56 protein-coding genes and 2 pseudogenes (1 of these 58 only partly in view) are annotated in these 55140 nt (G+C 71.1%); 38 read left to right on the plus strand and 20 right to left on the minus strand.

The annotated features are described in order from the left end of the window. Positions 1–305, plus strand: a pseudogene (locus FV234_RS26155) (hypothetical protein); the annotation flags it as partial. A gap of 15 nt (positions 306–320) precedes the next feature. Here the strand turns inward: FV234_RS26155 and FV234_RS10285 are convergent. Next, positions 321–524, minus strand: coding sequence for a hypothetical protein (locus tag FV234_RS10285; protein WP_147829112.1), 204 nt, complete (start codon positions 522–524; stop codon positions 321–323). Between the two features lie 113 nt (positions 525–637). Here FV234_RS10285 and FV234_RS10290 point away from each other — a divergent pair, with 113 nt between their 5' ends. The 7 genes from FV234_RS10290 (at position 638) to FV234_RS10325 (ending at position 6069) form a co-directional block, all read left to right on the plus strand. Continuing rightward, on the plus strand, positions 638–844 hold the full coding sequence (locus tag FV234_RS10290; RefSeq protein WP_147829114.1) for a hypothetical protein: 207 nt from the start codon (positions 638–640) through the stop codon (positions 842–844). Between the two features lie 389 nt (positions 845–1233). Continuing rightward, positions 1234–2226, plus strand: coding sequence for a sulfate ABC transporter substrate-binding protein (locus FV234_RS10295; protein WP_238272442.1), 993 nt, complete (start codon positions 1234–1236; stop codon positions 2224–2226). Positions 2227–2391: 165 nt separating this feature from the next. Beyond that, positions 2392–3246: a sulfate ABC transporter permease subunit CysT gene (gene cysT / locus FV234_RS10305; RefSeq protein WP_147829116.1), complete on the plus strand. Its 855-nt coding sequence runs from the start codon at positions 2392–2394 to the stop codon at positions 3244–3246. Beyond that, positions 3239–4114 (plus strand): sulfate ABC transporter permease subunit CysW, encoded by an 876-nt coding sequence (gene cysW / locus FV234_RS10310; RefSeq protein WP_147753992.1) that lies wholly within the window; start codon positions 3239–3241, stop codon positions 4112–4114. The genes cysT and cysW overlap by 8 nt, the downstream gene beginning before the upstream one ends. Positions 4115–4130: 16 nt before the next feature. Further along, entirely contained in the window at positions 4131–5156 is a 1026-nt protein-coding gene (locus tag FV234_RS10315) for a sulfate/molybdate ABC transporter ATP-binding protein (RefSeq protein WP_306422429.1), read from the plus strand. A gap of 72 nt (positions 5157–5228) precedes the next feature. Then, a complete protein-coding gene (locus FV234_RS10320) occupies positions 5229–5507 on the plus strand; it encodes a hypothetical protein (RefSeq protein WP_238272423.1) in 279 nt (92 codons plus the stop codon). A gap of 1 nt (position 5508) precedes the next feature. After that, the gene (locus FV234_RS10325; protein WP_147829118.1) at positions 5509–6069 is read left to right on the plus strand and encodes a DNA-binding protein; all 561 of its coding nucleotides are present in this window, start codon (positions 5509–5511) and stop codon (positions 6067–6069) included. 37 nt (positions 6070–6106) lie between these two features. Here FV234_RS10325 and FV234_RS10330 read toward each other — a convergent pair whose 3' ends face one another. After that, on the minus strand, positions 6107–7582 hold the full coding sequence (locus FV234_RS10330) for an amino acid permease (protein ID WP_147753994.1): 1476 nt from the start codon (positions 7580–7582) through the stop codon (positions 6107–6109). 354 nt (positions 7583–7936) lie between these two features. Between FV234_RS10330 and FV234_RS10335 the strand changes: the two genes are divergently transcribed. The 3 genes from FV234_RS10335 to FV234_RS10345 all read left to right on the plus strand — a co-directional run bounded on the left by FV234_RS10335 (position 7937) and on the right by FV234_RS10345 (position 10794). Continuing rightward, complete coding sequence (locus tag FV234_RS10335) at positions 7937–9328, plus strand: L-serine ammonia-lyase (protein ID WP_147829120.1); 1392 nt, start codon at positions 7937–7939, stop codon at positions 9326–9328. A 146-nt stretch (positions 9329–9474) separates the two neighbouring features. After that, entirely contained in the window at positions 9475–10527 is a 1053-nt protein-coding gene (locus FV234_RS10340) for a cysteine synthase A (RefSeq protein WP_147829183.1), read from the plus strand. A gap of 111 nt (positions 10528–10638) precedes the next feature. Then, positions 10639–10794, plus strand: coding sequence for a hypothetical protein (locus tag FV234_RS10345; RefSeq protein ID WP_007563230.1), 156 nt, complete (start codon positions 10639–10641; stop codon positions 10792–10794). 117 nt (positions 10795–10911) lie between these two features. On the opposite strand, the gene FV234_RS10350 is transcribed toward FV234_RS10345, so the two are convergent. After that, positions 10912–12342, minus strand: a complete 1431-nt coding sequence (locus FV234_RS10350; RefSeq protein ID WP_147829122.1) for a serine protease — start codon at positions 12340–12342, stop codon at positions 10912–10914. 143 nt (positions 12343–12485) lie between these two features. Between FV234_RS10350 and FV234_RS10355 the strand changes: the two genes are divergently transcribed. Then, on the plus strand, positions 12486–13325 hold the full coding sequence (locus FV234_RS10355; protein ID WP_147829124.1) for an SDR family NAD(P)-dependent oxidoreductase: 840 nt from the start codon (positions 12486–12488) through the stop codon (positions 13323–13325). A gap of 113 nt (positions 13326–13438) precedes the next feature. Here the strand turns inward: FV234_RS10355 and FV234_RS10360 are convergent, their stop codons facing one another. Continuing rightward, positions 13439–13975 carry a hypothetical protein gene (locus tag FV234_RS10360; protein ID WP_238272425.1) on the minus strand — a complete coding sequence of 179 codons (537 nt, stop codon included), beginning with the start codon at positions 13973–13975 and terminating at the stop codon, positions 13439–13441. Positions 13976–14132: 157 nt separating this feature from the next. Further along, positions 14133–14639: an Hsp20 family protein gene (locus FV234_RS10365; RefSeq protein ID WP_147829126.1), complete on the minus strand. Its 507-nt coding sequence runs from the start codon at positions 14637–14639 to the stop codon at positions 14133–14135. A gap of 275 nt (positions 14640–14914) precedes the next feature. On the opposite strand from FV234_RS10365, the gene FV234_RS10370 reads away from it, so the two are divergent. From FV234_RS10370 to FV234_RS10405, 8 genes are all read left to right on the plus strand, one after another. Further along, the gene (locus FV234_RS10370) at positions 14915–15100 is read left to right on the plus strand and encodes a hypothetical protein (protein WP_147729728.1); all 186 of its coding nucleotides are present in this window, start codon (positions 14915–14917) and stop codon (positions 15098–15100) included. Positions 15101–15117: 17 nt separating this feature from the next. After that, the gene (gene nthA, locus FV234_RS10375; protein ID WP_147829128.1) at positions 15118–15753 is read left to right on the plus strand and encodes a nitrile hydratase subunit alpha; all 636 of its coding nucleotides are present in this window, start codon (positions 15118–15120) and stop codon (positions 15751–15753) included. Next, positions 15750–16427, plus strand: coding sequence for a nitrile hydratase subunit beta (gene nthB, locus FV234_RS10380; protein ID WP_147815530.1), 678 nt, complete (start codon positions 15750–15752; stop codon positions 16425–16427). The genes nthA and nthB overlap by 4 nt, the downstream gene beginning before the upstream one ends. After that, positions 16424–16744, plus strand: coding sequence for a nitrile hydratase accessory protein (locus tag FV234_RS10385; RefSeq protein ID WP_147761633.1), 321 nt, complete (start codon positions 16424–16426; stop codon positions 16742–16744). The genes nthB and FV234_RS10385 overlap by 4 nt, the downstream gene beginning before the upstream one ends. Before the next feature lie 202 nt (positions 16745–16946). Continuing rightward, positions 16947–18095: an endo-1,4-beta-xylanase gene (locus FV234_RS10390; RefSeq protein ID WP_238272426.1), complete on the plus strand. Its 1149-nt coding sequence runs from the start codon at positions 16947–16949 to the stop codon at positions 18093–18095. A gap of 253 nt (positions 18096–18348) precedes the next feature. Further along, entirely contained in the window at positions 18349–19119 is a 771-nt protein-coding gene (locus FV234_RS10395; RefSeq protein ID WP_187273638.1) for a MipA/OmpV family protein, read from the plus strand. 179 nt (positions 19120–19298) lie between these two features. Then, positions 19299–20456 (plus strand): SDR family oxidoreductase, encoded by a 1158-nt coding sequence (locus tag FV234_RS10400; RefSeq protein WP_147761635.1) that lies wholly within the window; start codon positions 19299–19301, stop codon positions 20454–20456. Continuing rightward, positions 20453–20779 (plus strand): multidrug efflux SMR transporter, encoded by a 327-nt coding sequence (locus tag FV234_RS10405; RefSeq protein ID WP_147751710.1) that lies wholly within the window; start codon positions 20453–20455, stop codon positions 20777–20779. Before FV234_RS10400 ends, FV234_RS10405 begins: the two co-directional genes overlap by 4 nt. A gap of 7 nt (positions 20780–20786) precedes the next feature. On the opposite strand, the gene FV234_RS10410 is transcribed toward FV234_RS10405, so the two are convergent. Then, entirely contained in the window at positions 20787–21785 is a 999-nt protein-coding gene (locus FV234_RS10410) for an alpha/beta hydrolase (RefSeq protein WP_147829132.1), read from the minus strand. A gap of 149 nt (positions 21786–21934) precedes the next feature. On the opposite strand from FV234_RS10410, the gene FV234_RS10415 reads away from it, so the two are divergent. Then, positions 21935–22429 carry an Hsp20 family protein gene (locus FV234_RS10415; RefSeq protein ID WP_147829134.1) on the plus strand — a complete coding sequence of 165 codons (495 nt, stop codon included), beginning with the start codon at positions 21935–21937 and terminating at the stop codon, positions 22427–22429. Between the two features lie 637 nt (positions 22430–23066). On the opposite strand, the gene FV234_RS26160 is transcribed toward FV234_RS10415, so the two are convergent. Further along, entirely contained in the window at positions 23067–23219 is a 153-nt protein-coding gene (locus FV234_RS26160) for a hypothetical protein (RefSeq protein WP_187273639.1), read from the minus strand. Between the two features lie 163 nt (positions 23220–23382). Here FV234_RS26160 and FV234_RS10420 point away from each other — a divergent pair, with 163 nt between their 5' ends. Beyond that, entirely contained in the window at positions 23383–23595 is a 213-nt protein-coding gene (locus FV234_RS10420) for a hypothetical protein (protein WP_147815439.1), read from the plus strand. A 43-nt stretch (positions 23596–23638) separates the two neighbouring features. Continuing rightward, positions 23639–23845, plus strand: coding sequence for a hypothetical protein (locus FV234_RS10425; protein ID WP_147761639.1), 207 nt, complete (start codon positions 23639–23641; stop codon positions 23843–23845). A 33-nt stretch (positions 23846–23878) separates the two neighbouring features. Here the strand turns inward: FV234_RS10425 and egtD are convergent, their stop codons facing one another. Genes egtD through gntA form a run of 3 tightly spaced genes read right to left on the minus strand, consistent with a single transcriptional unit; the run spans position 23879 to position 26561 of the window. After that, a complete protein-coding gene (gene egtD, locus FV234_RS10430; protein ID WP_147829136.1) occupies positions 23879–24817 on the minus strand; it encodes an L-histidine N(alpha)-methyltransferase in 939 nt (312 codons plus the stop codon). Beyond that, the gene (locus FV234_RS10435) at positions 24814–25779 is read right to left on the minus strand and encodes a class I SAM-dependent methyltransferase (RefSeq protein WP_187273640.1); all 966 of its coding nucleotides are present in this window, start codon (positions 25777–25779) and stop codon (positions 24814–24816) included. Before FV234_RS10435 ends, egtD begins: the two co-directional genes overlap by 4 nt. After that, positions 25776–26561: a guanitoxin biosynthesis heme-dependent pre-guanitoxin N-hydroxylase GntA gene (gene gntA / locus FV234_RS10440; protein WP_147761711.1), complete on the minus strand. Its 786-nt coding sequence runs from the start codon at positions 26559–26561 to the stop codon at positions 25776–25778. The genes FV234_RS10435 and gntA overlap by 4 nt, the downstream gene beginning before the upstream one ends. Positions 26562–26997: 436 nt before the next feature. Here gntA and FV234_RS10445 point away from each other — a divergent pair, with 436 nt between their 5' ends. The 4 genes from FV234_RS10445 to FV234_RS10460 all read left to right on the plus strand — a co-directional run bounded on the left by FV234_RS10445 (position 26998) and on the right by FV234_RS10460 (position 32176). Beyond that, positions 26998–29097: an oligopeptide transporter, OPT family gene (locus FV234_RS10445; RefSeq protein WP_246686164.1), complete on the plus strand. Its 2100-nt coding sequence runs from the start codon at positions 26998–27000 to the stop codon at positions 29095–29097. A 335-nt stretch (positions 29098–29432) separates the two neighbouring features. Then, the gene (locus FV234_RS10450; RefSeq protein WP_147829138.1) at positions 29433–30605 is read left to right on the plus strand and encodes a zinc-dependent alcohol dehydrogenase; all 1173 of its coding nucleotides are present in this window, start codon (positions 29433–29435) and stop codon (positions 30603–30605) included. After that, a complete protein-coding gene (locus tag FV234_RS10455; protein WP_238272430.1) occupies positions 30602–31168 on the plus strand; it encodes a cyclase dehydrase in 567 nt (188 codons plus the stop codon). The genes FV234_RS10450 and FV234_RS10455 overlap by 4 nt, the downstream gene beginning before the upstream one ends. Before the next feature lie 123 nt (positions 31169–31291). Next, complete coding sequence (locus tag FV234_RS10460; protein ID WP_147829140.1) at positions 31292–32176, plus strand: MBL fold metallo-hydrolase; 885 nt, start codon at positions 31292–31294, stop codon at positions 32174–32176. Between the two features lie 107 nt (positions 32177–32283). On the opposite strand, the gene FV234_RS10465 is transcribed toward FV234_RS10460, so the two are convergent. From FV234_RS10465 to FV234_RS10495, 7 genes and pseudogenes are all read right to left on the minus strand, one after another. Then, positions 32284–34023: a bifunctional protein-serine/threonine kinase/phosphatase gene (locus FV234_RS10465; RefSeq protein WP_147829142.1), complete on the minus strand. Its 1740-nt coding sequence runs from the start codon at positions 34021–34023 to the stop codon at positions 32284–32286. 64 nt (positions 34024–34087) lie between these two features. After that, positions 34088–34924 (minus strand): formate/nitrite transporter family protein, encoded by an 837-nt coding sequence (locus FV234_RS10470; RefSeq protein ID WP_147751719.1) that lies wholly within the window; start codon positions 34922–34924, stop codon positions 34088–34090. Positions 34925–35241: 317 nt separating this feature from the next. Further along, positions 35242–36852 (minus strand): annotated as a pseudogene (locus FV234_RS10475) (ABC transporter ATP-binding protein). A gap of 2 nt (positions 36853–36854) precedes the next feature. Further along, entirely contained in the window at positions 36855–38276 is a 1422-nt protein-coding gene (locus FV234_RS10480) for a M20 family metallopeptidase (RefSeq protein WP_147829144.1), read from the minus strand. A 50-nt stretch (positions 38277–38326) separates the two neighbouring features. Continuing rightward, complete coding sequence (locus FV234_RS10485; RefSeq protein WP_147829146.1) at positions 38327–39280, minus strand: ABC transporter permease; 954 nt, start codon at positions 39278–39280, stop codon at positions 38327–38329. Continuing rightward, on the minus strand, positions 39277–40191 hold the full coding sequence (locus tag FV234_RS10490) for an ABC transporter permease (RefSeq protein ID WP_147751723.1): 915 nt from the start codon (positions 40189–40191) through the stop codon (positions 39277–39279). Before FV234_RS10490 ends, FV234_RS10485 begins: the two co-directional genes overlap by 4 nt. 51 nt (positions 40192–40242) lie before the next feature. After that, positions 40243–41769: an ABC transporter substrate-binding protein gene (locus tag FV234_RS10495; RefSeq protein ID WP_246686165.1), complete on the minus strand. Its 1527-nt coding sequence runs from the start codon at positions 41767–41769 to the stop codon at positions 40243–40245. Here FV234_RS10495 and FV234_RS26165 point away from each other — a divergent pair. Beyond that, positions 41768–41944, plus strand: a complete 177-nt coding sequence (locus tag FV234_RS26165) for a hypothetical protein (RefSeq protein ID WP_187273641.1) — start codon at positions 41768–41770, stop codon at positions 41942–41944. The genes FV234_RS10495 and FV234_RS26165 overlap by 2 nt on opposite strands. Then, positions 41941–42849 (plus strand): LysR family transcriptional regulator, encoded by a 909-nt coding sequence (locus FV234_RS10500; RefSeq protein ID WP_147751725.1) that lies wholly within the window; start codon positions 41941–41943, stop codon positions 42847–42849. Before FV234_RS26165 ends, FV234_RS10500 begins: the two co-directional genes overlap by 4 nt. Before the next feature lie 6 nt (positions 42850–42855). Here FV234_RS10500 and FV234_RS10505 read toward each other — a convergent pair whose 3' ends face one another. Next, positions 42856–43866, minus strand: a complete 1011-nt coding sequence (locus tag FV234_RS10505; RefSeq protein WP_147751726.1) for a 1-aminocyclopropane-1-carboxylate deaminase — start codon at positions 43864–43866, stop codon at positions 42856–42858. A gap of 346 nt (positions 43867–44212) precedes the next feature. Here FV234_RS10505 and FV234_RS10510 point away from each other — a divergent pair, with 346 nt between their 5' ends. From FV234_RS10510 to FV234_RS10535, 6 genes are all read left to right on the plus strand, one after another. Continuing rightward, on the plus strand, positions 44213–45484 hold the full coding sequence (locus tag FV234_RS10510; protein WP_147829150.1) for a D-serine ammonia-lyase: 1272 nt from the start codon (positions 44213–44215) through the stop codon (positions 45482–45484). A gap of 71 nt (positions 45485–45555) precedes the next feature. Then, entirely contained in the window at positions 45556–46809 is a 1254-nt protein-coding gene (locus FV234_RS10515; RefSeq protein WP_147829193.1) for an FAD-dependent oxidoreductase, read from the plus strand. 144 nt (positions 46810–46953) lie between these two features. Continuing rightward, complete coding sequence (locus FV234_RS10520) at positions 46954–47859, plus strand: SDR family oxidoreductase (RefSeq protein WP_147829152.1); 906 nt, start codon at positions 46954–46956, stop codon at positions 47857–47859. A 275-nt stretch (positions 47860–48134) separates the two neighbouring features. Next, positions 48135–49877 carry an HWE histidine kinase domain-containing protein gene (locus FV234_RS10525; protein WP_147829154.1) on the plus strand — a complete coding sequence of 581 codons (1743 nt, stop codon included), beginning with the start codon at positions 48135–48137 and terminating at the stop codon, positions 49875–49877. Positions 49878–49963: 86 nt separating this feature from the next. Next, complete coding sequence (locus FV234_RS10530) at positions 49964–50485, plus strand: DUF1993 domain-containing protein (protein WP_147829156.1); 522 nt, start codon at positions 49964–49966, stop codon at positions 50483–50485. Positions 50486–50650: 165 nt separating this feature from the next. Beyond that, the gene (locus tag FV234_RS10535; RefSeq protein ID WP_147829158.1) at positions 50651–50860 is read left to right on the plus strand and encodes a hypothetical protein; all 210 of its coding nucleotides are present in this window, start codon (positions 50651–50653) and stop codon (positions 50858–50860) included. A 78-nt stretch (positions 50861–50938) separates the two neighbouring features. Here the strand turns inward: FV234_RS10535 and FV234_RS10540 are convergent, their stop codons facing one another. Further along, positions 50939–51793, minus strand: coding sequence for a transporter (locus tag FV234_RS10540; protein ID WP_238272249.1), 855 nt, complete (start codon positions 51791–51793; stop codon positions 50939–50941). A gap of 140 nt (positions 51794–51933) precedes the next feature. Between FV234_RS10540 and FV234_RS26170 the strand changes: the two genes are divergently transcribed. Then, a complete protein-coding gene (locus FV234_RS26170) occupies positions 51934–52230 on the plus strand; it encodes a hypothetical protein (protein WP_187273642.1) in 297 nt (98 codons plus the stop codon). An 87-nt stretch (positions 52231–52317) separates the two neighbouring features. Here FV234_RS26170 and FV234_RS10550 read toward each other — a convergent pair whose 3' ends face one another. Next, complete coding sequence (locus FV234_RS10550; RefSeq protein ID WP_147761656.1) at positions 52318–52995, minus strand: HD domain-containing protein; 678 nt, start codon at positions 52993–52995, stop codon at positions 52318–52320. A gap of 117 nt (positions 52996–53112) precedes the next feature. Between FV234_RS10550 and FV234_RS10555 the strand changes: the two genes are divergently transcribed. Both FV234_RS10555 and FV234_RS10560 read left to right on the plus strand, forming a co-directional pair. Beyond that, the gene (locus FV234_RS10555) at positions 53113–54078 is read left to right on the plus strand and encodes a GlxA family transcriptional regulator (RefSeq protein WP_147829162.1); all 966 of its coding nucleotides are present in this window, start codon (positions 53113–53115) and stop codon (positions 54076–54078) included. Between the two features lie 335 nt (positions 54079–54413). Then, positions 54414–55140, plus strand: partial view of a 2-keto-3-deoxygluconate permease gene (locus FV234_RS10560; protein ID WP_147829164.1) — the 5' portion only. Its footprint extends 362 nt past the window's final position; the window shows 727 of its 1089 coding nt (coding positions 1–727); its start codon is at positions 54414–54416; the stop codon falls past the right edge of the window.

The following is a 55140-nucleotide window of genomic DNA, read 5'->3' on the forward strand; positions in this document are numbered from 1 at the left end:
CCCGGGCGGCCCTGCGCCGCGCGGCCGGCACGGGCGACGCCGTGGGCTTCCGTGCGGCGACGCTGTCGGCCGAGCCCGACCTCGCGCAGGCCTGGCGCGCCGACCCCGACACCGCGGCCGGCCTCGCCGCGCTCGACCGCGCGCTCTATGCGCCGGCCGGTGCCGCGCCGCCCGATCTCCAGAGACTCGCCCGCCGTCTGTCGCGCCCGGTGCGGCGGCCCGCCTCCGGCCCCGGGCCGGCCGACCGCCTCCATCCCCTCGACGGCCCGGTCGACCGCTCCCTCGACCGCCCTGCGCGGGGCTGACCGCTCCGCGAACCGTCAGTCGATCGCGATGGCGACGAGGGAGAACAGGCCGGCCAGCAGCAGGTTGGCGACGAGCACGAGGGCGATCACGGTCATGGACATCTTGTCGGTTGGGGCCGCCGGTCCGGCGCGCCGCATTCCATAGCCCGGCCGCCCGGCCCCGTCCGCAGGGCCGCCGGCGAGCCGCGAAAAGTCCCGCCGGCGATGCAGGCCGGCCACGTCACCGCGGAGCCGCAGGCAAGGGCCGACGACGCGTCCCGACCCACACGTCTTGCGTGTGCAACGCTTTCCCGCCACCATCGTTAACGAACCGTTCACGAATGGGGTGTGGCATGACGATAGGATCGATCGGCGGGGCCCTCACGGCGGCCACGAGCTTCTTCGGCCTCGGCGGCCGCCTGCGCGCGGATGCGCTCCCGGCCCGCCCGCAGGCCGACGACGACGCGTCCGAGCCGAATCCCGACGGCTTCGCCCCCGGCGAGCCCTGCTTCGAAGCCGTCGCCGAGGCCCTGGCCGAGGCGGGATACCTCGACGCCTGAGGATTTTTTCGCGTCGGGCATGCTCGGCGGGCCGCGTCGTGTATCTGCGTGCGCGAACACATGACGCCGGAGCCGCATAACGTTCTTTCTAAGAAACGCTTCGCGCGTCGCGTTTCTCTTCTCTGGCAGGCCATTTCTGTAGAAGGACCCCGTTGCCGTCCGCTCGGTTGAGGCACGCGCCGGAAGAATGATCGTGTCTTCCGCCGTGTTCCTGGGATGGGTGGACGGCGATCCACCAGTTGACAACGTTCTGTAAAACGAACGAGAACCCGACTTCTTCGTCAGGGACGGTGCCCGATAGGCCGTCGTCCCGCGGTGATGACCGGAGGATCGGCGTGAGCGAGCGGAACGGAACACGGCGCGCGGGACGGATCGGGCGTCGCACGGCGCTGGCGGGGCTGTGCCTGGCCGGCGGCCTGTTCGCGGCGGGCGGCGCTCAGGCGCAGACGGCCCTGCTCAACGTCTCCTACGACCCGACGCGCGAACTCTACCGCGACGTCAACGCGGCCTTCGCGGAGGAGTGGAAGGCCAAGACCGGCGAGACGCTGACGGTGCGCGCCTCCCATGGCGGCTCGGGCTCGCAGGCCCGCACGGTGATCGACGGCGTCGACGCCGACGTGGTGACGCTCGGCATCCCCTCCGACATCGACGCGATCGCCAAGCTGACCAAGAAGATTTCCGCGGATTGGCGCACCAAGCAGCCGAACGACGCGCTGCCCTACACCTCGACGGTGGTGTTCCTGGTGCGCAAGGGCAACCCGAAGGGCGTGAAGGACTGGGGAGACCTCGCCAAGCCCGACATCAAGGTCATCACCCCGAACCCCAAGACCTCGGCCGGAGGACGCTGGAACTTCCTCGCCGCCTGGGGCTACGCCTACAACCAGGACAACGACACGGCCAAGGCCGACGCCTTCGTCGGCACCGTCTACAAGAACGTGCCGGTGCTCGACACCGGCGCGCGCGGCTCCACCGTCACCTTCGCGCAGCGGGGATTGGGCGACGTGCTGCCGACCTGGGAGAACGAAGCCTACCTCGTGCTGCAGGAGTTCGGCGCCGACAAGTTCGACATCGTCGTGCCGCCGACCTCGATCTACGCCGAGCCGCCGGTGGCGCTCGTCGATGCCAACGTCGACCGCAAGGGCACCCGCAAGCAGGCGGAGGCCTACCTCGCCTTCCTCTACACCGACAAGGCGCAGGCGATTTTCGCCAAGCACCATTACCGCCCGTTCAAGCCCCAGGCCGCGGCCGAGGCCGACCTCAAGCAGCTGCCCGCGATCAAGCTGTTCAAGATCGAGGAACTCCAAGGCAACTGGGACGAGATCCAGAAGAAGAACTTCGACACCGGCGGCCTGTTCGACCAGTTGAGCCGCCAGGGGCGGTAAACGCTCCACGCTTTCCCTCCCCCCTCTGTGGGGGAGGGTGGGCTGCGAGCTAAGTCGGGAGAGGGGAGCGCCCTCTCCGGACTACGCGCTCCCCTCTCCCGACCCTCGCTCACGCGAGGGCCACCCTCCCCCGCAGAGGGGGGAGGGACGATCCGTCGAGGCATCATGGTCGCCCCACCCCGCCCGAAGCGGCGTTTCCGACAACCCAGCGTGATCCCCGGCTTCGGGCTCACCTTCGGCTACACGCTGACCTGCCTCGGGCTGGTGGTGCTGCTGCCGCTCGCCGCCCTCGTCGCCAAGGCCTCGGGCCTCGGCCTGTCGGGGATCTGGTACGTCGCCACCGACCCGCGCGTCGCCAGCGCCCTCAAGATCAGCTTCGGCGTGTCGCTGCTCGCCGCGCTTACCGCCTCGGTGTTCGGCTTCCTCGTCGCCTGGGTGCTGACCCGCTACCGCTTCCCCGGGCGCAAGCTCGTCGACGCGGTGGTCGACCTGCCCTTCGCCCTGCCGACGGCGGTGGCGGGCATCGCGCTGGCCTCGCTCTACGCGCCGAACGGGCTCGTCGGCGCGCAGCTGACGAAGCTCGGCATCCAGGCCGCCTACACCCCGGTCGGCATCTTCATCGCCATGGTGTTCATCGGCCTGCCCTTCGCCGTGCGCACCGTCCAGCCGCTGATCGCCGAGATCGACAAGGAGGTCGAGGAGGCCTCCGCGACGCTGGGCGCCACCCGGTGGACGACGCTGACCAGGGTGGTGCTCCCGCCGCTGATCCCGGCGGTGCTCACCGGCTTCGCGCTGGCCTTCGCCCGCGGCGTCGGCGAATACGGCTCGATCATCTTCATCGCCGGCAACCTGCCTTACGTCTCCGAGATCGCGCCGTTGCTGATCGTCATCAAGCTCTCCGAGTTCGATTACGGGGGCGCCTCGGCAATCGCCACGATCATGCTCGGGATCTCGTTCCTGACCCTGCTGGCGATCAACCTGATCCAGGCCTGGAGCCGGCGGAGGTTCGGTTATGTCTGATCTGAGCCTGACGGCCGCAGCCCCCGTGCAGGAGGATGCCGCCAACGAGGGCCGCCTCGTGCGCGGCCTGCTGATCGGCACCGCGGTGGTGTTCCTGGCGCTGTTCCTGGTGCTGCCGCTGTTCACGGTCTTCGCCCAGGCGTTTGCGCGCGGCGTCGGGGCCTATCTCGAGGCGTTCTCCGAGCCCGATGCCTGGACCGCGATCCGCCTGACGCTGACGGTGGCCGCGATCGCCGTGCCGTTCAACCTCGTCTTCGGGGTCGCCGCCGCCTGGGCGATCGCCAAGTTCGAGTTCACCGGCAAGAGCCTGCTGATCACGCTGATCGACCTGCCGTTCTCGGTCTCGCCGGTGGTCTCGGGCCTGATCTACGTGCTGCTGTTCGGGAGCCAGGGCCTGTTCGGCGGCTGGCTGCAGGCCAACGGCATCCAGATCCTGTTCGCACTGCCCGGCATCGTGCTGGCGACGGTGTTCGTCACCTTCCCGTTCGTGGCACGCGAGCTGATCCCGCTGATGCAGGAGCAGGGCAACGCCGAGGAGGAGGCGGCGCTGACGCTCGGCGCCACCGGCCTCCACACCTTCCGCACGGTGACGCTGCCCAACATCCGCTGGGGCCTGCTCTACAGCGTCCTGCTCTGCAACGCCCGCGCCATGGGCGAGTTCGGCGCGGTCTCGGTGGTGTCCGGGCATATCCGCGGCCTGACCAACACCATCCCGCTCCACGTGGAGATCCTCTACAATGAGTACAATTTCGTCGCCGCCTTCGCCGTCGCCTCGCTCCTTGCCGGACTCGCCCTTGTCACGCTCGCCCTCAAATCCCTCCTCGAATGGCGCTACGGGGCGGAGCTCGGGTCGCGGGCACGGCATTAACGCGAATTCGACCGCGATCCGCGTCGAGGGCCTGTCGAAGACCTTCGACACGGCGGCCGTCCTGCACGACTTCAACCTCGACGTGCGCGCGGGCGAATTGCTCGGCCTGCTCGGCCCCTCGGGCTCCGGCAAGACCACGCTGCTGCGCATCATCGCCGGGCTCGACACGCCTGATCGCGGTCGCATCCTGTTCGGCGGCGACGACGCGACCTTCCTGCCCGTGCAGCAGCGCGCCGTCGGCTTCGTGTTCCAGCACTACGCCCTGTTCAAGCACATGAGCGTGGCCGACAACATCGCCTACGGCCTGAACGCGCGGAAGCGCTCGGAGCGCCCGCCGGCCGCCGAGATCAAGCGCCGCGTCGGCGAGCTGCTCGACCTGATCCGGCTCTCGGGCTTCGCCGACCGCTATCCCTCGCAGCTCTCGGGCGGCCAGCGCCAGCGCATCGCGCTGGCCCGCGCCCTCGCCGTCGAGCCACGTGTCCTCCTCTTGGACGAGCCGTTCGGCGCCCTCGACGCCCAGGTGCGAAAAGACCTGCGGCGGTGGCTGCGCGAGATCCACGACCGCACCGGCCAGACCACGATCTTCGTCACCCACGACCAAGACGAGGCGCTGGAGCTCTCCGACCGGGTCGCGGTGCTCGACCGCGGCCGCCTCGAGCAGGTCGGCACCCCCGACGAAGTGCAGGAGAACCCAGCCTCGGCCACCGTGCTGCGTTTCCTCGGCGATGCGATCGAGGTCGAGGCGATCACGGAGGGCGGCCAGGTCCGCGTCGACGGCCGGCCCACGCCGGTCGTCGCGCCGGCCGGCCTGATCGGCCCCGTCAAACTCTTCGTGCGACCCTGGCAGCTGCAACTGGTGGAGCCCGCCACCGCGCATCTCACCGGCACCGTCCGCTCGTCCTACCGCAGCCAGGGCCGGCAGCGCATCGAGGTCGCCCGCCCCGACGGCGGCCTGCTGATCGTCGAGGATTCCGACGGCGAGCGCTACGCCACCGGCCGCGAGGTCGGCCTGCGGATCAACGGGGGATACGTGTTCGGGTGAGGCGCTTCTGGGCTTGGTCGGCCGTTGATATGTTCGACGAATACCGAATTTGTCGAACGCCAGGGTGACGCGATGCCGAAGGCCGCAGCGAACACGGACACAAACGGCCCGATCCCAGGGCGGAGCCGTTTTGAGGCGGTGATGGAGGCCGCCGAACGTTCCGGGCTGCTGGCCGACAAGAGCACGCGCATCAGCAGCCGGATCAGCCCGGCCCTGCTCGACCAGGCGAAGCGGCGCACGGGCATCGCGGCGGATACCGACCTCATCGCCTTCGCGCTGGACGACGACTTCGCGACCGTGTTCGAGGCGGTGGGCGGTACCGTGGACCCGGACCTGAAGCTCGGGTTCTGAGGTGGCGGATTTCGATTTCGCAGCGGCCGTCCGCTGGGCGCGCTTCGCGCCGCGCGCCACCCTCGCGCGTCGGCGCGACGCGGATCTGCCGTTTCTCGATGCGGCTCAGGTGGCCGGGTCTGCCCTGTTGCTCGACACCTGCGTCTCCATCGATCGCCTCCAGGGGCGTGCGCCGGCCGCCGTCGTCCGTGCGATCACGACGCGGCCCGTCAACCACGCGACCGTGGCCATCCAGGAACTGATGCGCACGGTCGGCGTCCTGAACCCGGACGACCCGCGGACCGTGGCGGCGGTCTCGGCGATCGGGCGGCAGATCGATGCGATGCGGCCGCATCGGGTCTTCGCTGCGGACGTGCTCGGCCGCGCGGCGCTGCTGTCCGGCATCCTCTGCCGGCTACAGGGCTATGCCGCCGACGGCCGCCTGCGCGCGCTGCAGGATTGCGTGCTGTTCCTGCTGGCGCAGAAGCTCGGGCTCACCGTTCTGACCCGCAACATCGCCGACTTCGACGGCCTGCTGCACCTGATCTCGGCCGGCCGCGTGCTGCTCTACCGGACGGCCTAAGGCGGCATCTGGGCTCGCGGCCGGGAGGCTCCCCGGCCTACGCTGCCGTCCCGTCCCGGCGCCGCAGCACCGAGTGCTTGCGGCCGTAGACGTAGTAGATCACGAAGCCGATCGCCATCCACACGACGAGCCGGATCCAGGTGTCGAGCGGCAGGCCCGCCATCAGGAACAGGCAGGACAGGATGCCGAGCAGGGGGACCATCGGCACGTAGGGCACGCGGAACGGGCGGGGCCGCTTCTTGTCCGAGCGCCGCAGGTAGATCACCGAGCCGCAGACCAGGATGAAGGCGGCGAGCGTCCCGATGCTCACCATCTCGCCGAGGATGCCGATCGGCACCAGGGCGGCCACCACCGCCACCACCGAGCCGATCAGGAGCTGGCTGCGATAGGGCGTCTGATAGGTCGGGTGCACGTGGGCGAACAGGCGCGGCAGCAGGCCGTCGTTGGCCATGGTGTAGAAGATCCGGCTCTGGCCGTAGAGCAGCACCAGGATCACGGTGGTCAGGCCGGTGAGCGCCCCGAGTTTGATCAGCGCCGAGAACCACGCGATCCCGATCACGTCGACGCCCTTGGCGATCGGATCGGGGACGTTGAGATCCTTGTAGGGCACCACGCCGGTGAGCACGGCGGCGACCAGCACGTAGAGCACCGTGCAGATCGCGAGCGAGCCGAGGATGCCGATCGGCATGTCGCGCTGGGGCGACTTCGCCTCCTGCGCGGCGGTGGAGACCGCATCGAACCCGATGAAGGCGAAGAACACCACGCCCGCCCCGCGCAGGACGCCGCTCCAGCCGAAATGGCCGAAATTGCCGTCGTTGTCGGGGATGAACGGGGTCCAGTTCGCCTGCTTGATGTAGCCGTAGCCGAGCACGATGAAGGCGATCACCACGGTCAGCTTCACCGCCACCATGATGTTGTTCAGCCGGGCCGATTCCTTGGTGCCGCGCACCAGCAGCAGCGTCAGCAGCGCGACGATCAGCACCGCCGGCAGGTTCGCGAACGCCGTGGCGTCGGAGCCGTCGGCGAGCTTCACGGCGGTGCCGGGCGCGGCGGTGAAGCGGGCCGGGATCACCAGCCCGACATCCTTGAGCAGGCTGACGACGTAGCCCGACCAGCCGACCGCCACGGTGGCGGCGCCCATGGCGTATTCGAGGATCAGGTCCCAGCCGATGATCCAGGCGAAGAGTTCGCCCAAGGTCGCATAGGTGTAGGTGTAGCTCGATCCCGCCACCGGGATCAGCGCCGCCATCTCGGCGTAGCACAGCCCGACGAAGGCGCAGGCGATGCCGCCGGCCACGAACGACAGCATGATCCCCGGCCCGGCATATTGCGCGGCCGCGGTGCCGGTGAGCACGAAGATGCCGGCGCCGATGACGGCGCCGATGCCCATCGCGATGATCGAGAACAGGCCGAGCGATTTCGAGAGCTGATGCCCGTCGCCCTCACCCCCCGCGATGATGTCCTCGACGGTCTTGCGCGCCGTCAGGCCGGAGGGTTGGTCCTTGGACGCCATGATCTCTCCGATCCACGAAGCGAGATTCAGCACCATGTCGGCCGGTCGAGGACGACGCCAGCCGCCGCTGCGGGCGATCCCCCGGTTTCGGGCCGTCCTCGGCCGAGCGTGGTTCGAACGGAACCGCAAAAATCGCGCCGCGGCGATGGCGCTTGGGTTCGAGATCGGATCGGAAGGATGGGTTCGGACAGATTGGCGCCTGGTCGGGGTGGGACGGGGGCGCCTGTCCCTACGTGGCCGCATGCTCGACATCCTCGACGTAGGCAAAACCAGGGACTGCCGGCGCAAGGAGTGCGATAGAAGGCCAGCCGCGGTGCCACGGGGTGCAGATCGGGGCCGTAACAGGACGTCTTGATGTTCCTCAGCGTATTCGACGTGTTCAAGCTCGGCCTGGGGCCGTCCTCGTCCCACACGATGGGGCCGATGACGGCGGCGGCCGACTTCCTCGACCTTCTGCGGGCCAGTCCGGCGAAAGGCGCGGCTGCCGCAGTGCGCGTGACCCTGTACGGGTCGCTCGCCTTCACGGGGAAGGGCCATGCCACCGACCGCGCGGTGTCGCTCGGCCTGCTCGGCTACCGGCCCGCCGACATCGAGATGGCCGAGGCCGAGCGCCGGCTCGAGGACCTGCGCGTCGACAAGTGCCTCGTCCTGCCGGGGCTTCCGGTTCTCGCCTTCGATCCCGAAAGCGCGGTCGCGTTCGATTTCGGGCCTCCGCTGCCCGGCCACGCGAACGGGCTCGTCGTCACCGCCTGCGACGGGCAGGGCTCGCCGGTCCTGTCCGAGACCTACTATTCGATCGGCGGCGGCTTCATCCTCACCGCCGCGCAACGCGACGTCGTCCTGCCGCCATCTTCCGACGCCGCGGACCCGCGGCTCTGGCCCTACCCGTTCGAATCGGCGGCCGCGATGCTGCGCATGGCGCGGGACAGCGGCTTGTCCATCGCCGCCATGAAGCGCGCGAACGAGGCCGTCAGCCATTCGGAAGCCGAGATCGACGCGGGGCTCGCGCGCATCTGGACTACGATGGGCGGTTGTATCGAGCGCGGGCTGTCGCGGGACGGCGAGTTGCCCGGAGGTCTTCGCGTCCGACGCCGGGCCAAGCGCATCCGGGACCAGCTGCTTGCCGAACAGGGCTCGAACCGGGAGCAGCCGCACAGCGTCACGGAATGGCTGGGCGTCTACGCCATGGCGGTCAACGAGGAGAACGCGGCCGGCGGCAAGGTGGTGACGGCGCCGACGAACGGGGCCGCAGGCGTCGTCCCCGCCGTGATCCGGTACTACCTGGACCGGTGCGTCGGCGCCGACCCGGCCCGCGTTCAGGACTTCCTTCTGACGGCCGCCGCCATCGGCGGATTGATCAAGCACAACGCCTCGATCTCGGGCGCGGAGGCCGGCTGCCAGGGGGAGGTCGGCTCCGCCAGCGCGATGGCGGCGGCCGGCCTGTGCGCCGTGCTCGGCGGCACGCCCGAGCAGGTCGAGAACGCGGCCGAGATCGCGCTGGAGCACCATCTCGGGATGACCTGCGACCCAGTCGCGGGCCTGGTGCAGGTGCCCTGCATCGAGCGGAACGGGATCGGCGCCACGAAGGCCGTCGCGGCCGCCTCGCTCGCCCTGCGCGGCGACGGCTCGCATTTCATGCCCCTCGACAACTGCATCGCGGCCATGCGGCAGACCGGCGAGGAGATGAGCACAAAATACAAGGAGACGAGCCTCGGCGGCTTGGCCGTGAACCTTCCCGAATGCTGACGACCCCGCGTCCGCCCTGGCGACGTGAGCGCCGACCAGCCGACCAGCCGACCGGCGCCGCGGCCGCCTTCCGGCCGGCCGCCGTCCGGGCTATCGCAAGGCGGCGCCGCGCGGGGCGCGGGCGACACGGAGGCAGCGACATGGGCATGGCGACGAACCCGGATCACGCCACCCGCCCCGACGTGCTGGCGGCGATCGGCAACACGCCGCTGATCCGGCTGCGCCGGGCGTCGGAGGAGACCGGCTGCACAATCCTCGGCAAGGCCGAGTTCCTGAATCCCGGCCTCTCGGTGAAGGACCGGGCGGCGCGCGCGATCGTCGAAGACGCGGAGGCGCGCGGGCTGATCCGGCCGGGCGGCACCATCGTCGAAGGCACGGCGGGCAACACCGGAATCGGGTTGGCGCTGGTCGCGTCGGTGCGCGGCTACCGCACGGTGATCGTCATCCCCGTCACGCAATCGGAGGAGAAGAAGCAGACGCTGCGGCTGGCCGGCGCCCGGCTCGTCGAGGTGCCGGCGGTGCCGTTCTCCAACCCGGACAACTACGTCCACGTCGCCCGGCGCCTCGCCGAGCGGATCGCGGCGGAAGACCCCGCCGGGGCGTTCTTCGCCGACCAGTTCGACAACGTCGCCAACCGCGGCGCGCACGAGGCGCATACCGGCCCCGAGATCTGGGACCAGACCGGCGGCACCGTCGACGGCTTCGTGTGCGCGGCCGGCACCGGCGGCACGCTCGCGGGAACCGCAGCCGCCCTGCGGGCGAAAAACCCCAAGGTCGCAATCGCGCTGGCCGACCCCGAGGGCTCGGCGCTCTACGCGCACTACACCACCGGCACCCTGAATGCGGAGGGCTCCTCGATCACCGAAGGCATCGGCCAGGGCAGGATCACAAAGAACCTCGAGGGCTTCACCCCCGACCACGCCTTCCGCATCGGCGATACCGAGGCGCTCGACATCGTGTTCGGGCTGATGCGCGCGGAAGGGCTGTCGCTCGGCGGCTCGTCCGGCATCAACGTCGCCGGGGCGATCCGGCTGGCGCGGGCGCTTGGGCCGGGCCACACCATCGCGACGATCCTGTGCGACGGGGCGGCGCGCTACGCCTCGAAGCTGTTCAACCCGGCCTTCCTGCGCGAGCGCAACCTGCCGAGCCCGGACTGGCTCGACCGGCCCGCCGACCCGCTGCCGGACTGGCACGCCTGAGCCGGCAAAACCGTCCGTCAGTTTGCGTGCGAATTATTTGAACGGAACGGATTGTCGCGGCGTTTGCACGGTCAAGCTCACGACCCGTGCGCTCCCGCGGAGACTTCCTTCATGTCGCTCGTCACCATTCTGCTCATCATCCTGATCATTCTCGCCTTCGGTGGTGGCGGCTTCCTCGGCGGCGGCGCCTACCGCGGCCCGGGCTTCGGCCTCGGCGGCATCCTGCTCATCGTCCTGATCGTTCTGCTCGTCACCGGCCGTCTCTGACGCCGGCGCGGGCGCGAAGCTCGTCCGACCGAGGTGGATGCCGGCTCGCTTGAAGGACGGGCGACCACACGACGACAAAGGGGCCTGTCGCGTGATCCGAGGATCGCGCGGCAGGCCCTATCTCGTACAGCCGAGCCCGATCACGGCGCCCCCGACTGCCGAGGCGGCGGCGCCGACGCTGCCGGCGGTGGCCGCCGACGGTTTCGTGGCGATGCCGCCCTCGGCCAGGAATGCGGCGATCACGTCCTCCGGGATCACAGGAAAGCTCGCCGGCGGCACCACGCCCGCCACCAGCCGCGGCGCGGCGGGATAGCGGGCGACGAGTCCCGCGAGGCCGCCCGCGCGGTCGAGGACCGGTGCCCCCGCCGACCCGGGCTGAAGCGGTGCCGTCACCCGCGCCTCGCCCGACATCGCAGCGAACATCGCCCCCGGGGCCACCGACACACCCGCCCCGTCGGCGGCGACCACCACCCGATCCTCGGAGGCGGAGGTCCCGTGCAGGCCCGGCAGCTTCGGTGCCGGCAGGCCGGCGGCCTCCAGAAGCGCCAGACCCCGCTCGCTGCGCAGGACCTTGGCCGGGGCGGCGCCGACCCGCAGGTTCGGGCAGGTCTCGACCACGGACGACGCGGTCAACACGCGGCCCGGCGCCACGACGAGGCCGGTGCCGACCACCTGCGGCGGCGTCACTTGCGGGGCCGTCACTTGCGAGGTCATGCCGGCCGGGGGCAGGCCCGTGGCCGGCGGTTTGGTTGCCGGCACGGCCGCGATCCTGGGCGCCTCGGCCGGCGCGTTGGGAAACGGCACGAAGCTGTTGGCGATGGCGATGACGAGGCGGTCGACGTCCGCAGCCTGCGCCGCCTCGTAGCCGATGGCGAAGCCGCGGATGCCCGCCGGTCCGGCGGCGTAGCGGAGGTAGGAACGCCCCGACGCGGTCTCGCCGGTGACCACGATGAAGTCCGGCCGCTTGAGCTTGTACGTCACCTTGCGGTCGGCGAGCGGCGCGGTCGCGCGGGCGAACAGCGCCTCGAGGTCGGTGCTGCCTGCGGGAAACGACCGGCTCTCCAGGGTCAGCCGCCCGTCGGCGCTCTGCCAGCGGGTGCCGCCGGGCACGGCGCTGCGCTTGGGCACCATCCGCTCGGGGACGCCGAGCACCGCGCCGCTCGCCGGGTCAGCCAGCACGGCGAAGCGCACGGCCTTCCGCGCGGCCTCGCCCGCGGCCAGGATCGCGGCGCGGCTCCTGGGGTCGAGGGGGTCGGCCCCGGCGGTGCGGGCGCGGGCGGCGTTCAGCGCCTCGAAGGTCCGCCGGCCGAAGGCGCCGTTGACGACGCTGTTGTAGTCGCCGGTCCAGACCAGCGCGTCCTGCAGCGCTTTGCGCTCGGCCTCGGGTAGCGCCTCGAACGCGGCCCGCATCGCCTCGAAGGCAGGGTCCGGCGCGGTGGCGGGCGCGCGCGGCGGCGGCACCTTCGGCGCCTGCGCGACGGCGGGCGCGGCGAGCAGGGCGAGGGCCACGGACAGCGGGCGGGCGGCAGACAGGGCGCGGGCGGGCATGCAGGCGATTCCCGGTGCGTGGAACGTGCCGGACGGTGGCAGAGGCCGCTGCCGATGGCCAGGGCGCAGGGCTTGCGCGGCCCTCGACAATCCGGGCGGACGCCCCACCCTCACCGCGAAGCTGAGTTCAGTGAGAGGCGCCGATGACCCATCCAGCGATCGAACCCGGCCGTGCGGCCGTCGTCACCGGCGCCGCGAGCGGCATCGGGCTCGCGGCGGCGAAGGCCTTCGCCCGGGCCGGCATGAACGTCTGGCTCGCCGACCTTCCCGGCGAGGCGCTCGAATCCTCCCGCGCCGAGGTGGCGAAGCTCGCAGCAGTGGAGGTCCGCGCCGTTGCCCTCGACGTCGGGGATCGCGCGGCGATGGAGGCGTTCGCGCAGGCGGTCGCCGCGAGCGGACCGCCTGCGGTGGTGATGCTGAACGCCGGCATCGAGGCGGGCGGCAAGCTGTTCTCCGACGCCGACACCTGGCGCCGGATCCTCGACACCAACCTGTGGGGGGTGATCAACGGCATCCACGCCTTCGCGCCGGGGATGATCGCGGGGGCCAAGCCCGGCGCCGTCATCGTCACCGGCTCGAAGCAGGGCATCACCACGCCGCCGGGCAACACGCCCTACAACGTCTCGAAGGCGGGGGTGAAGGCGGCGACCGAGGCGCTCGCCCACGACCTGCGCGGGCGGGACGGCTGCCGCACCACGGCGCACCTGCTGATCCCGGGCTTCGTCTACACCGGGCTGACCAAGGCCCGCGGCGTCGCCGAGAAACCGCCCGGCGCCTGGACGCCGGAGGAGACCGTGACCTTCCTGCTCGGTCGGATGGAAGAGGGCGACTTCTACGTCCTGTGCCCCGACAACGAGACCACCCGCGCCCAGGACGAGCGCCGGATCGCGTGGGCTGCCGGCGACATCATCGAGAACCGCCCGGCGCTCTCGCGCTGGCACCCGGATCATGCGGAAGCGTTCCAGCGGGCGATGGAGGGGTAGGCGCGCGAAGACGCGACCCGGCGTCGGATCGTCCACGACGAAAGCCCGGTGCGGGGCCGCACCGGGCTTTCGCGCGCTTCAAGCACGCTCAGCGCCGAGACCTGACTCGGCCGTCAGGCCGGGATGGCGGCGGCGAGCGCCGCGCTCGGGGGAGTCTTCGGGCGCGGCATCACGCCGACCGGGCACGGCGGCGGGTCGTCGTCGTCGTCGCGCCGCCTCGGACGGACGTAGCGATGCAGGTCCGTGAGACGCCGCAGGCGGCGCGGTGCCGCGCGTGCCGCCGGAGGCCCCGTCCGCCGGACCTCCCGGTCGAGCTCGCCGAGCGCCGCGAGCACTGCGTCGATCGAGACCGGCTCGGCCCGTCTGCCGACGAGGCACCGCATGCCCGGCGCCCCTTCGAGCACGCAGGCATCCGACGCCCAGGATACCAGGATCGCGCGCTTGTCCGCCGGCGAGAGCATCGGGTGGGACAGGACCTCGCGCGGGTGGCGAAACACGTCGCCGGGGGCGACGAGCGCCTGCCAAGCCTCGAACGAGGCCGGAAGCGCGCCGCCCGATTGGTGCGCGCCGACGGGGGGCCGGCCGGGGCCGACGCCCACGTTCATGTCGGGGCCGGTGTCCCCGGAGTGGAAAAGGTGCGTCTGCATCATCGACGATCCTCCTTCCTGAATACGGGTCTACTTCCTGTTACGGGTTGGATGGGCGATAGGGGTCGTCATGCCCCCGCGGGCCCGGCGAGGCTCGCGGGGGGCTCGGTTCGCGGTCGGGCAGGGCCCCGTGGGTTCAGGCCCCGCCCACGCTGCCGCCTCAGGCGGCCTTGCGCGTGGACTCGATCCGCGGCGCGTTGTCTTGGCCGGCGGACTCGCGCCCCACGGCCTGGCTCACGGCGTCCTGCGACCCGCCGATCGGGATGCGCCGCGGCTTGAGCGCCTCGGGCACCTCGCGCTTGAGGCTGACGGTGAGCAGGCCGTTCTCAAGGCTCGCGCCGACGACCTTCACGTGGTCGGCCAGGTTGAAGGTCTGGCGGAACGTGCGGGCCGCGATGCCGCGATGCAGGACCTGGCGCGCGTTTTCGGAGGAGGTCTTCTGGCCTGTCACCAGAAGGCTGGAATCGTGCTGCGTCAGCTCGATCTCGTCGGGCGCGAAGCCGGCGACGGCCATGGTGATGCGGTATTCGTCGTCCGCCACCCGCTCGATGTCGTAGGGCGGCCAGGTCGACGAGGCCTCGGCCTGCGTGGCCTGGTCCAGCATCGAAAACAGTCGGTCGAAGCCGACCGTGGAACGGTAGAGCGGTGCAAAATCGAGGGTCCTCATGACCACATCCTCCTTGGAGCAACGTGATGACAAGGGTCGCCGGATGCCTTGACCCGGCGCCCGTAGCGCGAGCCGTCGTTCGGCCTCGCGCGTGAGAAACGACCGGCGCGTGATCCGGTTCCCAAAAAATTCGCGTTTCTCGAAATCAGGTCGCCGCGTCGTGCGGGACGGGCCTCTCCGATTGAATCTGGGCGGCGTCCCAAAACCCCTTCCCGATCCTCGCAGGCGACGCCACATCCGTTTATGTTCGATTCGAACGATCAGGAGAGCTTGCCGTGTACACTGTGAAGGCGAACGACCATGCGGGCCGGCCCGCGACGTTCGCGTGCGGCACCGCCGACCAGGCCCTGGAGAAGACCTGGGAACTGGCTCGGCGCGGCTTCAAGGACATCGTGGTGACCGATCCGAAGGGCCACGCCTCGAACGCTGCCGCGTTCGAGCGCTCGCTCGACCTGGCCTGAGGCGGGCGCCGGCTCGGATGGCCCACCACCACGACGACCACGATCACAGCGAGCTGTCCCCCGTCGAGGCGCGGGTGCGGGCGCTCGAATCGATCCTCGTGCAGAAGGGCTACGTCGAGCCGGCGGCGCTCGATGCGCTGGTCGAGCGCTACGAGACGCAGGTCGGCCCCCATCTCGGGGCGCAGGTGGTGGCCCGTGCCTGGGTCGATCCGGCCTATCGCGAACGGCTCCTGGCCGACGCCACCCCGGCCATCGCCGAGCTCGGCATCGGTGGGCGCGGCGGCGAGCACATGGTGGTGGTCGAGAACACGCCCGAGGAGCACAACCTCGTCGTCTGCACCCTGTGCTCCTGCTACCCCTGGCCGGTGCTCGGCCTGCCGCCGGTCTGGTACAAGGCGCCGCCCTACCGCGCCCGCGCCGTGATCGACCCGCGCGGCGTGCTCGCCGCGTTCGGGGTGCGCCTGCCCCAGGCGACGCGGATCACCGTGTGGGATTCCACCGCCGAGCTGCGCTACATGGTTCTGCCGATGCGGCCGGCCGGGACCGAGGCCCTCGACGAGCGCCAGCTCGCAGCCCTGGTCACCCGCGACGCGATGATCGGCACCGGGCTGCCGGGCGCACCCGCAAGTGTTCCCGCAAGTGTGCCAGCATGAACGGCGCCCAGGATCTCGGCGGCATGCACGGGCTCGGCCCGGTGATGCCAGAACCCGACGAGCCGGTGTTCCACGCAGCTTGGGAAAGCCGTGTCTTCGCGTTGGCCATGGCGATGGGCTTCACCGGCGCTTGGACGCTGGACGGCAGCCGCGCCGCCCGCGAGGCGATGCCGCCGGCCGACTACCTGCGGTCGAGCTACTACGCGATCTGGCTCGACGCGCTGGAGCGCCAGCTCGCCGCCCACGGCCTCGCGCGGCCCGACGAGATCGCCCGCGGCGTTCCTGACCCGGACCCGGACCCGGACCCGGCGCCGGTGGCCCGGGTCCTCACCGCCGACATCCTGGAGCCGCGCTACCGCGCCGGCTTCCCGAGCGACCGGCCCGCCCCGGCGCCGGCGCGCTTCGCGGTCGGCGACGCGGTGACGATGCGCAACATCCACCCGCCGACCCACACCCGCCTGCCGCGCTACGTGCGGGCCAAGAGGGGCACGGTGCTGCGCGTCCACGGCACCTTCGTCCTGCCCGACACCAACGCCTACGGGGAGGGCGAGAACCCGGACTGGCTCTACACCGTGGCCTTCCCGTCGAGCGAGCTCTGGGGCGAGGACGCCGACCCGAACGGGCGTGTCACCGTCGCGGTGTTCGAGCACTACATCGCGGGCGGCCGCACGTGAGTGTGCCTGCCTCCCCATTCTCGGCGCCGTGGGAGGCGCAGGTCTTCGCGATGGTGGTGTCGCTACAGGAATCGGGGCTGTTCACCTGGGCCGAGTGGGCCGACACCCTCGGCGCCGCGATCCGCCCCGCAGACGGCCCCGAGGCGCCGGCCAATTACGGCCGCTGGCTCGCCGCCCTGGAGATTATCCTCGCCGCCCGCGGCATCGCCGACGCCGACACTCTCGACGCCCGCCGCGACGCCTTCCTCCGCGCGGCGGAGGCGACCCCGCACGGCCTGCCGATCGCGCTGGAGAACGATCCGCTGTTCCGGCGATGAATGACGCGTCAGCCGACACGACGCCGGATCGCCGACCGCGCGATGCGTCCGATGTAGGCGTGGGTCCCCTCTCCAGAGCGGGAGAGGGACAGGGTGAGGGATGAGAACTTTCCGGAGAGGTCACGCCCCTCACCCCGACCCTCTCCCTATGAGAGAGGGAGCCCGCGGTGCCGCCCTCGACACGGCGTGCGATGTCGGCCCGATGACCCGCCGCAGCCTCCTCGCCGGCGCCGCGGGCCTTCTCGCCGCGCCGGCCCGCGCCGCGAACGATCCGTTCGGGCCGATGGGCCGGCCGTCCTGGGCGGCCGACAGCCTGCAGGCGGCCGCCGCCCGCACCGGGCTGACCTATGGCGCCGAGGTGCCCGGCTTCCGCTTCGCGCGCGACCCTGCCTACCGGCAGGCGGTGGCACGGGAGGCCGGGATGCTGGTCTGCGGCACCGAGATGAAGATGGAGGTGGTGCGGCCCGAGCCGGGGAAGACAGACTTCGCGCAGGCCGACGCCCTGGTTCGCTTCGCCCGCAGCAACGGCCAGCGGATGCGCGGGCATACCCTGGTCTGGCACGAGGCGCTGCCGCCTTGGGTGCGCCCGCTGCTGGCCCGGGCCACCGCCCCCCAGGCGGAGGATTTTTTGCGCCGCTGGATCGAGACCGTGGCCGGCCGCTACCGCGGGCAGATCGCCTCCTGGGACGTGGTCAACGAGGTGCTGTCGCAGGACGGCGGCGGCCCGGAGGGATTGCGCGAGAGCCCGTGGCTGACGGCGCTCGGCCCCGGTTACGTCGATCTCGCCTTCCGCATCCTGCACGAGGTCGACCCGAAGGCGGCCGGGTGCTGGAACGAGGACGCGGTCGAGCAGGGCGTGCCGTGGATGGAGGCGCGCCGCATCCGCGTGCTCAAGCGTCTGGAGGGCATGCTGGCGCGCGGCGTGCCGATCCGCCGCTTCGGCCTGCAATCGCACATCACCAGCACGGTGCCGATCGACCAGGGCCAGCTCCGTCGCTTCCTCCGGGAGATCGGGGCGATGGGGCTCGGCATCGAGATCACCGAGTTCGACATCGACGACCGGGCGTTCCCTGCCGACGTCGCCACCCGCGATCGCAAGGTCGCCGACCTCGCGAAATCCTACCTCGAGGTGGTGGCGGCCGAGCCCGCCGTGCTGAACGTGATGTCCTGGGACCTCTACGACCCCGACACCTGGCTGAACGACCACCCCTACCGCAAGCGTCCGGACGGCCTGCCGCAGCGCGCGCTTCCGCTCGATGCGCAGTTCAAGCGCAAGCCGCTCTGGCATGCGATGAAGGCGGTGTTCGGCCAGGCGCCGGACCATTCGGCGGCGCGGGCGAAGCTGCGCTAGGCCGCGCCCGCCCTCACGCTCCGCGTGTGTTCCTGCGGCCGTGAGTCCGGTGCGGAGAGGTCGCGGGAAAATGATCGCGCCGGCCGTTTCCGAGCCGGCCGATCCGTGAAAGGTCGCGATGGCCGGTCGGGACGTTCGCGCGCGGCGGTCGAGCCGTGGGAGGCCGGGTTTGAGCGCGAGCGGCCGGATGCGGGCTCGGCAGAGGACGATCCGCGCACCCGTGGGATTCGCTGCGGGATGGATCGCGTTTTGCGTGGCCCTCGGTCCGTCGCCCGGGTGTGCCGACGACCTCGCGGCCCTGTTCGAGCCGGGCACCGTGATCTCCGTCGGGGGCTTCGCCGGGACCGGCGCGCGCTTCCAGGGCGCCCGCGCGGTCGGCCTCTGGGGGCTGCCCTACGCCTCCTTCCGCAAGGTGGACGCCCCCCGCGAATGGTTCTCGCCCGACGACGCCCTCGACGTCGCCTTGGTGGACGCCCCCGCGATCCAGGCCGGGGCCGTGCTCGATGTCCGCAGCGGCCGCTCCGTGCACGACGACCGCAGCCTCGCAGGCTTGCCGCGCCGCCCGGTCGCGGCGGCGCTCGGCCTGTTCGGCGAGGTCTGGCCGGTGGACGACGTCCTGCGGCTCCGCGCCGAGGTCACGCAGGGGCTGCGTGCCCATGACGGCGTCGTCGCCAAGCTCGGCGCCGACCTCGTCGGCACCGCCGGCCGCTTCACCTTGAGCGGCGGCCCCCGCCTCGTGCTCGGGGATGCCGCCGCGATGCGCCTCGACTTCGACGTGCCGGTGGCCTCCGCGAACGCTAACCCGCGCCTGACGCCCTATCGCGCGACCGGCGGAACCCGCTCGGCCGGCGCGATCGTGGCCCTGGCCTACGACTGGTCCGACGCGTGGCGGACGCTCGGCTCCGTCCGCTACGACCGTCTCGTCGCCTCGGCCGCCGGAAGCCCGATCGTCCGGCGCGTCGGCACGCCGAACGACGTCACGGTGTCTGTGGGGGCGATCTACTCGATTCGGACCGATCGGTGACGGGGTGCAGCGACAACCGAAGGTATAACGTGGTGTTGATACTCACGAATGCGTGAATGTTGCTGGTCGGGCACAATCGAACCCCGATCGTCGCTGACGCAACGATTCCAGGGATTATATCCAAACGTTTCTGGCTATGCCTCTTCGAAAGAGGGGGGCGGACCGTGCCACGGATACTGTTGACGGGTGCGACCGGGCTGATCGGCGGTGCGGTTCTGCACCGGGCGCTCGAAGGCGGCGACGACGCGACCTGGGTCTGCCTCGTGCGCTGCGCCGGCGTCGAGCAGGGCCGGCAGCGCATCGCGGCGCGGCTTTCCCGCTTCACCGACGCCTTCACCGCCCAGCGCCTCGCCCGCAAGGTCGAAGTGGTGCCCGGCGACTTCACTCGGGCCGACATCGACCGGGACCCGCGCCTCGACGACTGCACCCATGTGCTGCACTTGGCGGCCGACACCTCGTGGTGGGGCGACGAGCGCGTCTACCGCACCAACCACGACGGAACGCTGGCGCTGGCACGGCGCGCCCGGGCGATGCCAGACCTGCAGCGCTTTCTCCATGTGGGCACCGCGATGATCTGCGGCGCCGACGCCGACGAATTCGTCGCCGAGGACGACTACCCGGCGGCCGACGCCCGGCACATGGTCGCCTACACGGTCTCAAAGGCGGCGACCGAGACCTCGCTGGCCGAGCACTTCCCCGACCTGCCGGTCGTCGTCGCCCGCCCCTCGATCGTCGTCGGCCATGCGAGCCTCGGCGCGGGGCCGAGCTCCAGCATCCTATGGGTGCTGCGCGCCGCAGACGCCCTGCGCATGCTGCCCTGCGCGCCGGAGAGCCACGTCGACGTCGTCCCGGCCGACTGGGTCGCCGAGACCCTGATCGGGCTCCTGACCAAGCCGACGCTCGCCCACGACCTCTACCACCTCTCGGCCGGCGCCCGCGGCCGTACCACCTGGGCCGAGGTCATCGCCGCCTTCGAGGCGGCGGAGCCGAGCGACGGACGGCGCGCCTTCCGGCAGTTCGACCTCGTCGCCGACCGCGCCGTGCTGCGCCGGCGCTTCGCCGAGGTGTTCGGCCTCGACGGGTCGCTGAAGCAGGCGATGCTCCGCGCCGTCCGCGCGTACTATGCGTTCTGCGCCCTCGACGTGACCTTCGCCAACGATCGCCTGCTCGCCGAGGGCTTTGCGCCCGCGCCGACGCTGCCGGCCTACCTGCCGGTGTGCCTGGCGAACGGGGCGACGATCGTGGAGCAGTTCGCCGACGACATCGAGATGTTCGCCGTGCCGCCCCCCGCGCCCGAGGCCCGCGCCGCCGGCGACGCGCTGGCGGCCAGCGCATGAGCCCGTACCTGACGCTGGCCGTCGCGATCGGCGCCGAGATTTCCGCGACCCTCGCGCTGAAGGCCGCCGACGGCCTGACCCGGCCGATCCCCACCCTGATCGTCGCTCTCGGCTATGGCACGGCTCTCTGGCTGATGTCCTCGAGCATGGACATGCTGCCGATCGGAATCGTCTACGCGATCTGGGCCGGCGTCGGCATGGTCGGCGCCGCGATCGGCGGTGCGCTTCTGTTCGGCGAACCGGTGACGCTGCCGATGATCGCCGGCATCGCCGTCATCGCCTGCGGCGTGGCGATCCTGGCGAGCGCGCGCGTCGAGGCCTGAGAAGGACTCACGCCGTCGCCAACCGCCTATCGTCCACCGCCCGCACCGGCGAGCCCGGCACGAACGCGTCGAACGCCGCCCAGAAATCCTCCCGGATCGCGTCGCGTTCGGAGAGGATCTCGTGGCGGGCGTCGGGCAGCACCAGGATGTGACCGGCCTTGAGCCGCGCGGCGAAGCGCTGGGCCGCCGGCGTGCCGCAGACCGGGTCGGCGCCGGCCGCCACGATCAGCGTCGGGGTCGCGATGCGGGGTGGCACGCGCGGGTCGCGCAGGCGCGCCACCGCGCGGAAGGCTTCCGCCGTCCAGGCGATGGTCGGGTCGCCGACCGCGCCGGCGCCGACGGCGAGCGCGGCGGCGGCGTTGCGGGCGTAGCGCGCCGGGTCCCGCGTCAGCCGGTTGTTCGGGTAGGGCTTCGTCGCGATCGAGACCGGGCCGCCGCCGGGCACGTAGCGGCTGCCGAGGCCGAGGCGCTGCAGCAGCCGCGTCGCGCCCGAGGCGAAGGCGGGCGAGCGCACCATCTTGATCGACAGCATCGGCGCCACCGTGACGATCCGCCGGAACGGGAGCCACCCGTCCAGCGCCCCGGTGAGCGCCACGCAGCCGCCCATGGAATGGGCGAGGCAGACGTGCGGGTCGGGCATGAACGGCACCAGCACCGCGTCGCGGATCGCCAGCAGGTCGCGACGGTAGTCGTCGAAGGCGGCGACGTGGCCCTTGTGCGGGTCGTCGACCCGACGGTCCGACGAGCCCTGGCCACGCCAGTCGAAGGCGACGACGGCGAAACCCCGGGCGCGCAGGTCGCGGATGGTCTCGTAGTACTTCTCGATGAACTCGGCCCGGCCCTGCAGCAGGCAGACCGTGCCCTTGCAGGTCCGGGTCGTCGCGGACCAGCGCGCCGCCCGCAGGGTGCAGTCGTCGGATGTGCCGACCGCCATCACCGTGGCGCCGGGCGGGACCGGGTTTCCAGGCGTGTCGTGCAGGCTGAGGAGTGCGGCGTCCTGCCGCATCTGGCCCGTCGTCCGGCCGGGTCTTGAACGCACCTCGAACCCCTCCAATATCACGATCGTACCGGCCGTCAGGCGGTACGAGCCCGGTCCGGCCCACGCGGCGGACCATAGACTCAAATCAGCATGTTGCTCCACGGAGGATGTGTCTTATGCGTCAGTTCGATCTTGCTCCCCTCTACCGTTCCACCGTCGGTTTCGACCGCCTGTTCTCGGCCGTCGACCAGTTCGTGGCGACCGACGCGGTGCCGACCTACCCGCCCTACAACATCGAGCGCACCGCCGAGAACGCCTACCGCGTGACGGTGGCGGTGGCCGGCTTCACCGAGGCCGACCTGTCGATCGAGGTGCGGGAGAACGCGCTGACCGTGAAGGGCGAGCGCAAGCCTGATCCCGAGCGTCGCGCCGAGGTGCTGCACCAGGGCATCGCCGCCCGCGGCTTCGAGCGCCGGTTCCAGCTCGCCGACTACGTCCAGGTGACGGGCGCGGCGCTGGAAAACGGCCTCCTCCACGTCGACCTCGTCCGCGAGATCCCTGAGGCGAAGAAGCCGCGCCGCATCGAGATCGCCATCGGCGGCAAGACCCGCGCGCCGGCGATCGAAGGCGCAGCCACCGAGGTCCCGGCCGAGGTCCAGAAGGCCGCCTGACCTTGGTCTGCTGACCCTGGTCGCATGACTTGAGAAGGAGCGTCCCGGCCGATGGCCGGGGCGTTTTTCTTTGCGGGGGCCGACCAGGGCGCCGGACAAGACGGGAGCGGCGCCGCACTGCCGCCCTCCCGAGCGGGCGAGGGGGGACTCGCGCCCGCTTCGGCACCGCGGGTGGTGCGTCGAAGCGTTCGAACGGCCGCCAGCGCATGCCGCACGCCCTTTTCGGGGGCGGTGGCGGACTGGGCCATCATGGCGAGGCCGAGCTGCAAAGCGAATTCACACGGGGCAGCCCAAGACGCGCGCCACCGCCTTCGCCACCACCGGATACGATCCGAGCGAAACTGAAAACGTCCTAGCGGTTTCGGTACCAGTCCCAGGCCAGGAAGGCGGGGAACGGGAGGATGATGGCGAAGAAGATCCAGTCGAACATCTGCGGCATGGTGCGGTCCTTCCCTCCCCCTCACTGCCTCCTACCGGGGGTTGCGCGGTCAAGTTCCAGTCCTGTGCTGCCGTCTGCGACAGGACATCCGGCTCGGGAGGTGTGAGACCGAGCTGCGCGAGGTGGTGGACCTCAGGTCGTCGTGTGCCGGGACGCCGGGGTCGGCCACCTACGGGGTCAGCGGTCCTCGCGCTCCCTCTACGACTCGGCCTCACGGCGAACCAGCTCGCGGCCGAGCTGAAGCAGCAGCAGGCGGATCGTCGCCCGCATCTCGGGTGTTCCGTGGGCCTCGATCAGGGCATGCGCTTCGAGGCAGACCTCGGCCATGCGGTCGAGCGTGTCCGTCGCCACCGTTGACCCCCACCTGGATTCGGGCAAAATGTTGCGCGCAATCGATGTCGCGACGCGACGCTACTATGGCCGGCAAGCCAAAGCCGCGCAACAACGTAGACGATAGAAGCGCCACAGTATGCAGAAGCCAGATATAGCCGAGGCTGAGCTGAGCAACGGGCTTATGATCGCCAAGTTGGCGAGGATCGCCGAGGCCCTGGATTGCCCGGTCACGGACTTCTTCGAGGTCGAAGCCAACGCGATGAACGAGACGGCGGCCCTGCTCGCCTCCTGGCACGCGATCTCGGATGCAGACGCGCGCCGCGAGGTGCTGTCCTACGTCCGCGCGGTGGCCGGCGGTGCGTCGCCTGCGGCCCCTCAGGATGCCGCACTTTAACGTGCGACGTTGCGACTTTTTCGGAGCCAGGTAAATTTGGGCGATGCCCGACGCACCCGATTCCGATCTTCCGACGAGCGTGATCGCCGAGTCGCGCGCGGTGATCGCGCGATCGCGAGCGGTCCGCCTGGAGGCGCAGGCCCAGCGCGAGGCAGCCCGGGTCGTGGTCGATCAAGTCCGGGCGATGATCGCCCAGTCGCAGGCGGACGGCGATGCCGGCGGCCGTACCGGTTCTGAGCGCACGCCCTGACGGATCGATCCGGCGCGGGTCGGCCCCGAACCGTCAGCGGCTCAGGAGGTGCAGGCTGAACAAGCCGTCCGGATCGAGCCAAACGTTTTTGGGCGTCCAGCCGGCCCGTCCGGCGAGCGCCTGGAACACGTCGGGCGAGTGCTTATGCGAAACGTCGGTGCGGACGCTCTCGCCGGCCGCGAAGTGGACCGCGTCCGTGCCGAGGTGCCAGGTGTCGGCGCGGGCGGCCACGAGGTGGGCCTCGACCCGCAACGGGTCGCGCAGGATGCGGATCTCGTGGCGGAAGGCGTCGCGGTCGATACCGGCATCGAGTTCGCGGTTCAGCCGCCCGATGTAGTTCAGGTGGAGCGCCGGCATCAGCCCGTCGCAGCCGCCGTAGACCCGTTGCAGCCGGTCGGCGTCCTGCGTCGGGTCAGCCCCGACCAGGAGGTGGCTCGGCCCGAGGGTGTCGCGCGCCCGTGCCAGGAAGGCCTCTGCCTCGGCCGGCGCCAGGTTGCCGATGCTGGTGCCGGGAAAGAACCCGAGCACCGGGCCGTCGGCGAGGTCGACGGGGAGCCGGATCGGCTCGGCGTAGTCGGAACAGACCGGGATCATCGCGATCTCGGGATAGTCCTGCGCCAGCGTCCGGACGGAGGTTTCGAGGTAGTCGCGCGAGATGTCGATCGCCACGTAGCGGCGCGGCCGGTCGAGGCCGTCGAGCAGCGTGCGGATCTTGCGGCTCGCGCCGCTGCCGTACTCGACGATCGTCGCCCCGGGCCCGACCAGCGTCGCGATCTCCGACACCGCCTGCGGCAGCAGCGCCATCTCGCGCCGGGTCGGATAGTAGTCGGGATGATCGCAGATCCTGTCGAACAGGATCGAGCCGGCCTCGTCCCACAGGTACTTGCCCGGCAGTCGCTTTGGCGTCTGTCCCAGGCCGGCGAGCGTAGCGCGCAGGAACGCGTCTCGCTCGGCCGTCTCTTCCGGCGTCATCGCTGGCTCCCGCGCGTCGCGGTGAGGACGACGAGGGCGATGCGCTCCGCGTCGGCGTAGGCCGGTCCCTCGAGCTCTTCGCCGTAGGCGTCCGGGTCGAACTCGCGATACGACCAGCTCAGCCCGGCCGCCTCGCAGGCGGCGGTCGCGGCTTGGCGGAACGGATCCTCCCCCTCGACGATCGCCGAGCCGGTGAACAGCACCAAGCTGCCGCCCGGCGCGAGGCGGGCGCAGGCGGCCTCGACCACGGCGAGCGACAGGCCCTCGCCGTAGGCCCCGCCGCCGTCGCGGTAGGTTCGCCCGGCGCGGTCCAGCATGAACGGCGGGTTCGAGACGACGAGGTCGAACTCGCCTTCGACCCCCCCGAGGAGGTCGCTGCGGCACGGCACGACGCCGTGGGCGCCCGCGAGCTGCGCGTTGGTCGCAGCCGCCGCGAGCGCCGCGTCGTTGATGTCGACGAGGATGATCTCGGCCTCCGGGTTGCGCCGGGCGATCGCGATGCCGGCAGCCCCCGAGCCGCAGCCGACGTCGACCGCACGCTGGACCGCCGCCGTGCGCCCGTCGAGATGCTCGACCACGGCCGCAACGAAGCGGGCGGTGTCGGGGCCGAAGAACACCACGTCGGTGGCGTCGGGCGGGTAGGCGGAGTGGACGAACAGGCCGCCGTCCAGGCTCGAAACCCGGATCGTCGCGCGCCAGGCGTCGCCGTCGCGGGCCAGCACGCCGGCCTCGCGCATCGCCGCGAACAGGTCCGGCGGCAGCAGGTCCTCGACGAAGGGCCGGCTCCAGCCGAACACGTCGCGCAAGCTGCGCGCCCGCGCGTTGCGGGGGCGGGCGTTGACGCGGGCATGGGTGGCGGGTGTCACGGTGGTGAAGGCATAGCCGGTGGCGCGCAAACGCTCGACAAGGGCGACGAGGGCGGGGTTCGCATCGAAGCGGTCGCTCATGAAAGGGTCGCTCATGGCGTCCGGTCCGCGGCGGATGGCGACCGCCTAGTGGCGGGGGGCACCCGGAACGCCCCGCCGCGCAGGTCCGCCGCGATCGGCCCGGCCTCGCGCCGAAGCTCCACCGCACGGCGCTGGAACGGGCACGCCCAGTCGTCGGGCACTTGGCGCCCGCTGTATTGCGGCGCCTCCGAGCGCTCGCCGTGGCGGGTCAGCATCGGGTTGACCGAGCCCGCCCACGACACGTCGCGCGCTTGGATGGTCTCGCGCATCCGCTCGTAGCGCCCCTCCGCCCGCAGCCGCTCGAACTGGTCGTGCAGGTTGAACACCAGGGCCGGCGCCGCGAAGAGGCGCGCCTTCCGGCTCGCCCCGGGATGCAGGCCCACCACGAAGAACGCCTCGCCCGCAAAGCTGAGGGAGAAATGCGCGTCCTGCGGGTCGGGGGCGACGCGCGCGTCGTAGGCGTGGCCGAGGCGGCTGTCCTGATCCGACAGCGCCTGGAGCCGGTCCCACATCCGGGCCTCGAAGCCTTCTTCCGACAGGCCGCCAGGGCGATCGAAGATCACGACGAGGCTCTGGAACAGCTCCGGTCGCGCCCGGTAGCGGCAGACGAAGGCCATCAGGGCGGCGTGCATCCGGGCGTCGTCGTCGGCCGCGCCGATGTCACGCCCGATGACGAAGCGGATCTGCCCGCGCGCCAGGGCGGCCTTGGCGCCGACGCAGGGGAAGGACGGGTTCTGGATGAGGTCGCGGAAGCGCTCGGCCAGGGGATGGCCGGCATCGTCCCTCGGGAAGCCGATGTCGCACGGAAGGTCGATACCTCTTGGGAGATCGATGTCTTTTGGGAAATTCATACGCACCTGTCACGATCGCGCCCGGGCGCGCCGCCTCCTGCGAGGCGGCTGCGTTGAATCCTTGCCGTTGAGGTCGGAGGCCGGCGGTTCGAAGCACCCATCGGGGGCTTGCCGTCGGCCTGCCGTGGAAACCTCGCCTCGAATGGCTTGTTCCGAAGACGTTTTCGCGAAGAACGAAGTTTAACGCAGGTTATGGTCGCTTCAGCTTTGGCGATCGATTGAATAACCGCGTTCCTCGGTGGGCCGCCTTTCGTCCGCCGCACTCCTGGCGATCATCGCGGACGGGCTCTTCGCGGCCAGCGCGGAGTCGGTGAGACGGCAAAGCGTCGCGGACGGGAAAGCCGGCGCCCGTGGCAGGGTTTTCGCCGAAGACGATGCGTCGATGTCGCGCAGGACGGCCGGGACCGAGGGCACGATGGACGCGCGAAACCAGATCACCCGAGCGTCAGGCCAAGCGCCTTTGGAAGCGAAGGCTTCGGAAGCGGGATCGTCGGACGGGCCCCGTCCGCGCGAGATCACCCTGCGCGGGATCGTGCTCGGCGCCGCGCTCACGGTCGTCTTCATCGCGGCCAACGTCTACATGGGCCTGAAGACCGGCATGACCTTCTCGTCGTCGATCCCGGCGGCGATGATCTCGATGGGATGCCTGCGCCTGCTCGGCGGCTCGAACATCCTCGAGAACAACATCGTGCAGACGCAGGCCTCCGCCGCGGGCACCCTGTGCAACGTCATCCTGATCCTGCCCGGCCTCGTACTGATCGGGCACTGGCACGGCTTTCCGTTCTGGCAGACGAGCGCGGTCTGCGGCCTCGGCGGGCTGCTGGGCGTCGCCTTCTCGATTCCCCTGCGGCGCGCGCTGGTGACGAGCGCGGGCCTGCCCTACCCGGAGGGCGTCGCCGCCGCCGAGGTGCTGCGCACCGGCGAAGGCGCAGCCGGCGCCCGGGGCCTGCGCGACCTCCTCGCAGCGGCGGCGGGCGCCGGCGCGATCGGGCTCGCGACCACCGGCTTCCGGGTGCTCGCCGACGGCGTCCATGGGACGCTCGCAGCCGGAGGCGCCGTGTTCCGCCTGGGCACCGGCTTCTCGCTGGCGCTGGTCGGCGTCGGCTACCTCGTCGGCATCGGCGCGTGCCTGGCGCTGCTCACCGGCGTGGCGATCGCCTGGGGCGTCGCCGTGCCGCTCCTGACCGCCCTCGGCCAGGGTGAGGGTGCGACGCACGCCGAGATGGCCGAGGCGGTGTGGTCGGGCCAGGTCCGGCTGATCGGGGCCGGCATCATTGCGGTCGGCGGCCTCTGGACGGTCGGGTCGCTCGCTCGTCCGGTCCTCGGCAGCGTGGCGACGGCGCTCGCCTCGGCGCGCAAGGACGGCTCGGGCCTGCCCGGCCGCGACCACCCGCGGGGCGAGCGCGACCTGCCGATCACCTGGGTCGGCGGCGCCCTGCTGGCGCTTACCGTGCCGCTGGCGTGGCTGTTCGCCAACTTCGCGTCCGGCGCCGAGCTCGGCGGAAGCCTGCCCGTGCTCGTCGTCGCCGCCACCGTGTTCGCCGTGCTGTTCGGTTTCCTGATGGCCGCCACCTGCGGCTACCTCGCCGGCCTCCTCGGCTCGTCCTCGAGCCCGATCTCCGGCATCGGCATCCTCACCGCCATGGCGGCGGCGGTGCTGCTGCCGCTGCTGATCGGCCGCTCCGCCGGCCCGGAGGGCGACCGCTTCGTCATCGCGATGGCGCTGCTCGTGGCGGCGGTCATCGTCACGATGGCCTCGATCGCCAACGACAACCTGCAGGACCTGAAGACCGGCCAGCTCGTCGACGCCACGCCGTGGCGCCAGCAGGCGGTGCTCGTGGTCGGCGTCGCGGTAGGCGCGGCCGTCGTCGCGCCGCTCCTGTCCCTGCTCTACGAGGCCTATGGCTTCGTCGGCTCGCTGCCGCGTGAAGGCATGGACGCCGCCAACGCCATGCCCGCGCCGCAGGCGGCGCTGACCTCGCAGATCGCCGCCGGCATCGTCCACGGCACCCTGCCATGGCGAATGGTTCTGGTCGGCGCCGGGCTCGGCGCCGTGCTGGTCGCGGTCGAGGCGTGGCTGCGGCGGCGCGGGCTCACCTTCCCGGCGCTCACCGTCGGCATCGGCATGTACCTGCCGCTGTCGGTCGAGATGACCATCGCGGTGGGCGGCGTCCTCGGGTGGCTCGCCGAGCGGAGGCTCCGCCGGCGCGCCGAGGCGCAAGGGGATGACGCCGACAAGGCGACGGAGGCGGCGCGCCGCCGCGGCGTCCTGCTCGCCTCCGGCTTCCTCGTCGGCGAGAGCTTCGTCGGGGTGATCCTGGCCGTCGCCGACACCCTGGCCGGCCGCAGCGCGGCGCTCGCCCTCGTCGGCCCGGACTTCGCCTCCTACGCGACGTGGATGGGACTGGCCGTCTTCGCCGGCGGCCTCGCCGTGTTCTACCGGCTGACCGGGCGGGCGGAGCCGGACGAAGCCGTCGCGTAGGCGCGTCCTCGAAGGTCTGGCGGAGCGGGCAGATGTCATGGGCGAGTCCCCGCCGCTGCCCAGGTGCCGCGCGAAGGATCGTTTGACGACTTGCCCTCATCCGCGACCAGATCCTGAAGCGCTTCTGCTGCGTCCTCCGCCAGCCATCCTCGCTGCATCCGAGACCTGACCCCATCGGTCGTCGGGGTCAGGACGAAAACGTCCGCCCTCGCCCAGGCTTCTTCAGCCCGCCCGGGCTCCCGTTCGGTCCGAAACCGCACAGAACCAACCCCGGCGACCGAGGTTGCACCCGCATGGGCCGCACCTTCCGATCGGCGGCCGGGAGCTTGAAGCCGATGAAAGCCCTCGTCTGGCACGGCACGACCGACATCCGTTGCGACACGGTTTTCGATCCGACCATCGAGGACGGGCGCGACGCGATCATCAAGGTCACGAGTTGCGCGATCTGCGGCTCGGACCTGCATCTCTACGACCACTTCATGCCCGGCATGAAGGCGGGCGACATCATGGGCCACGAGACCATGGGCGAGGTGGTCGAGGTCGGGAAGGACAATACCGCGCTCAAGGTCGGCGACCGGATCGTGGTGCCCTTCACGATCACCTGCGGCCAGTGCCCGCAATGCCGGCGCGGCAACTTCTCGGTCTGCGAGCGCACCAACCGCAACAAGCCGCTTGGCGACGCCGCCTTCGGCCACACCACGGCGGGCCTGTTCGGCTACACGCACCTGACCGGCGGCTATGCCGGCGGACAGGCCGAATACCTGCGGGTGCCCTTCGCCGACTCGACGCACATCAAGGTGCCGGACGGCATCCCCGACGAGCACCTGCTGTTCCTCTCCGACATCTTCCCGACGGGGTGGCAGGGCGCGGTCCAGTGCGACATCCAGCCGGAGGACACCGTCGCGATCTGGGGCTGCGGCGCCGTCGGGCAGATGGCGATCCGCTCGGCGATCCTGCTCGGGGCCAAGCGCGTGATCGCCATCGACCGGGTGCCCGAGCGCCTCGAGATGGCGCGGGCGGGGGGCGCCGAGGTGCTCGATTACGACGCGGAGCCGAACATCGTCGCCCGGCTCAACGACATGACCGACGGACGCGGGCCGGAGAAGTGCATCGACGCCGTCGGGCTCGAAGCGCATGCGCTCGGCGCGGTCGACGCCGTCTACGACCGGGCGAAGCAGGCGATGATGCTGGAGACGGACCGCGCCCACGTCCTGCGCCAGATGATCATGGTCTGCCGGCCCGCCGGCATCCTCTCGGTGCCGGGCGTCTACGGCGGCCTGATCGACAAGTTTCCGATCGGCGCCCTGATGAACAAGGGCCTCACCGTCCGCACCGGGCAGACGCACGTGAAGCGCTGGACCGGCGACCTGCTGCGGCGGATCGAGGAAGGGCAGATCGACCCGTCCTTCGTCATCACCCATACGATCGGGCTGGAGGACGGCCCGGAGATGTATCGCACCTTCCGCGACAAGCAGGACGGCTGCATCAAGGTGGTGATCCGGCCATGAGCACGATGCGACACCCCTACCCGACGCGCCCGGCGCCCGGTCGCGGCGCCCAGGCCGGCCACCAGGAACTCGCCCGCGGCCTCGGCTGGTTCTCGATCGGCCTCGGCCTCCTCGAACTCGCGGCGCCGCGGGGCCTGTGCCGCACCCTCGGCCTCGAAGGGCGCGAGACGTTGGTGCGCAGCTACGGCGTGCGCGAGGTCGCGACCGGCGTCGCCATCCTCATGAGCCACGACCCGACCCCGTGGATCCTCGGCCGCGTCGCGGGCGACGCCCTCGACCTCGCGACCCTGGCCCAGGGCTTCGACGGCGATCGCGAGCAGCGCGCCAACCTCGTCGCGGCAACCGCGGCGGTGGCTGGCGTGACCGTGCTCGACGTCGTCTGCGCCCAGGGGCTGATGGCCGACAAGCGCCTCTCCCCGCCCGGCCGCTACGATTACCGCGACCGGAGCGGCTTTCCGCGCCCGCCGCGGGCGATGCGGGGCGCAGCCGCCGACTTCGAGACGCCGCCCGATTTCCGCGTCCCCGACGCGTTACGGCCATGGCGGGACGACGGCGCCGCCTGATAGCGGCATTCCGTAAATTACAGTGATTTGCCGGCAAACGACACGCGCGGTCGACGGCTGTCCGCCGGCCCGCACGGTTACCCCTCAATGGCGATCACTTCCGAAGCGAAAGGCGCAAGGCACATGGTCCAACAGGTTTCGGTCGGGGCCAGCGCGCGCGCCGGCGAGGCCGCCGGGGACGGTAGTCACGCGCTCCTGCCCGATCTCGCCTATCGCCGGGTGGTGATGGTCAACGTCGTGTTCGTCGGCGCACCCGACGCGGGCGACCGCGGATGGGTGCTGGTCGACGCCGGCATCCCCGGCGGCAAGGGCCTGATCAAGGGCACGGCCGAGGCACGCTTCGGCGCCGGCGCCCGCCCGGCGGCGATCGTGCTGACGCACGGGCACTTCGACCATGTCGGCGTGCTGGAGGACCTCGCCGAAGAGTGGGACGTGCCGATCTACGCTCACGCTGCGGAGCGGCCTTATCTCGACGGCAGCGCCTCATATCCAAGCCCCGACCCCACGGTCGGCGGCGGGGCGCTCGCGCTGCTGTCGCCGCTCTACCCGACGAAACCGGCCGACGTGGGCGTACGCCTCGTCATCCTGCCGGCGGACGGGACGGTGCCGCCGATGCCAGGCTGGCGCTGGATCCACACGCCGGGCCACAGCCCGGGCCACGTCTCGCTCTGGCGCGAGGCCGACGGGTCGCTGATCGCCGGCGACGCCTTCGTGACAACGGCGCAGGAATCCATCTACGCGGTCGCGCTGCAGGAGCCCGAGTTCCACGGCCCGCCGATGTACCTGACCATCGACTGGTCCGCCGCCGCCGCCTCGGTCCGCCGCCTCGCCGCGCTCCGGCCCGAGCGCGTCGTCACCGGCCACGGCCGGCCGCTGGAAGGTGCGGAGATGCGCCGCGGCCTCGACGCCTTGGCGCAAGACTTCGAAGCCGTCGCAGGCCCGGACCACGGCCGCTACGTCGCCCACCCGGCCCAGGCCGAAGACGGCTCGGCCTATCGCGAACCGTGATCGAGCGCCCGTCTTCCCTCCCTCGAAGAGTGGGGAGGGAGGGGAAGCGGTCTTTCAACACGCGACACCGCTCCTCGCATGCGCATCCGCGAGGCCGCATGCACCCCTCAAAGGGCCGAGCGCGCAAGCAGGTAGACGACCGCCGCCGCCAGGGTGAGGGAGACGAGCTTCCAGAACAGCACCGGGTCGCGCTCCAGAAGGGCCGTCCGCCGGAGGCCGGGCAGCGACGGGTTCGGGTGGCGCAGGTCGTGGACGAAGGCGGAGAGCACCTCGTAGCGCTGGGCCGGGTTGGGGTGCACCGCCTTGCGCAGGGCCGCGTCGACGTAGGCGGGTAGACCGGTGCGCGCCGCGGCGAGGGAGACGTAATGCAGGCGTTGGGCGCGGGCCGCGCTGAAGGCCCGCGTCGCCTCCGCGCCGTAGGGCAGGCGTCCCGTGAGCATCTGGTAGGCGATCACGCCGAGCGAGAAGATGTCCGATTGCGGCGTGGCGGGCCGTCCCGCGAGGCATTCCGGCGCGGTGTACTGCACGGTGCCCTGCACCGTCTCGTCGACGGTCGGGTCGTCCTCGGCGAGCCCGGCGATCCGTGTGGAGCCGAAGTCGATGATCCGGACGGTGCCGGCGGCGTCGACCAGGACGTTGTGGGGTCGCAGGTCCCGATGCACCATCTCGCGCCGGTGGAAGGCGCGAAGGCCCACCGCGACCTGCTCGACGAGGCGCCGGACCTCCTCGAGCTCCGGCTTGGGATTGTCGCGCATCCACTGGGCGAGCGTCCGGCCCTCGACATAGTCCATCACCGTGTAGAGGTGGCTGCGCCGCCGGGTCCGGGGCGGGGCGCTCAGAACGTGCGGGCTGCCGATACGCCGCGCGACCCATTCCTCCATCATCAACCGCTGTAGGCCGGCCGGATCCGCATGCAGGTCCGTCGAGGGCACCTTGAGGGCGACCGTGAGCCCGGTCTCCCCGTCGACCGCCAGGTAGACGTGGCTGCGGTGGCTCGCATGCAGGGTACGCAGCACGCGGTAGCCGTCGAAGGTGGTCGGCGGGTCGAGGAGGGGGCCCGGCGGCAGGTCGTCGGCCCGGCCCGACATCTCGTCCAGCTCGCCGTCGGGGACGGCGTCGACGCGCACGATCTGGACGGTGAGGTTGTCGCCGCTGCCGTTCTCGTAGGCCCGCCGGACGATCTCCCGGGCGGCGCGATCGAGGTCGTCGCCGTGCTGCGCGATCTCGGCGACGATCGCCTCCGGCCGCACGTGCTCGTGCACCCCGTCCGTCGTCAGGACGAAGACGTCCCCACCCTCGATCACGACCGTGTGGTGGTCGATCTCCACGTGCGCGGCGGCGCCGAGGGCGCGGCCGAGGTAGGATTCCTCGGCGGAGAGGACGACGCGGTGGTCCTCGGTGAGCGCTTCGAGCGAGCGCCGCACGACCCGGGAGATGCGGGCGTCGCCGACGTGGAAGATGTGCGCGGTGCGCGACCTCAGGATCAGGGCGCTGAAGGTGGTGACGTAGCCGCGGTCGCGCGCGCCCTCGGGGTCGTGCAGGTGCCGGTTGCGCCGGGTCTCGGCATGGAGCCACGAATTCGTCGCGGCGATGACCCGGCTCGCCGCCGTCTTCACCGACCAGGTGTCCGGGGTGTCGTAATAGTCGGACAGGAAGCTCCGGACCGCCGTCTCGCTCGCGACGTGGCTGACCGGGCTGCTGCCGATCCCGTCGGCGATGGCGATCGCGCCGCCCCTGAGGGCGAGCGCGGCGCGCCCGGGGACGAGCGCGCCGTGGAAGTCCTGGTTGGTCTCCTTGCGCCCGCGCTCGCTGTGCTGGCCGAGGGAGAGGGTCAGGGACGAAGGCATCGGCGGATCCCGGCGGTCGGGCCCGGCGCCCTGCGGCGCGAGGCCCGACCGGTCGAGCCGGCGATCAGGCCGCGAGGCGGCGCTCCGCCTGGACGACGGTCCGCTTCGGGGCCGTCCGGACGTGGGTGGTGTAGAGGGTCAGGCCGGTGAAGGCGAGGCCGCCGACGAGATTGCCGAGCACGGTCGGGATCTCGTTCCAGAAGAAGTAGTCGCCGACCGAGAACTGGCCGCCCATGAGCAGGCCGAAGGGGAACAGGAACATGTTCACCACCGAGTGCTCGAAGGTCATGTAGAAGAACAGCATGATCGGCATCCACATGGCGATCACCTTGCCGCTGACGGTGGTCGAGATCATCGCGCCGACGACGCCGGTGGAGACCATCCAGTTGCACAGCATGCCGCGGATGAAGATCGTGAACCAGCCGCCGGTGCCGTGCGCGGCATAGCCGACGGTGCGGCGCTCGCCGATGTGGGCGATGAACTCGCCGACCTTGTCGGCCGGCGCGGTGAACCCGAAGGTGAACACGAAGCCCATCATGAGCGCCACGGTCAGCGCGCCGAGGAAGTTGCCGATGAAGACGAGGCCCCAGTTGCGCAGCACGCCCCCCCAGGTCACGCCCGGCCGGCCGTCGAGGAGCGCCAGGGGCGCCAGCACGAACACGCCGGTGAGCAGGTCGAAGCCGAGCAGGTAAAGCATGCAGAAGCCGACCGGGAACAGGGCGGCGCCGAGGATGGGGATGCCGGTCTGCTGCGTGATGGTGACGGCGAAGACCGCGGCGAGCGCCAGGATCGCGCCAGCCATGTAGGCGCGAATGATGGTGTCGCGGGTCGACATGAAGATCTTGGATTCGCCTGCGTCCACCATCTTGGTGACGAACTCAGCAGGGGCGAGATAGGCCATCTTGGTCCTCTTACGATTCGGGCTTCTGCAAAGCTCGCCGGACTGCGCGGCCCTTGGCCCCTCGTCCGGCCACGCTTCATTGCGCGGCCTGCACCAGGAGATGTGCGCGAAGCCGGCACACCACCTGTCAGCAAACCCGAAGCAAGACCTGGGCCGATCGGAAACGCGTTACCTTCGCGGATCGCGCCTGCGGCGATGGTTCGTTTCGGACCTTCGAATGGCGGGGTCGCACCCTCTCAGGCGCGAGAAGGCGTGCTCGCTGGCGGAGCTGCAGGATCACACGCGCGTCGCCCCTCCAACTGGAGGCCGGCGCCCGGTCAGGGCCGAGCGGCCTGCAGGCCCGGCACCGCCGCGAGGAGCGAGCGGGTGTAGGCATGATCCGGCTGGCGAAAGAGGTCGGTCGTGGGGCGCATCTCCACGATGGCGCCGCGATGCATCACGGCGATGCGGTCGCAGATCTTGGCGGCGACGCGCAGGTCGTGGGTGATGAACAGCATCGCGAGGTTCAGGCGCTGCTTGAGGTCTTCCAGCAGGTCGAGCACCTGCGCCTGGACCGAGACGTCGAGGGCCGAGACCGCCTCGTCCGCCACGAGCACGTCGGGCTCCATGGCGAGCGCCCGGGCGATGCCGATGCGCTGGCGCTGGCCGCCTGAGAAGGCGTTGGGGTAGCGCTCGGCCGCGCTCGCCGAGAGGCCGACGAGGTCGAGGAGCTCGCGCGCCCGGGCGCGCGCCTCGCGCCGGGGCGTGCCGTGCGCGATCGGGCCGGCGGTGATGATCTGCTCGACGGTGCGGCGCGGGTTCAGGGACGCGAACGGGTCCTGGAAGATCATCTGGATGCGTCGCCGCTCGTCGCGCAGGGCGCGCGGCGCCAGCGCCGTGTAGTCGAGGCTGCCGAGGCGCACCGTGCCCCGGTCCGGCTCGATCAGCCGGATCGCGAGGCGGGCGGTGGTGGACTTGCCCGATCCGGATTCGCCGACGAGGCCGAGGGTCTCCCCGCGTCGGACCTCGAAGCCCACCTCCTTCACCGCCGCGACCACGCGCGGCTTGCCGAACAGGCCGCCCCGCGTCGCGTAGGTCTTGGTCAGGCCGATGGCCGAGAGCGCCAGCGGCGCGTCCGCGCGGGAAGCGCGGGCCGGCGGCACCAGGCTCGGCACCGCCGCGAGCAGGGCCTGGGTGTAGGGGTGCTGCGGATGCTGAAGGACGGTCTCGGCAATGCCCTGCTCCACCAGTCGCCCGCGCTGGAGCACGGCGACATGGTCGGCGATGTCGGCCACCACGCCGAAATCGTGGGTGATGAACAGGACGCTCATGCCGCGCCGCCGCTGCAGGTCGCGGATCAGCTTGAGGATCTGGGCCTAGGTGGTGACGTCGAGCGCCGTGGTCGGCTCGTCGGCGACGAGGATCGAGGGTTCGAGGGCGAGCGCCATGGCGATCATCGCGCGCTGGCGCTGGCCGCCGGAGAGCTGGTGCGGGTAGGCGCGCACGATCTGGCCCGGATCGGGCAGGCCGACCTCGATGGCGAGCGCGACGGCCCGGTTCCTGCGCTCGGCCGGCGTGAGGAGGCCGTGCGCCTCGAACATCTCGGCGATCTGGTCGCCGATGCGCATGACCGGGTTGAGGGCGGTCATCGGCTCCTGGAACACCATGGCGATGCGGCGACCGCGCAAGGCACGCCAGCCGCGCTCTTCCAGGGTCAGGAGGTCCCGCCCCTCGAACAGGATCTGCCCGCCGACCGGCTTCAGCGCGCGAGGCAGGAGGCCGGTGAGCGCGTAGGCGCTCATCGACTTGCCCGAGCCCGACTCGCCGACGACGCAGAGGATCTTGCCCGGCATCAGGTCGAGGGAGAGGTCTTCGACGGCATGGGGACGGTCCGAGCCCTTCGGCAGCGCCAGGGTGAGATTCCGGATGCGGACGACGGGCTCGTTCATGCTTAGGCTCCCTTGAGGGCTTCGCGCCGGGCGAGCACCGCCGGCCCGGTCTCGGCGAGGTCCCAGTACAGGCCCGCCATCAGCATCAGGGCCTCGCGCGAAGGCGGCCCGAGCAGGTGCTCGTCGGGGCCGTGCTGGAGGCAGGCCGGGTAGGAATGCGGCACCCACAGGGTCGGCAGGCCGAGGATCTCCGAGAAGGCGTCGTTGGGCAGCGAGCCGCCGAGGTTCGGCAGCAGGGCCGGACGCTTGCCCGTGCTCTCGGCGATCGAAGCCAGCACCCAGTCGACCCACGGGTCCTCGACGGGGAGCCGGGTGGCGCGGAACACCTCCGTGCGGGCGGCGCGGACCTCGACCATGGGGTAGCCGTGGGCGTCGAGGTGGGCGCGCAGGGCCGGCAGAATGCCTTCCCAGTCGGTGCCGACGACGAAGCGCAACTGCAGCGTCGCCTTGGCGGTGGGCGGCACGGCGTTGAGCGGCCCGTCCGGGTCGCCGGTCTTGAAGGCCAGCACCTCGAGAGTGTTCCAGCCGAACACGCGCTCGGCCGCGGACAGCCCCGGCTCGCCCCAATCGGCGTCGATCGCCGGCGCGGTCGGGTCGGTGCCCACCGCGATGTCGGCGAGCGCCGCGCGGACGTTGTCGGGGATAGCGGGCGGGCGCAGGGCGTCGAGGAGGATCTTGCCGCGCCCGTCGACGAGGGTGGCGATGGCGTTGGCCAGCACCGTGCCGGGGTTGCGCAGCAGGCCGCCCCAGTTGCCGGAATGGTGGCTGCCCTCGCGCAGGTCCAGCAGCATCTCGAAGGTGTAGCCGCCGCGCGAGCCGAGGAAGACCGTCGGCCGCTCGGCGCTGACGCGGGGACCGTCCGAGGCGATGAGCACGTCGGCCTTGAGCGCTTCGGCCTCGGCGCGGCAAAGGTCGCGCAGTCCCGGCGAGCCGGATTCCTCGCCCATCTCGATCAGCAGCTTGGTGTTGAAGCCGAGCCGCCCCTCGCGCGCCGCCATCACCGCCGCCAGCGCGCCGAGGTTGAGGATATGCTGGCCCTTGTTGTCGGCGGTGCCGCGGCCGTACCAGCGCTCGCCCTCGATGGTGATCGTCCAGGGGGCGAGGCCTTCGCGCCACTGCTCGGGGTAGCCGCGCACGGTGTCGCCGTGTCCGTAGATCAGCACGGTGGGCAGCGCGTCGCCCTCGTGGCGCTCGGCGATCAGGAACGGGCCGTGGACGCCGTCCGGGTTGTCGAGGATGCGGCTGGTGAAGCCGAGCGGCGCGATCCGCGGCACCAGGAAGTCGGCGAGATAGGCCTTCAGCTTCGGCAGCTGCCCCGAGGTCTGGCTCTCGGTCTGGCGGGCGACGGCGTCCTGCAGCACGCTGAGGAAGCCGCCCTCGTCGTAGTGGCGCGCGGCGCGCGCGATCGCGTCGTGTCGGGACATGGGCTCACTCGATCTCGGTGCGGTGGGGTTTTCTGCGGGGCAGGGGCGGTTCAGCGCCGCCCCTCGGGGGCGGTGACGTCGCGGATGCCGTCGCCGAGCAGGTTGATCGCCAGGACGAGGACCAGGAGCGCGATGCCCGGAATGGTGATGACCCAGGGCTGGAAGAACATGTACGGCTTGCCCTCGGCGATCATCAGGCCCCAGGACGGCAGCGGCGGCTGCACGCCGAGGCCCAGGAAAGACAGGGCGGCCTCGAGCAGGATAGCGTGCGCCATCTCCAGGGTCGCCACCACGATGAGCGCGTTGAGGATGTTCGGCAGCACCTCCTGGAACAGGATGCGGGCCGGGGAGAAGCCCGTGGCGCGGGCCGCGGCGATGAAGTCCTGGTCGCGGATCTGCCGGGTCGCCGCGCGGGTGACCACGGCGAAGCGGTCCCAGAGCAGGAAGCCGAGCACCAGCACCACCACCTTCAGCGAGCCGCCGACGAGGGAGGCCATGGCGAGCGCCACCAGCACCACCGGCATGGCCAGCCGCGTGGTGACGACGTAGCTCACCACCGCGTCGACCCGGCCGCCGAAATAGCCGGCGCAGATGCCGAGCGTCGTGCCGATCGCGCCCGAGATGGCGGCCGCGGCGATCCCGATCAGCAGGGAGATCTGGCTGCCGTAGATCAGGCGGCTGAGGTAGTCGCGCCCGAGCTTGTCGGTGCCGAGCACGTGGTCCCAGTTGCCCTTCGCCTGCCAGATCGGCGGGATCAGGCGCCGGGAGACGTCCTGGGCGTAGGGATCGTGGGGCGCGATCAGCGGGGCGGCGAGCGCGCAGAGCAGGATGGTCCCGAGGATGCCGGCACCGATCACGAAGCCGCCGTGGCGGAGCCCGCGCCGGAGCGCCAGGGCGGTGGGCGAGCGGGCGGCGGGGAGCGCCGCCGGCCTGTCGGCCGAGAGGGCCGTCGGCGTCTCGGGCAAGCCGGCCGCGATGGGGGAGGCGGATGGCTGGAGGGTCATTGGCGCAGCCGGGGATCGAGGAAGGCGTTGAGGAGGTCGGCGGCCAGCGTCAGGGCGATGTAGATCATCGCCAGGACCAGCACGATCGCCTGCACCACCGGGAAGTCGTTGCGGGCGATGGATTCCCAGGCGAGCTGGCCAAGCCCCTGGAGCGAGAACACCGCCTCGATCACGATCGAGCCGCCGAGCATGAAGCCGAACTGCACGGCGGCCAGCGCGATCACCGGGATGACGGCGTTGCGAAGCGCATGCCGGATCAGAATCTTGCGCGGTGGCAGGCCCTTGGCGCGGGCGGTGCGGACGTAGTCCGAGGCCAGGACCTCCAGCATGCCGTTGCGGGTCAGCCGCATCACCGCCGGCATGGCGTAGTAGCCGAGCGCGATCGCCGGCAGAACGAAGTGCTTCCAGGTCGTGTTGCCGGAGACCGGCAGCCAGCGCAGATTCACCGAGAAGATCATGATCAGGGTCAGGCCGAACCAGAAGCTCGGCATGGCCTGGCCCAGCACCGAGACCGAGAGGGCGGCCCGGTCGATCCAGGTGTCGCGCCGGACCGCGGCCAGCACCCCGAGGGGGATGGCCACGAAGAGCGCCACGGCCAGCGCCACCACGCCGAGGAACAGGGTGATCGGCAGGCGGGCGGCCAGCAGGTCGATCACGCTCTCGCGGAAGTAGAACGAGTTGCCGAAATCGAGCCGGATCGCTTTGGCCCCCCAGGCGAAGAACTGCGCGAGAAGGGGCTGGTTGAGCCCGTACTGGACCCGGATCGCCTCCACCTGCACGGAGGTCGCCTCCGGCCCCGCGATGGCGGTGGCGAGGTCGCCCGACAGGTGCAGGAGCATGAAGCTCGCCACCGACACCGTCACGGCGACCGCCAGCGCCACCAGACTTCGTTGGATCATGAATCGCAGCATGGCCCGGCTCCCTCGTTCGGTCGGCGGTCGGTCGGCTTCAGGCGCCGGCCGTTACTTCCACTGCGCCGCGTAGAAGCGCGGCAGCTCGTCGGGCTGCGCCGTGAAGGTCAGGTCCGACGTGAAGGCGTAGTTCGTCGAGTACGAGAACAACGGCAGGGCGTAGGCCTGGCCGGCGATGCGTTTGAGCGCTTCGGCGTACTTGACCTTCCGCACGGCCGGGTCGGTCGCCCCATCCCCGGCCTGGAGGGCCGCGATAGTCTCGGGGTCCTTGGTCAGGTCCTCGTCGCCGCCGCGGAAGTAGACGCCCGTGAAGGCCGAGACGTCGAGTACGGAGAACGACCCCCAGGTCTGGAACGCGATCGAGACCTTGCCGCCCCGGATGAGGTCGCGGAGCGCCGCGTAGCGCAGGTAGTTCAGCCGGGCGGTGATGCCGACGGCGCGCAGGTAGCCGATCACGGCCTCGGCGTAGTCGCGCTCGCGGTAAGCGCCTAGGTCGATCTCGAAGCCGTTCGGGTAGCCCGCCTCCTTGAGAAGCGCCTTGGCCTTGACCGGATCGTAACTGTAACGCGGCACGCCCTCGTCGGTGCAGCCGAACTGGTCGATGAAGCAGGCCGCGTTCATCACCCGGCTCCCGCCACGCACGAGGTTGTCCACCATGGCCTTGCGGTCGATGGCGTACGAGATCGCCTGCCGGACGCGGGGATCCTTCAGAGGCGAGTTCTCCTTGGCTCGGCCGAGGGTGTCGAACTGCAGGAACCCGACCCGCATGGTCTCGGCGCTGAGAACGGAGACGTTGGGGGCGCCCTTCAGCTGGTCGGCCTGATCGCTCGGCACGCGCCAGATCCAGTCGATTCCGCCGGTAACGAGCTCGGCCATGCGGCTATCGGCGTCGGGGATAACGCGGAACTCGAGCTTGCCGATCTTGGCCGCGCCGATCGGGCTGCCAGGCCAATACTTGGCGAAGCGCTCCATCTTCACGCCGCGGCCGTTCTCGACCGCGGTGATGCGGTAGGGGCCGGTGCCGACGGGCGCCTTGGCGAAGCCGTCGAGGCCGACCTTCTTGAAGTAGGCCGCCGGGAAGATCGGTGTCGGGCCGGCGAGGTATTCGAGCGCGGCCGGGAAGGGGGCCTTCAAATGGATGCGGACGGTGTGGGCGTCGACGACCTCCGTCGACTTCATCCAGTCGACGTTCTGCTTCGTCACCGTGCGGGCTTCCGGCGTCAGCACGTAGTTGAAGGTGAAGGCCACGTCTTCCGGGCCGAAGGCGTCGCCGTTGTGGAAGGTCACGCCCTCGCGCAGGGTCAGCTCGAGGGTGACGGGATCGACCCATTTCCAGGCGGTGGCCAGCATCGGCTGGTAGGTGCCGGTCTTCGGGTCGCGGTAGATCAGGGTGTCCCAGACGTTGCGGGCCAGGATGACGCCCTCGCGGGCGCTGTTGTGATGCGGGCTGACGTTTTCCGGCTCGGTGTCGGAGGCGTAGACCAGGGTGTCGTTCGCCTTGCCGGCGAGCGCCGGGACGCTGGCTGCCAACATCAGCAGGGTGAGCGCGGCGCGTGCCGTGGAGCGGTGTGTCGTCATGATCCTGCTCGCCATGATGTCGGTCCTTCTCACCCGTCCGCACGGCCAGCATCGTACCGCCCGCATCGACCTGCCGCTTTTTTCGTCGTGCCATGGTGTTGTGCAATTGGCATCGCAACAAGTAGAATTTCGTGATTGCTGCCGTGCCGTTTCGGCAATCGACAGGTTTCCATGAACGTTTCGGGCCTTCGCTACGTCTTGGCCGTCGCCAGAACCGGGTCGATCGCCGCGGCCTCCACGCACTTGAACATCGCAGCCTCGGCGATCAGCCGGCAGATCTCCAATCTCGAGAGCGAACTCGACTGCGTCCTCTTCGAGCGTCGCCCGCGCGGCATGGTGCTCAGCCCGGCCGGGGAGCTGCTGGCGGAACACGCGCGCCAGACCCTGCTGCGGGCCGAGCAGGTCGCAGCCGACATCCAGGAATTGCAGGGCCTGGCGCGCGGCTTCATCCGGGTCGCCACCTCGGAGGGTTTCGCCCTCGACCTGCTGCCGAACGCGATCGCGGGGTTCCACGCCGCCCATCCGGGCATCCGCTTCGAGGTGCAGATGCTGCCCCCCGCCCAGGTCACGCACGTGGTGGCGGCGGGCGACGCCGACATCGGCATCACCTTCGCGCTCGCGCCCTCGAGCCTGGTCGCGGTCGCCTACGACAACGCCGTCGAGATGGTGGCGCTCAGTGCCCCCGATCACCCCCTGGCGCGCCGACCCGCGATCCGGCTCGCGGACCTGAAGCCCTACCCGATCGCGGTGCCGACCCTCGACACCACGGCTCGCCGGGTCTTCGACGCGGCCTGCCTCGCCGAGGGCATCACCATCGAGCCGACGCTCACGGCCAACATCCTCTCCGCCCTGCTGCCCTTCGTTCGGCGGACGAAGGGGTTGGCGCTGATGTCGGCCCTCACGGTGCAGACGCCGGTGCGCCTCGGCGAGCTCGTCTGCATCCCGGTGCACGCGCGGATGAGCCTGATGCGCGGCATCCAGGTCCAAGTGATGCGCGACCGCAAGCTGCCGCACGCTGTCCAAGCCTTCTTGCGGCAGCTGGTGGCGGCGCTGCCGCCGACGGAGTCCGGCGGCTTCTGACGCGGCTCAGCCGTTTCGGAAGGTGTAGCTGTAGCCGTTGAGCGCGGGCGCTCCGCCGAGATGGGCGTAGAGCACCTTCGAGCCCTTCGGGAAGAAGCCCTTCTGCACGAGGTCGATCATGCCCTGCATCGACTTCCCCTCGTAGACGGGGTCGGTGATCATGCCCTCGAGCCGGGCCGAGAGGCGGATCGCCTCGACCGTCTCCTTCGAGGGCACGCCATAGACCGGGTAGGCGTAGTCCTCGTTGAGCACGATGTCGTCTTCGGTGATCGCCCGCGCGCCGACGAGCTCGGCGGTGTTCCTGGCGATCTCCAGGACCTGCGCCTTGGTCTGGGCCGGGGTGCAGGAGGCGTCGATGCCGATCACGTTGCGGGCGCGCCCGTCGGCGGAGAAGCCCACCACCATGCCGGCATGGGTCGAGCCGGTGACGGTGCAGACCACGATGTAGTCGAAGTGCAGGCCCATCTCGGCCTCCTGGGCGCGGACCTCCTCGGCGAAGCCGACGTAGCCGAGCCCGCCGAACTTGTGCACCGAGGCGCCGGCGGGGATCGCGTAGGGCTTGCCGCCCTTGGCCTTCACGTCCTCCAGGGCCTTCGTCCAGCTCTCGCGGATGCCGATGTCGAAGCCGTCGTCGACGAGCTGCGTCTCCGCGCCCATGATGCGGGACAGCATGATGTTGCCGACCCGGTCGTAGACCGCGTCCTCGTGCGGGACCCAGGCCTCCTGGATCAGCCGGCACTTCATGCCGATCTTGGCGGCGACCGCCGCGACCATGCGGGTGTGGTTCGACTGCACGCCGCCGATCGAGACCAGGGTGTCGGCCCCGCTGGCGATGGCGTCGGGCACGATGTACTCGAGCTTGCGCAGCTTGTTGCCGCCGTAGGCGAGGCCCGAATTGCAATCCTCGCGCTTGGCGTAGATCAGCACGTCGCCGCCGAGATGGGCCGTCAGCCGCGGCAGGTGCTCGATCGGGCTCGGGCCGAAGGTCAGGGGATAGCGCTCGAACTTCGACAGCATCTTCGCGGGTCCTTCGTGGGTCAGCCCGGAAAAGCTAGCAAAGTCGGGGCGGAAGGTGCTCTCGAAATGCGCCTTCGTTCTCGCTGCGATGAGACGCCTAGTGTTCCTGGCCGCGGGATCCTTGCGTCATCGCCCCCTGGAACGGAAGGATCGTTCATGGACGCTGGGTGCGGGCGACCAAGCTGGGAGATTCGCCGCCGGCTTCAGGCAGGCGGCCGCATGTGCGATGCCGTCCGGGCCCGGTGGACGAGCACGGCCGCACGGCCGCCGACCCGTCCCCGGCCGGCCGGCTCGGCGCGACGGCCCGGTCCGCCCGAGCCGATTCCCGTTACAGGAGACCGTCCGCATGAGCGCCGCCGGCACGCCCCCGCTCGATCTCCCCGACGCCGTGCGGGACGGCAGGCCCACGGTCTGGCGCAACCCGCGCCTGGGCCGCGCCGCCGAGATCCTGCCGGGCCTGGCCTTCGGCCTCGCCGAGGTCGAGGCGGCCGAGGCGCGCTGGCGCCGCTTCGATCCGCTCCTCGCCCGGCTGTTTCCCGAACTCGCGACCGGCCGGATCGATTCGGCCCTCCTGCCGCTCTCCGCCGACCTGGCCGCCCTGGTGTCGGGACGCCCGGGGGCCGCGGCCTGGGTGAAGGCCGACCACGATCTGCCGATCACCGGCTGCATCAAGGCGCGGGGCGGCGTCTACGAGGTGCTGGTCGAGGCCGAGCGGCTCGGCCTCGCCGCGGGCTGGCTCTCGGGCGCGTCCTCCTATGCCCGCCTCGCCGACCCGGATGTCCGGGCGGCCTTCGGCGTCCACACGATCGCGGTGGGAAGCACCGGCAACCTCGGGTTCAGCGTCGGGGTGATCGGCCGCGCCCTCGGCTTCCAGGTCGAGGTGCACATGTCCCACGACGCCAAGGCGTGGAAGAAGCGCCGCCTGCGCGACCTCGGCGCCCGGGTGGTGGAGCATGCGGGCGATTACGGCAGCGCCGTCGCCGCCGCGCGGATCGCCTTCGAGGGCCGCGCCGACGCGCACTTCGTCGATGACGAGAGCTCGGTGGACCTGTTCCTCGGCTACGCGGCGGCGGCCTTCGACCTGCGGCGCCAGCTCGACGCGGCGGGCGTGAGCGTGGACGCGGCCCATCCCTTGTGCGTCTACCTCCCCTGCGGCGTCGGCGGCGCCCCGGGCGGCGTCACCCTCGGCCTGAAACTGCTCTACGGAGACGCCGTGCGCTGCGTCTTCGTCGAGCCCGTCGCCGCGCCCTGCATGCTCGTGCAGCTCGCCGCAGGCCCGGCGCGGTCGGTGAGCGTCTACGAGGTCGGGCTCGACAACCGGACCGCGGCGGACGGCCTGGCCGTGGCCACGGCCTCGATGCTGGTGGCCGGCACCGTCGGGGGCCTCGTCGAGGCCGTGGTGACGGTGGGCGACGCCGACCTGTTCACCTGGCTGCGCGATCTCTGGGACCGGGCGGGCTTGCGCCTCGAGCCGTCGGCGGCGGCGGCCTTCGCGGCAGTGGGGCCGGCCTGCGGCGCCCTGCCCGACGTCGCCCACGCGATGCACGTCGTCTGGACCACCGGCGGGGCGCTGCTGCCGGAGGCGGAGTTCCAGGCCGCCCTCGCACAAGCGGCCTGAGGGGCGGCCGGCCGCCGATCCGGTCGGCGCGGCGCTTGTCTCGCCGCTCGGGCGATCTCACCTACGGCGCCATGGCCAGCGTGTTCGACGTCATCATCGTAGGCGGAGGCGCCGCCGGCATCGGGGCCGCGCGGCGGCTGGCGGCGCATGGCAAGGCGGCGCTGCTGCTCGAGGCCTCGTCGTGCCTCGGGGGACGCGCCTTCACGCAGGATCTCGGCGGCCATCCGCTCGATTTCGGCTGCGAATGGCTCCACTCCGGCGACCGCAACGCCTGGGTCGGCATCGCCGAGGCCTCGGGCTTTCCCGTCGACCGCGGCGAGCCGCCATGGGCGAAGGCGCATCCGTCGCTGGCCCAGGACGCGGACGGCCAGGCGGCGGCGCAGCGGGCCTACGGCGACTGGGAGGAGCGGCTTCGCCTTGTCGCGGCGGGCAGCGACCGGGCGAGCGACGCCCTGGAGCCCGGCGGTCCCTGGAACGCCTACGTGCGCGCCATCGCCGGCTTCATGAGCGGCGTCGCACCCGAGGCGATCTCGGCCACCGACTATCTCGCCTACGACGACGCCGCGACGGGCCGAAACTGGCACCTGCCGCTCGGCTACGGCACGCTGGTCGCGGCCAGCCTGCCGTCCGCGACGACTCTGCGGCTCGCCACCCCCGCCGAGCAGGTCGACCTGACCGCGGACGGCGTCGCCGTCACCACGCGCGCCGGCACCGTCCGCGCCGGGGCCGCCATTCTCACCGTCTCGACCGCGGTGCTGGCCGGCGACGCGATCCACCTGCCCTCCGGGGTCGAGCCCTGGCGCGAGGCCGCCGCCGACCTGCCGCTCGGCCGCAACGAGAAGGTCTTCCTCGAGATCGGGCGCGAGGCCGCGTTCGCGCCGGACACGCACGTCTACGGCAACCTGCACGACCGACGAGCCGCCGCCTATTCGATCCGCCCCAACGGCTGGCCGGTGATCGAGGCGTTCCTCGGAGGCGAGGGCGCCCGCATCGTGGCGGAGGACGGCCCGGCCGCCGGCTTCGCCCACGTCTCAGCCGAGCTGGCCGCGCTGTTCGGAGGCGACATCGCCTCGGCGATCCGGCCGCTGGCCGCGACGTCCTGGAGCCGGATGGCCTCCGTCGGCGGCGCGTATAGCTGCGCCCTGCCGGGCCGCTCGGGTGCGCGGGCGCGGCTCGCCCGGCCCTTCGAGGACAGGCTGTTCTTCGCCGGCGAGGCGACGCACCCGCACGATTTCACCACCGCCCACGGCGCCCACGACAGCGGGCAGCGGGCCGCCGACGAGGCCATGGCGGCGCTCGGGCGCAGGCGGGGCGAGGCGGCCTGACGGAAGGCTCCGGCGGCGTCCATAGGGCCGCAGGGGCCGGAACATCCGCGCACGGGGCCGATTGCCGAAGTTCCCGGACAGCATCACCCGACACGCGCGCCGCACGGTCTGTCCCGTTCGAACCCGGCGCGCCAGGACAGCTTCATGACCGACGCCGCTGACAAGCGCCTCACGATGCAGGATCCGCGCACCCAGTACCCGCAGCCGCCGTTCGAGCGCCAACCGCAGGAGGCGCCGGGCCTCGCCGGAGCGATGGACCCGCAGCCGGACCACGGCGAGACCAGCTACCGGGGCCACGGCCGCCTCGCCGGCCGCAAGGCCCTGGTGACCGGCGCCGATTCTGGCATCGGGCGCGCGGCCGCCATCGCCTTCGCCCGCGAGGGTGCCGACGTGGCGCTCAGCTTCGTCGAGGCCGAGATGCCGGACGCGCGGGCGGTGGCCGAGCTGATCGAGGCGGAGGGCCGTAAGGCGGTGCTGCTGCCGGGCGACATCACCGACAAGGCGTTCTGCGAGACGCTGGTGCACCGGGCTGTCACCGACCTCGGCGGGCTCGACATCCTGGTCAACAACGCCGGCAAGCAGACCAACCAGAAGGAAGTCGGCGACATCACCGACGAGCAGTTCGACCGAACGCTGAAGACCAACCTCTACGCGATGTTCTGGATCACCAAGGCGGCGCTGCCGCACATGCCGCCGGGCGCGTCGATCATCAACACGGCCTCGGTCGTGGCCTACAACCCGCCGCAGATCCTCGTCGACTACGCCACCACCAAGGCTGGCATCGTCGCCTTCTCGAAGGCTCTGGCCAAGCAGCAGGTCGCGAAGGGCATCCGCGTGAACGCGGTGGCGCCTGGGCCGTTCTGGACCGCGCTGCAGCCCTCGGGCGGGCAGCCGCAGGAGGCGGTCGAGACGTTCGGCTCCGAGGTGCCGCTCGGCCGCCCCGGCCAGCCGGTGGAGCTCGCGCCGGTCTACGTCTTCCTGGCGAGCCAGGAGGCGAGCTACGTCACCGGCGAGGTCTACGGCGCGACGGGCGGCAACGGCACCGCCTGACCCCGCCGCGCCCGCAAGAGGACCGCTTTCCGCCGGCGCTCCCGCCCCGGCGACGGGGTGCACAAGGGAAAGGGCAGGCGCCGCCGGCACGAACAGGCCGGTGGCGTCTTTAAGACATTGGAACGGATAAGTTTCTCCCAAAGCCGCATCCCCGGGGTCACCGATGCCGCCTCGCGCCCGATGCCACGCCATGGTCGCGGAGCCGAATGCGACCTAGTTTGGTGTCCGGGTCCCGAGACGCGGCGGGGACGACCAGGCTCGGGAAGCAGCCCTCGATGTCACTGACGAAGCGGATCGTGGGCCTGGTCGTGCTGGCCCTGACTCCGGCGTTGGCCGTTCAAGGCTATAACGAATACGCCCTGCGGACCGCCCGTGCCGAGGCGGTTCGCAACGAGGCGATGCGCGCGGCGCGGAACGTCGCGGCCGACCTCGGGCAGTTCGGCCGCGGGGCGCGGCAGGTGCTCGGCATCCTGGCCGGCCTGTCGGAGATCCGCAGCAAGGATGCGCGGGCGTGCACGGCCTACCTCGCGACGGTGGTCGGCCAGGTGCCCGGCTCGTTCTTCTTCGGCGTCGCCGACGCGGATGGAAAGATCCGGTGCAACACCCTCGGCTCGCCGGTCGGGGCCTACACGGTCGCCGACCGGTCCTACTTCCAGGATGCGATGCGTTCCGGCGGGTTCGCCATCGGGCAGGTCGTGTCCGGGCGGGTCACCGGCCGGCCCACCATCCAGTTCGCGCAAGCCATCCCCGACGACGACGGCGACGGGCGGCCCGACGGCATCGTCATCACCAGCATCGACCTGTCCTACCTCGCGGCCCGACAGGCCAATGCCGGGCTGCCGCCCGATGCCGCGCTCACCGTCGCCGACCCCAACGGCACGATCCTGGTACGCTTGCCCGATCACGAGGCGTGGGCGGGCAAGCCGCTTCCTCCGGCTTACTGGAAAGCCCTGACGGATCACCGCGGCACCGTCGCCGACCTGCCGGGGTTGCGCGGCAACCAACGGATCACGGCGGTGGCCGGAGGTTCGCCGGAGGACCTCGAAACCATGACGGTGGCGGTGGGCCTGTCGTCGGCCAGCGCTTTCGCGGACATCGACGCCGCGACCCGCCGCGGGATCGTGCTGATCGGCCTCGGTGCGATCCTCGCCGTCGTCGCCGCGCTGATGGCCGGACGGGTCTTCATCCGCCGGCCGGTGCGACGCCTGCTCGCGGCGGCCAGCGCCTGGCGGGCCGGCGAGCTGGGGACCCGGACCGGGATCTCCGGACCCGGCGAGTTCGGCCGGCTCGGGGAAGCGTTCGACGCCATGGCCGCGTCGCTGCAACGGCACGAGGGCGAGCTGCGCGAGGAGGTCGCGCGCAGCCGCGTCCTACAGGAGCGGCAGACGATGATGCTGCACGAGCTGAACCACCGCGTCCGCAATACCCTGACCACCGTGCAATCCCTGGCGCGGCAGACCCGCCGCGACGACGACCGGGGCGAACGGCTGGAGGGGCGCATCCTCTCGCTGTCCAAGACCCACGACCTGCTGTCGCGCGACGACTGGGGCGGCGCCTCGCTGCGGACAGTGCTGGAAAACGAACTCGCCCCCTTCCGGGACGACCAGGCCCATCGCTTCGACCTGGAGGGCACCGACCTCGACCTGCCGCCGCGCTACGTCCTGGCGCTCGGCATGACGGTGCACGAGTTGACCACCAACGCGGCCAAGTACGGCGCACTCTCGACCGATGCGGGCCGCGTCGAGGTCGCCTGGACCGTCGTCGTCGCCGAGAGCGGCGCGAGGCGGCTCGTTCTGGATTGGCAGGAGAGCGGAGGCCCGCCGGTGCGGGAGCCGGGCAAGCGCGGGTTCGGCACGCGCCTGATCACGGGCGGGATTAGCCGGGAGCTCGGCGGGCTGGTCCGGCTGGACTTCGCCGTCGACGGGTTGCGCTGCAGCCTCGACGTCCCCCTCGACGAGCTGGACCGCTTCACCTCGTTCGGGGGCCTCGCCGACGCGCGGCCGGCCGGGCGGGCCTGAGGGGCCACCCGTCCGCTGGGACGTGGCGTCCCGCCATGTGCGCTGCCTCACCGCGCCGACGGCGGCGGCCGGCTTAGCCGTTCTCGATGAACACCAGCATCCACGACGTCAGCGCACCGATCTTTGTCAACGCGCTTCGCAACATGAGCGCCTGGCTCGACAAGGCGGCCTCGGAGAAGCCGGAGGCCGACCTGCTCCTCGCCCGCCTCGCCCCCGACATGAAGCCGTTGCCGGCCCAGTTCCAGATGGCGTCCGACAGCGCGAAGAACGCGATGGCGCGGCTCGCCGGGATCGAGGCGCCGGCGATGCCGGACGTCGAGGCGAGCTTTGCCGAGCTCAAGCAGCGCTGCGCCCGGACCATCGCCTTCGTCGAGGGAATCGAACCGGCGACGCTGGCATCCGCCGCGGAGCGCGAGGTGGAGCTGAAATTCCCGAACGGCTCGGGATACCGCTTCACCGGGCAGACCTACCTCACCGGGTTCGCGCTCCCGAACTTCTTCTTCCACGTCACCACCGCCTACGCGATCCTGCGCGGGGCCGGCGTGAGCCTCGGCAAGCCGGACTTCCTCCAGCATCTCGGGCCGCCGAACATCCAGGCGGCGAAGTAGGCGACGCACCGGGTGTCGGACATCGTGCACATCAGGTCGGGAGCGCCGCAAGTTCCGGGCGCGCCGGCTTCAAGCCGGGTCCGTCGTCGGCGATGCCGCGGAACTCGGGGCGGTCGAGCCGCTTGGCCTTCCGAGCCGGTGCTCGTGCCGGTCGGGAGGAAGACCATGTCGAGCGACACCGATAAGCACCGCGCCCTGCTCGGCGCCCTCAAGGACGCCCAGGGCAAGGGCGACGGCGCCTTCGAGCGGGCCGTCACGAACGCCTTCGAGCATGTCTTCGAGCATCTCGGGCGCCTGAACGACCACGTTTCGCTCGGCGGCCCAGACGGCGAGGATCCGCACCTGAAGGCCGGCGAGTCGCCCACCCTGCGATAGCCCGCGGACCGGAGGGCATCGCGCTGCGAAGGCGCCGATGCCCTCGACTGCGTTCCGGTTACCGGCGCGTCGACGATGTCAGAACTTGCGGATGACCGGGCTCGCCGCGGGAGGCGCGTCCTTGTCCTGATAGATCGGCACGGTGACCCGCAGCCAGCCGCGTGTCTCGAGGCCGGCGTAGTTGCGCTGGATCACGTCCCGCGTGACGTATGCCTGGAGGTTCACCGGCCCGAAATTGTATCCGACGAGTCCGCCGACGGAGACCTGGCCTTGGCGGGCGTAGGAGGGGTCGCCGGTCGGCAGGTCGATCGATCCGAAGGCCACCGGCCCGACCTCCCATTTGCCAAAATGCTTCGTGGCCGTGAGGTCGAGGTTGAGAAAGTCCGGGTAGTACGTGCCGGTGGCCGACCGCGTGTCGAAGAAGGTGCCGTAGAGGACGTTGCCCGTCAGGTTCCAGCCGTCGCCATTGTACGTGATGGCGAAGCGCTGGTGCAGAACCGGATTCTGGATGACGATCTTCGTGTCGCTCGGGAGGTACGCGCCGAGCAGGTAGCTGAAGTTGAGGTCGTGGCCGAGCTTCCAGGCGACCTGGGCGGCAAGCAGCGTCTGCCCGAACCCGCTCTGGTAGGCCGCGCCCCGCGTGCTCGATGCGGTGATGGGCTGCAGCACGACGAATTGCAGCCGTCCGCCGACGATGTCGGCCGGCGTCGCCCAGATGAAGGACGGCAGGTTGACGTTCGAGTCTGTGCCGCGCGGGGCGATGTCCCGCGAGCCGAAGCTCGACGTGTCGATGAAGTAGAGGCCAACGGGCAACGGCGCGCCGGGGGCCTGCCCCACGGTCTGCCCGGGTTGCGCCGAAGAGCCTGCCGTCGCGGGGGCGGCCGCCAGCCCGAAGATCGACGCGGCCACGGCTGCGACCTTCGTCGCCTGCATGAAACCCGCGCTCGTCATTCCACCGATCATGCCAACGTCCATGCCACCCCGTCGTCGGGTCCGCCCGTATGGCATGGCGCCGGAAATCCTGTCGCTCACTTGTGCGCAAGACGAAGCGTTGCACTGCGAGCGTCGCCATCGTGCAACGCTTCGAGCGCTACTCTCAAGCGCCACGTCAGCACAAGCAGACTGAGAGGAACTTAGAAGCAGCCCCTGTGGCGATCCTTGAACTCGGCTTTGAACATATCGCCGGTGAAGAGTTCCCCCTTGGCATCTTCGATGCGAACGTTCGCATGGCCGGCGTCGATCCAGCGGCGGGCGAGTACGACGGCGCTCGCCGCCATCTGGCGCGTCTGTTGGAGGACGCCTTCCTGGGCGTGGGCGGTGATGACGTAGAGCGCGCGTTGCGGGGGAGCATCTGCCATCCCGCGGTTTAAGCCGCGCTCCGCCCACGCCGCTTTCTCACACGTTAAACAATTCTCGTTTTCGGCGGCATCGCCTTCGCCCCGGCGCGCGGGGACGGCTCAGTCGTGCTGCCCGCATCCGCAGCCCGTCGCGTGGGTGCCACCGGGCCAGCGCGAGGCCCGGATCACGCTGCAGAAGTTCCCCTTGCGGAACGCCGGCTCCTTGTCGGCGATGACGTCGGCCTTGACGTTGCCGAAGGTCGTGTCCGGCTTGTGCCGGATGCCGTCGTAGAAGGCCTGGATGATGTCCTCCTTGAAGTCCGGCGTCCGGGGGAAGACCGAGACCACCGCGGCGCGCTCGGCGTCGGAATACTGGTCGTAGGTCAAGCCGAGCACGTCCATCTCGACGCCGGCCGTGACGAGCGCGACCACCGGGTGCATGTGGACCGGGATGCCGGGCGTGGTGTGCAGGGCGATGGCCGTCCACACCGTGTAGACGTCCGCCTCCGGCACGCCGTGCGCCTTCAGGAAGTCGCGCGCCGCGTTGGCTCCGTCGACCTCGAAGCGCGCGTCGGCGCTGCTGTGGTCCGGCATCAGGCCGACGTCGTGGAACATCGCGCCGGCGTAGAGCAGCTCGCGGTCGAAGCGCAGGCCCTGCCGGACGCCGGCCAGCGCGCCGAACCGATAGACCCGGCTTGAGTGGTTGAAGAGCAGGTCGGTCTCGGTGTCGCGCACGAAGGCGGTGATCGCCTTGGCGAGCGCGCTCTCGGGGATGGCGGCGTCTGACGGGGTGCTCATGGCGGATCTCCTTTGCGCGGGGGCGTTCCACGAGCTACGGACCCCCACGCCCGTCAGCAATCGTCTTGACACGACGATCTCTGCCATCGTGCGCGCAGCGTCAGCCATGGAGCCTGCATGGCCCCCCGATCCGTCGCCGTCCTCGCCCTTCCCGGCGTCCAGCTTCTCGACGTGGCCGGACCGCTCGACGTGTTCGCGGAGGCGAACGCCCAGAGCGGCCGGGACGTCTACGCACTCGCTATCGTCGGAACGGAGCCCAGCCCCATCATCACGTCGTCCGGGCGTGGCCTGGTCGCGGATTGGGTCGCGCCAGACGCCGCGCCGGCGCAGTTCGACACCCTCCTCGTCGCCGGCGCACCGCGGATCCGGGAACTGGAGGTTCGGCCCGACCTCTTGGCGTGGCTCGGCCGAGCCGCGGTGGGCTGCCGGCGCTACGGCTCGGTCTGCAGCGGTGCGTTCCTCCTCGGGCAGGCCGGCCTGCTGGACGGCCGCCGTGTGACGACGCACTGGGCCGTGGCGGAGGCTTTGGCGGAGCACTATCCCGCGGCGATCGTCGAGCCCGACGCGATCTGCCTGTTCGACGGGAGGTTGCGGACCGCCGCCGGAGTGACGGCCGGCCTCGATCTCGCCCTGGCGCTCGTAGAGGAGGATCTCGGCGACGAGATCGCACGCCGGGTCGCGGCTCAGCTCGTCATGTTCTTCAAGCGCGGCGGCGGCCAGATGCAGTTCAGCCGCCGCGGGGTGAGCGCCCCGGTCGGACGCTCCGCCCTGCAGGCGGTGCAGCGCTGGATCGCCGCCCACCCCGCGGAGGACCACGGCGTCGAGCGCCTCGCCGAACGGGTCGGGATGAGCCCGCGCCACTTCGCGCGCCTGTTCCGGGCCGAGACCGGCCTGACGCCCGCGGCCTACGTCGAGACCGTGCGGATCGAGGCCGTCCGCCGCCTGCTCGAAACGAAGGACGCCGCCCTCAAGCAGGTGGCCGACGCTTGCGGCTTCCGCGACGCCGACACCCTCCGGCGCGCATTCGTCCGCCGGGTCGGCACGACGCCGGCCGAATACCGGCGCCGACAGGCGGGGACCTGACCGACGCCTGCCGTCGAAAGGCGTTTTAGGGCGGGGGTTCGGGAAGTAGCCGCCTTCGGTCGGGCACCGCCTCACACGTAGCCCTTGAAGCGGAAGTAACTGCCTCATCGCACGCGATGTCTTCGCGCTACGTGCGTGACACCTGTCTAGGGGCGACGCGGTGCCCGAGCCAGGATTCGCGGTGACAGTCGAACGATGGGGATCGCGTATTTTAAGCGAATTTATAGACAATATGTGCAAAAAGTGCAGAATGAATGTGTCGAACGGCGTCGTCGTGGGCTGCGTCGGCGCAAAAACCAATAAATCTGCGCGGAATGCGCAGGGAGGAGCCCGAGATGCAGATCCCGATCAAGCGGGCGATCGAGGCCGTGCCCGGTGGCATGATGGTGGTGCCGTTGCTCGCCGGGGCGCTCATCGCCACCTTCTTTCCCGGCACGCCGAAGCTTTTCGGCTCGTTCACGGGCGCCCTGTTCTCGGGGGCGCTGACGATCCTCGCCGTGTTCTACGTGTGCATGGGGGCGAGCATCGATTTCCGCGCGACGCCCTACATCGCCAGGAAGGGCGGCACCCTGCTGCTCGTGAAGGTCGGCATCGCCGTGCTTCTGGGCCTGATCTTCGGACGCGTGCTGGGCGAGGCGCCGGTCGCCGCCGGCATGTTCGCGGGCCTGTCCACCCTGGCGGTCGTCGCGGCGATGAACGACACGAACGGCGGCCTCTACATGGCGCTGATGGGCCAGTACGGCCGTCCGCGCGACGTTGGCGCCTACACGGTGATGTCGCTGGAGAGCGGGCCGTTCCTCACCATGGTCACGCTCGGGGTCGCGGGGCTCTCGGCCTTTCCCTGGCAGACGCTGGTCGGGGCCATCCTGCCGCTCCTCGTCGGCATGATCATCGGCAACCTCGACCGTGAGATGCGCGCCTTCCTCGGCCGCGCCATCCCCGTGATGATCCCGTTCTTCGCCTTCGCGCTCGGTGCGGGGCTCGACCTCACCAAGGTCTGGCAGGCGGGCCTTCTCGGCCTCGCGATGGGCGTCGCCGTGGTGGTCGTCACGGGCATCCCGC

Origin of the sequence: Methylobacterium sp. WL8, assembly GCF_008040045.1 — a bacterium.
GTDB classification, from domain to species: Bacteria; Pseudomonadota; Alphaproteobacteria; order Rhizobiales; family Beijerinckiaceae; genus Methylobacterium; species Methylobacterium cerastii.

What these genes read in the sequence shown, in the direction of transcription:
- cysW (WP_147753992.1), top strand. Translation starts at nt 3,239, where the DNA reads ATGTCTGATCTGAGCCTGACGGCCGCAGCCCCCGTGCAGGAGGATGCC.
- FV234_RS10360 (WP_238272425.1), bottom strand. Translation starts at nt 13,975, where the DNA reads ATGATGCAGACGCACCTTTTCCACTCCGGGGACACCGGCCCCGACATG.
- FV234_RS10490 (WP_147751723.1), bottom strand. Translation starts at nt 40,191, where the DNA reads ATGCTGCGATTCATGATCCAACGAAGTCTGGTGGCGCTGGCGGTCGCC.
- FV234_RS10335 (WP_147829120.1), top strand. Translation starts at nt 7,937, where the DNA reads ATGTTCCTCAGCGTATTCGACGTGTTCAAGCTCGGCCTGGGGCCGTCC.
- FV234_RS10505 (WP_147751726.1), bottom strand. Translation starts at nt 43,866, where the DNA reads ATGCTGTCGAAGTTCGAGCGCTATCCCCTGACCTTCGGCCCGAGCCCG.
- FV234_RS10405 (WP_147751710.1), top strand. Translation starts at nt 20,453, where the DNA reads ATGAGCCCGTACCTGACGCTGGCCGTCGCGATCGGCGCCGAGATTTCC.
- FV234_RS10525 (WP_147829154.1), top strand. Translation starts at nt 48,135, where the DNA reads ATGTCACTGACGAAGCGGATCGTGGGCCTGGTCGTGCTGGCCCTGACT.
- FV234_RS10435 (WP_187273640.1), bottom strand. Translation starts at nt 25,779, where the DNA reads ATGAGCGACCCTTTCATGAGCGACCGCTTCGATGCGAACCCCGCCCTC.
- FV234_RS10495 (WP_246686165.1), bottom strand. Translation starts at nt 41,769, where the DNA reads ATGACGACACACCGCTCCACGGCACGCGCCGCGCTCACCCTGCTGATG.
- FV234_RS10410 (WP_147829132.1), bottom strand. Translation starts at nt 21,785, where the DNA reads ATGCGGCAGGACGCCGCACTCCTCAGCCTGCACGACACGCCTGGAAAC.
- cysT (WP_147829116.1), top strand. Translation starts at nt 2,392, where the DNA reads ATGGTCGCCCCACCCCGCCCGAAGCGGCGTTTCCGACAACCCAGCGTG.
- FV234_RS10555 (WP_147829162.1), top strand. Translation starts at nt 53,113, where the DNA reads ATGGCCCCCCGATCCGTCGCCGTCCTCGCCCTTCCCGGCGTCCAGCTT.
- FV234_RS10485 (WP_147829146.1), bottom strand. Translation starts at nt 39,280, where the DNA reads ATGACCCTCCAGCCATCCGCCTCCCCCATCGCGGCCGGCTTGCCCGAG.
- FV234_RS10390 (WP_238272426.1), top strand. Translation starts at nt 16,947, where the DNA reads ATGACCCGCCGCAGCCTCCTCGCCGGCGCCGCGGGCCTTCTCGCCGCG.
- FV234_RS10510 (WP_147829150.1), top strand. Translation starts at nt 44,213, where the DNA reads ATGAGCGCCGCCGGCACGCCCCCGCTCGATCTCCCCGACGCCGTGCGG.
- FV234_RS10450 (WP_147829138.1), top strand. Translation starts at nt 29,433, where the DNA reads ATGAAAGCCCTCGTCTGGCACGGCACGACCGACATCCGTTGCGACACG.
- FV234_RS10445 (WP_246686164.1), top strand. Translation starts at nt 26,998, where the DNA reads ATGTCGCGCAGGACGGCCGGGACCGAGGGCACGATGGACGCGCGAAAC.
- FV234_RS10520 (WP_147829152.1), top strand. Translation starts at nt 46,954, where the DNA reads ATGACCGACGCCGCTGACAAGCGCCTCACGATGCAGGATCCGCGCACC.
- FV234_RS10320 (WP_238272423.1), top strand. Translation starts at nt 5,229, where the DNA reads ATGCCGAAGGCCGCAGCGAACACGGACACAAACGGCCCGATCCCAGGG.
- FV234_RS10415 (WP_147829134.1), top strand. Translation starts at nt 21,935, where the DNA reads ATGCGTCAGTTCGATCTTGCTCCCCTCTACCGTTCCACCGTCGGTTTC.
- FV234_RS10420 (WP_147815439.1), top strand. Translation starts at nt 23,383, where the DNA reads ATGATCGCCAAGTTGGCGAGGATCGCCGAGGCCCTGGATTGCCCGGTC.
- FV234_RS10455 (WP_238272430.1), top strand. Translation starts at nt 30,602, where the DNA reads ATGAGCACGATGCGACACCCCTACCCGACGCGCCCGGCGCCCGGTCGC.
- FV234_RS10330 (WP_147753994.1), bottom strand. Translation starts at nt 7,582, where the DNA reads ATGGCGTCCAAGGACCAACCCTCCGGCCTGACGGCGCGCAAGACCGTC.
- FV234_RS10465 (WP_147829142.1), bottom strand. Translation starts at nt 34,023, where the DNA reads ATGCCTTCGTCCCTGACCCTCTCCCTCGGCCAGCACAGCGAGCGCGGG.
- FV234_RS10425 (WP_147761639.1), top strand. Translation starts at nt 23,639, where the DNA reads ATGCCCGACGCACCCGATTCCGATCTTCCGACGAGCGTGATCGCCGAG.
- FV234_RS10540 (WP_238272249.1), bottom strand. Translation starts at nt 51,793, where the DNA reads ATGCAGGCGACGAAGGTCGCAGCCGTGGCCGCGTCGATCTTCGGGCTG.
- FV234_RS10535 (WP_147829158.1), top strand. Translation starts at nt 50,651, where the DNA reads ATGTCGAGCGACACCGATAAGCACCGCGCCCTGCTCGGCGCCCTCAAG.
- FV234_RS10340 (WP_147829183.1), top strand. Translation starts at nt 9,475, where the DNA reads ATGGCGACGAACCCGGATCACGCCACCCGCCCCGACGTGCTGGCGGCG.
- FV234_RS10530 (WP_147829156.1), top strand. Translation starts at nt 49,964, where the DNA reads ATGAACACCAGCATCCACGACGTCAGCGCACCGATCTTTGTCAACGCG.
- FV234_RS10355 (WP_147829124.1), top strand. Translation starts at nt 12,486, where the DNA reads ATGACCCATCCAGCGATCGAACCCGGCCGTGCGGCCGTCGTCACCGGC.
- nthB (WP_147815530.1), top strand. Translation starts at nt 15,750, where the DNA reads ATGAACGGCGCCCAGGATCTCGGCGGCATGCACGGGCTCGGCCCGGTG.
- FV234_RS10365 (WP_147829126.1), bottom strand. Translation starts at nt 14,639, where the DNA reads ATGAGGACCCTCGATTTTGCACCGCTCTACCGTTCCACGGTCGGCTTC.
- FV234_RS26165 (WP_187273641.1), top strand. Translation starts at nt 41,768, where the DNA reads ATGATCCTGCTCGCCATGATGTCGGTCCTTCTCACCCGTCCGCACGGC.
- FV234_RS10500 (WP_147751725.1), top strand. Translation starts at nt 41,941, where the DNA reads ATGAACGTTTCGGGCCTTCGCTACGTCTTGGCCGTCGCCAGAACCGGG.
- FV234_RS10480 (WP_147829144.1), bottom strand. Translation starts at nt 38,276, where the DNA reads ATGTCCCGACACGACGCGATCGCGCGCGCCGCGCGCCACTACGACGAG.
- FV234_RS10350 (WP_147829122.1), bottom strand. Translation starts at nt 12,342, where the DNA reads ATGCCCGCCCGCGCCCTGTCTGCCGCCCGCCCGCTGTCCGTGGCCCTC.
- nthA (WP_147829128.1), top strand. Translation starts at nt 15,118, where the DNA reads ATGGCCCACCACCACGACGACCACGATCACAGCGAGCTGTCCCCCGTC.
- FV234_RS10470 (WP_147751719.1), bottom strand. Translation starts at nt 34,924, where the DNA reads ATGGCCTATCTCGCCCCTGCTGAGTTCGTCACCAAGATGGTGGACGCA.
- FV234_RS10290 (WP_147829114.1), top strand. Translation starts at nt 638, where the DNA reads ATGACGATAGGATCGATCGGCGGGGCCCTCACGGCGGCCACGAGCTTC.
- FV234_RS10550 (WP_147761656.1), bottom strand. Translation starts at nt 52,995, where the DNA reads ATGAGCACCCCGTCAGACGCCGCCATCCCCGAGAGCGCGCTCGCCAAG.
- FV234_RS10345 (WP_007563230.1), top strand. Translation starts at nt 10,639, where the DNA reads ATGTCGCTCGTCACCATTCTGCTCATCATCCTGATCATTCTCGCCTTC.
- FV234_RS10460 (WP_147829140.1), top strand. Translation starts at nt 31,292, where the DNA reads ATGGTCCAACAGGTTTCGGTCGGGGCCAGCGCGCGCGCCGGCGAGGCC.
- egtD (WP_147829136.1), bottom strand. Translation starts at nt 24,817, where the DNA reads ATGACGCCGGAAGAGACGGCCGAGCGAGACGCGTTCCTGCGCGCTACG.
- FV234_RS10515 (WP_147829193.1), top strand. Translation starts at nt 45,556, where the DNA reads ATGGCCAGCGTGTTCGACGTCATCATCGTAGGCGGAGGCGCCGCCGGC.